The 57,296-nt window shown below is 55.0% G+C and carries 51 protein-coding genes (2 of these 51 running past the window's edge); 28 read left to right on the top strand and 23 right to left on the bottom strand.

Going from position 1 to position 57,296, the window contains the following annotated elements:
- Both ACW17M_RS12980 and ACW17M_RS12975 read right to left on the bottom strand, forming a co-directional pair.
- Positions 1–596, bottom strand: partial view of an efflux RND transporter periplasmic adaptor subunit gene (locus ACW17M_RS12980; protein ID WP_400668222.1) — the 5' portion only. 289 nt of this gene lie to the left of the window's left edge; the window shows 596 of its 885 coding nt (coding positions 1–596); its start codon is at positions 594–596; the stop codon falls past the left edge of the window.
- A gap of 23 nt (positions 597–619) precedes the next feature.
- The gene (locus ACW17M_RS12975) at positions 620–838 is read right to left on the bottom strand and encodes a DUF1656 domain-containing protein (RefSeq protein ID WP_022519635.1); all 219 of its coding nucleotides are present in this window, start codon (positions 836–838) and stop codon (positions 620–622) included.
- Between the two features lie 265 nt (positions 839–1,103).
- On the opposite strand from ACW17M_RS12975, the gene ACW17M_RS12970 reads away from it, so the two are divergent.
- The gene (locus tag ACW17M_RS12970) at positions 1,104–1,553 is read left to right on the top strand and encodes an Rrf2 family transcriptional regulator (RefSeq protein WP_027957229.1); all 450 of its coding nucleotides are present in this window, start codon (positions 1,104–1,106) and stop codon (positions 1,551–1,553) included.
- Between the two features lie 147 nt (positions 1,554–1,700).
- Positions 1,701–2,597 carry an NAD(P)/FAD-dependent oxidoreductase gene (locus tag ACW17M_RS12965; protein ID WP_027957228.1) on the top strand — a complete coding sequence of 299 codons (897 nt, stop codon included), beginning with the start codon at positions 1,701–1,703 and terminating at the stop codon, positions 2,595–2,597.
- A 68-nt stretch (positions 2,598–2,665) separates the two neighbouring features.
- Here ACW17M_RS12965 and ACW17M_RS12960 read toward each other — a convergent pair whose 3' ends face one another.
- A complete protein-coding gene (locus ACW17M_RS12960) occupies positions 2,666–3,832 on the bottom strand; it encodes an MFS transporter (protein WP_009286866.1) in 1,167 nt (388 codons plus the stop codon).
- A 143-nt stretch (positions 3,833–3,975) separates the two neighbouring features.
- Here ACW17M_RS12960 and ACW17M_RS12955 point away from each other — a divergent pair, with 143 nt between their 5' ends.
- A complete protein-coding gene (locus ACW17M_RS12955) occupies positions 3,976–4,830 on the top strand; it encodes a helix-turn-helix transcriptional regulator (protein WP_009286867.1) in 855 nt (284 codons plus the stop codon).
- Between the two features lie 9 nt (positions 4,831–4,839).
- Here ACW17M_RS12955 and ACW17M_RS12950 read toward each other — a convergent pair whose 3' ends face one another.
- Entirely contained in the window at positions 4,840–5,733 is an 894-nt protein-coding gene (locus ACW17M_RS12950) for a LysR family transcriptional regulator (protein ID WP_022519631.1), read from the bottom strand.
- Between the two features lie 100 nt (positions 5,734–5,833).
- Between ACW17M_RS12950 and ACW17M_RS12945 the strand changes: the two genes are divergently transcribed.
- Positions 5,834–6,493 carry an NADPH-dependent F420 reductase gene (locus ACW17M_RS12945; protein ID WP_457547578.1) on the top strand — a complete coding sequence of 220 codons (660 nt, stop codon included), beginning with the start codon at positions 5,834–5,836 and terminating at the stop codon, positions 6,491–6,493.
- A 199-nt stretch (positions 6,494–6,692) separates the two neighbouring features.
- Here ACW17M_RS12945 and ACW17M_RS12940 read toward each other — a convergent pair whose 3' ends face one another.
- The 3 genes from ACW17M_RS12940 to ACW17M_RS12930 form a co-directional block, all read right to left on the bottom strand.
- Positions 6,693–7,436, bottom strand: a complete 744-nt coding sequence (locus ACW17M_RS12940) for a hypothetical protein (RefSeq protein WP_141439837.1) — start codon at positions 7,434–7,436, stop codon at positions 6,693–6,695.
- An 8-nt stretch (positions 7,437–7,444) separates the two neighbouring features.
- Positions 7,445–8,809, bottom strand: coding sequence for an amidohydrolase family protein (locus ACW17M_RS12935; RefSeq protein WP_457547577.1), 1,365 nt, complete (start codon positions 8,807–8,809; stop codon positions 7,445–7,447).
- A 214-nt stretch (positions 8,810–9,023) separates the two neighbouring features.
- The gene (locus ACW17M_RS12930; protein WP_457547576.1) at positions 9,024–9,938 is read right to left on the bottom strand and encodes a LysR substrate-binding domain-containing protein; all 915 of its coding nucleotides are present in this window, start codon (positions 9,936–9,938) and stop codon (positions 9,024–9,026) included.
- A 186-nt stretch (positions 9,939–10,124) separates the two neighbouring features.
- Here ACW17M_RS12930 and ACW17M_RS12925 point away from each other — a divergent pair, with 186 nt between their 5' ends.
- Complete coding sequence (locus tag ACW17M_RS12925) at positions 10,125–10,703, top strand: NAD(P)H-dependent oxidoreductase (protein WP_233973875.1); 579 nt, start codon at positions 10,125–10,127, stop codon at positions 10,701–10,703.
- A gap of 29 nt (positions 10,704–10,732) precedes the next feature.
- Here the strand turns inward: ACW17M_RS12925 and msrQ are convergent, their stop codons facing one another.
- Positions 10,733–11,353, bottom strand: coding sequence for a protein-methionine-sulfoxide reductase heme-binding subunit MsrQ (gene msrQ / locus ACW17M_RS12920; RefSeq protein WP_027957221.1), 621 nt, complete (start codon positions 11,351–11,353; stop codon positions 10,733–10,735).
- On the bottom strand, positions 11,353–12,369 hold the full coding sequence (gene msrP, locus ACW17M_RS12915; RefSeq protein WP_457547575.1) for a protein-methionine-sulfoxide reductase catalytic subunit MsrP: 1,017 nt from the start codon (positions 12,367–12,369) through the stop codon (positions 11,353–11,355). Before msrP ends, msrQ begins: the two co-directional genes overlap by 1 nt.
- Before the next feature lie 174 nt (positions 12,370–12,543).
- Between msrP and ACW17M_RS12910 the strand changes: the two genes are divergently transcribed.
- The 6 genes from ACW17M_RS12910 to ACW17M_RS12885 all read left to right on the top strand — a co-directional run bounded on the left by ACW17M_RS12910 (position 12,544) and on the right by ACW17M_RS12885 (position 19,267).
- Entirely contained in the window at positions 12,544–14,199 is a 1,656-nt protein-coding gene (locus tag ACW17M_RS12910) for an FMN-binding glutamate synthase family protein (protein WP_457547574.1), read from the top strand.
- Positions 14,200–14,257: 58 nt separating this feature from the next.
- The gene (locus ACW17M_RS12905) at positions 14,258–15,229 is read left to right on the top strand and encodes a DUF2157 domain-containing protein (protein WP_457547573.1); all 972 of its coding nucleotides are present in this window, start codon (positions 14,258–14,260) and stop codon (positions 15,227–15,229) included.
- The gene (locus ACW17M_RS12900; RefSeq protein WP_051051964.1) at positions 15,226–16,296 is read left to right on the top strand and encodes a DUF4401 domain-containing protein; all 1,071 of its coding nucleotides are present in this window, start codon (positions 15,226–15,228) and stop codon (positions 16,294–16,296) included. Before ACW17M_RS12905 ends, ACW17M_RS12900 begins: the two co-directional genes overlap by 4 nt.
- A complete protein-coding gene (locus ACW17M_RS12895; protein WP_009286875.1) occupies positions 16,293–16,826 on the top strand; it encodes a GDYXXLXY domain-containing protein in 534 nt (177 codons plus the stop codon). The genes ACW17M_RS12900 and ACW17M_RS12895 overlap by 4 nt, the downstream gene beginning before the upstream one ends.
- Positions 16,827–17,015: 189 nt before the next feature.
- The gene (locus tag ACW17M_RS12890; protein ID WP_039858893.1) at positions 17,016–18,743 is read left to right on the top strand and encodes a mechanosensitive ion channel family protein; all 1,728 of its coding nucleotides are present in this window, start codon (positions 17,016–17,018) and stop codon (positions 18,741–18,743) included.
- 92 nt (positions 18,744–18,835) lie between these two features.
- Entirely contained in the window at positions 18,836–19,267 is a 432-nt protein-coding gene (locus ACW17M_RS12885) for a helix-turn-helix domain-containing protein (protein ID WP_457547572.1), read from the top strand.
- A gap of 16 nt (positions 19,268–19,283) precedes the next feature.
- On the opposite strand, the gene ACW17M_RS12880 is transcribed toward ACW17M_RS12885, so the two are convergent.
- Positions 19,284–20,060, bottom strand: coding sequence for a glutamate racemase (locus ACW17M_RS12880; protein ID WP_009286877.1), 777 nt, complete (start codon positions 20,058–20,060; stop codon positions 19,284–19,286).
- Between the two features lie 182 nt (positions 20,061–20,242).
- On the opposite strand from ACW17M_RS12880, the gene ACW17M_RS12875 reads away from it, so the two are divergent.
- The gene (locus tag ACW17M_RS12875) at positions 20,243–20,998 is read left to right on the top strand and encodes an alpha/beta hydrolase family protein (protein WP_039858900.1); all 756 of its coding nucleotides are present in this window, start codon (positions 20,243–20,245) and stop codon (positions 20,996–20,998) included.
- A gap of 1 nt (position 20,999) precedes the next feature.
- Here the strand turns inward: ACW17M_RS12875 and ACW17M_RS12870 are convergent, their stop codons facing one another.
- The gene (locus ACW17M_RS12870; protein WP_039858901.1) at positions 21,000–21,347 is read right to left on the bottom strand and encodes a DUF952 domain-containing protein; all 348 of its coding nucleotides are present in this window, start codon (positions 21,345–21,347) and stop codon (positions 21,000–21,002) included.
- 232 nt (positions 21,348–21,579) lie between these two features.
- Positions 21,580–25,053: an acyl-[ACP]--phospholipid O-acyltransferase gene (locus ACW17M_RS12865; RefSeq protein ID WP_457547571.1), complete on the bottom strand. Its 3,474-nt coding sequence runs from the start codon at positions 25,051–25,053 to the stop codon at positions 21,580–21,582.
- A 159-nt stretch (positions 25,054–25,212) separates the two neighbouring features.
- Here ACW17M_RS12865 and ACW17M_RS12860 point away from each other — a divergent pair, with 159 nt between their 5' ends.
- On the top strand, positions 25,213–25,971 hold the full coding sequence (locus tag ACW17M_RS12860; RefSeq protein ID WP_457547570.1) for a helix-turn-helix domain-containing protein: 759 nt from the start codon (positions 25,213–25,215) through the stop codon (positions 25,969–25,971).
- Here the strand turns inward: ACW17M_RS12860 and ACW17M_RS12855 are convergent.
- Complete coding sequence (locus tag ACW17M_RS12855; protein ID WP_457547569.1) at positions 25,964–26,899, bottom strand: LysR substrate-binding domain-containing protein; 936 nt, start codon at positions 26,897–26,899, stop codon at positions 25,964–25,966. The genes ACW17M_RS12860 and ACW17M_RS12855 overlap by 8 nt on opposite strands.
- 97 nt (positions 26,900–26,996) lie before the next feature.
- Between ACW17M_RS12855 and ACW17M_RS12850 the strand changes: the two genes are divergently transcribed.
- Complete coding sequence (locus ACW17M_RS12850) at positions 26,997–27,926, top strand: DMT family transporter (RefSeq protein ID WP_457547568.1); 930 nt, start codon at positions 26,997–26,999, stop codon at positions 27,924–27,926.
- Between the two features lie 36 nt (positions 27,927–27,962).
- Positions 27,963–28,829 (top strand): putative RNA methyltransferase, encoded by an 867-nt coding sequence (locus tag ACW17M_RS12845; protein ID WP_457547567.1) that lies wholly within the window; start codon positions 27,963–27,965, stop codon positions 28,827–28,829.
- A 158-nt stretch (positions 28,830–28,987) separates the two neighbouring features.
- Here the strand turns inward: ACW17M_RS12845 and ACW17M_RS12840 are convergent, their stop codons facing one another.
- A complete protein-coding gene (locus ACW17M_RS12840; RefSeq protein ID WP_007111402.1) occupies positions 28,988–29,194 on the bottom strand; it encodes a cold-shock protein in 207 nt (68 codons plus the stop codon).
- Positions 29,195–29,599: 405 nt separating this feature from the next.
- Positions 29,600–30,340, bottom strand: a complete 741-nt coding sequence (locus ACW17M_RS12835) for an SDR family oxidoreductase (protein ID WP_457547566.1) — start codon at positions 30,338–30,340, stop codon at positions 29,600–29,602.
- Positions 30,341–30,550: 210 nt separating this feature from the next.
- Between ACW17M_RS12835 and ACW17M_RS12830 the strand changes: the two genes are divergently transcribed.
- From ACW17M_RS12830 to ACW17M_RS12820, 3 genes are all read left to right on the top strand, one after another.
- Positions 30,551–31,495: an AraC family transcriptional regulator N-terminal domain-containing protein gene (locus ACW17M_RS12830; protein WP_457547565.1), complete on the top strand. Its 945-nt coding sequence runs from the start codon at positions 30,551–30,553 to the stop codon at positions 31,493–31,495.
- A gap of 63 nt (positions 31,496–31,558) precedes the next feature.
- Entirely contained in the window at positions 31,559–32,821 is a 1,263-nt protein-coding gene (locus ACW17M_RS12825; RefSeq protein ID WP_233973862.1) for a dicarboxylate/amino acid:cation symporter, read from the top strand.
- Positions 32,822–32,856: 35 nt separating this feature from the next.
- Positions 32,857–33,339 (top strand): nucleoside deaminase, encoded by a 483-nt coding sequence (locus tag ACW17M_RS12820; RefSeq protein WP_233973861.1) that lies wholly within the window; start codon positions 32,857–32,859, stop codon positions 33,337–33,339.
- A gap of 82 nt (positions 33,340–33,421) precedes the next feature.
- On the opposite strand, the gene ACW17M_RS12815 is transcribed toward ACW17M_RS12820, so the two are convergent.
- Positions 33,422–33,595: a YqaE/Pmp3 family membrane protein gene (locus tag ACW17M_RS12815; RefSeq protein ID WP_035538925.1), complete on the bottom strand. Its 174-nt coding sequence runs from the start codon at positions 33,593–33,595 to the stop codon at positions 33,422–33,424.
- A gap of 155 nt (positions 33,596–33,750) precedes the next feature.
- On the opposite strand from ACW17M_RS12815, the gene ACW17M_RS12810 reads away from it, so the two are divergent.
- The gene (locus ACW17M_RS12810; RefSeq protein ID WP_427769889.1) at positions 33,751–35,814 is read left to right on the top strand and encodes a TonB-dependent receptor family protein; all 2,064 of its coding nucleotides are present in this window, start codon (positions 33,751–33,753) and stop codon (positions 35,812–35,814) included.
- Positions 35,815–35,907: 93 nt separating this feature from the next.
- Here ACW17M_RS12810 and ACW17M_RS12805 read toward each other — a convergent pair whose 3' ends face one another.
- The 3 genes from ACW17M_RS12805 to ACW17M_RS12795 all read right to left on the bottom strand — a co-directional run bounded on the left by ACW17M_RS12805 (position 35,908) and on the right by ACW17M_RS12795 (position 40,331).
- A complete protein-coding gene (locus ACW17M_RS12805; protein ID WP_457547564.1) occupies positions 35,908–38,463 on the bottom strand; it encodes a glucose/quinate/shikimate family membrane-bound PQQ-dependent dehydrogenase in 2,556 nt (851 codons plus the stop codon).
- A 261-nt stretch (positions 38,464–38,724) separates the two neighbouring features.
- Positions 38,725–39,723: an NADP-dependent oxidoreductase gene (locus ACW17M_RS12800; RefSeq protein ID WP_009286888.1), complete on the bottom strand. Its 999-nt coding sequence runs from the start codon at positions 39,721–39,723 to the stop codon at positions 38,725–38,727.
- A gap of 227 nt (positions 39,724–39,950) precedes the next feature.
- Complete coding sequence (locus ACW17M_RS12795; RefSeq protein ID WP_027957199.1) at positions 39,951–40,331, bottom strand: septal ring lytic transglycosylase RlpA family protein; 381 nt, start codon at positions 40,329–40,331, stop codon at positions 39,951–39,953.
- A 325-nt stretch (positions 40,332–40,656) separates the two neighbouring features.
- Here ACW17M_RS12795 and ACW17M_RS12790 point away from each other — a divergent pair, with 325 nt between their 5' ends.
- Complete coding sequence (locus tag ACW17M_RS12790; protein ID WP_141439817.1) at positions 40,657–42,102, top strand: hypothetical protein; 1,446 nt, start codon at positions 40,657–40,659, stop codon at positions 42,100–42,102.
- A gap of 125 nt (positions 42,103–42,227) precedes the next feature.
- On the opposite strand, the gene ACW17M_RS12785 is transcribed toward ACW17M_RS12790, so the two are convergent.
- Positions 42,228–43,106, bottom strand: coding sequence for a DMT family transporter (locus tag ACW17M_RS12785; RefSeq protein ID WP_427030167.1), 879 nt, complete (start codon positions 43,104–43,106; stop codon positions 42,228–42,230).
- A gap of 101 nt (positions 43,107–43,207) precedes the next feature.
- Between ACW17M_RS12785 and ACW17M_RS12780 the strand changes: the two genes are divergently transcribed.
- Positions 43,208–44,080: a LysR substrate-binding domain-containing protein gene (locus ACW17M_RS12780; protein WP_009286891.1), complete on the top strand. Its 873-nt coding sequence runs from the start codon at positions 43,208–43,210 to the stop codon at positions 44,078–44,080.
- 129 nt (positions 44,081–44,209) lie between these two features.
- Positions 44,210–44,767 (top strand): cytochrome b, encoded by a 558-nt coding sequence (locus ACW17M_RS12775; RefSeq protein ID WP_141439815.1) that lies wholly within the window; start codon positions 44,210–44,212, stop codon positions 44,765–44,767.
- 16 nt (positions 44,768–44,783) lie between these two features.
- Here the strand turns inward: ACW17M_RS12775 and ACW17M_RS12770 are convergent, their stop codons facing one another.
- The gene (locus ACW17M_RS12770; RefSeq protein WP_457547563.1) at positions 44,784–46,589 is read right to left on the bottom strand and encodes a sensor domain-containing diguanylate cyclase; all 1,806 of its coding nucleotides are present in this window, start codon (positions 46,587–46,589) and stop codon (positions 44,784–44,786) included.
- A gap of 206 nt (positions 46,590–46,795) precedes the next feature.
- Positions 46,796–47,662: a LysR family transcriptional regulator ArgP gene (locus tag ACW17M_RS12765; RefSeq protein ID WP_027957195.1), complete on the bottom strand. Its 867-nt coding sequence runs from the start codon at positions 47,660–47,662 to the stop codon at positions 46,796–46,798.
- A gap of 208 nt (positions 47,663–47,870) precedes the next feature.
- On the opposite strand from ACW17M_RS12765, the gene ACW17M_RS12760 reads away from it, so the two are divergent.
- From ACW17M_RS12760 to ACW17M_RS12740, 5 genes are all read left to right on the top strand, one after another.
- Positions 47,871–49,166 (top strand): imelysin family protein, encoded by a 1,296-nt coding sequence (locus ACW17M_RS12760; RefSeq protein WP_138799719.1) that lies wholly within the window; start codon positions 47,871–47,873, stop codon positions 49,164–49,166.
- A gap of 91 nt (positions 49,167–49,257) precedes the next feature.
- Positions 49,258–50,727, top strand: coding sequence for a di-heme oxidoreductase family protein (locus ACW17M_RS12755; RefSeq protein ID WP_233973857.1), 1,470 nt, complete (start codon positions 49,258–49,260; stop codon positions 50,725–50,727).
- 23 nt (positions 50,728–50,750) lie between these two features.
- A complete protein-coding gene (locus ACW17M_RS12750; RefSeq protein ID WP_009286895.1) occupies positions 50,751–51,776 on the top strand; it encodes an imelysin family protein in 1,026 nt (341 codons plus the stop codon).
- 3 nt (positions 51,777–51,779) lie between these two features.
- A complete protein-coding gene (locus ACW17M_RS12745; RefSeq protein WP_027957192.1) occupies positions 51,780–52,868 on the top strand; it encodes a DUF1513 domain-containing protein in 1,089 nt (362 codons plus the stop codon).
- A gap of 209 nt (positions 52,869–53,077) precedes the next feature.
- Entirely contained in the window at positions 53,078–54,730 is a 1,653-nt protein-coding gene (locus ACW17M_RS12740) for a multidrug ABC transporter permease/ATP-binding protein (RefSeq protein ID WP_009286897.1), read from the top strand.
- A 23-nt stretch (positions 54,731–54,753) separates the two neighbouring features.
- Here the strand turns inward: ACW17M_RS12740 and fhuF are convergent, their stop codons facing one another.
- A complete protein-coding gene (fhuF, locus tag ACW17M_RS12735) occupies positions 54,754–55,542 on the bottom strand; it encodes a siderophore-iron reductase FhuF (protein WP_457547562.1) in 789 nt (262 codons plus the stop codon).
- Between the two features lie 232 nt (positions 55,543–55,774).
- On the opposite strand from fhuF, the gene ACW17M_RS12730 reads away from it, so the two are divergent.
- Positions 55,775–57,296, top strand: the 5' portion of a protein-coding gene (locus ACW17M_RS12730) for a TonB-dependent receptor (protein WP_457547561.1). The gene runs 647 nt beyond the window's last position; the window shows 1,522 of its 2,169 coding nt (coding positions 1–1,522); its start codon is at positions 55,775–55,777; the stop codon falls past the right edge of the window.

Raw genomic sequence — 57,296 nt, 5'->3', positions numbered from 1 at the left:
ATTTTGGTCTCTTCGAAATAACCCACGACATAGAAGGAATTATCCGCGATTAGCGCCATTACCGGCGTGCCGCGATTAGCGTAAGTGCCAGCGGTAAGGTGGACATTGAGGATATGGCCGCTTACCGGCGCGGTTATTTGGGTGCGCGCTAAATCAAGCTGGGCACTGGCCAGCTCCGCCTGAGCCTGCTGTAAATCGGCGGCGGCAATGCGCGAGTTGATCTGGGCAATCTGCTGGTTTTCTGCGCTAATCGCACGATTGTTGCTCAACTGGTTACGTCGACTCTCCTCGGCGCGGCTTAGCTCCAGGGTTGCCTGGCGATGGTCAACCGTGGCCTGGGCGCTGTCCACCGCCGCTTGGTAACGCGTGTTATCGATCTCAAACAGCGTATCGCCTTGGGCAACATGGTCGGTGTCCACGACTTCAAGTGTGCGTACCCAGCCAGAGACATCGGGGGCAATCGTCACCACTTCCGCATGAACCCGAGCGTCACGAGTCCAGGGGGTATAGAGGTAGTAGTGCCATAGCCATGCACCGGCGGCAACGGCAATGGCGACAATAACGAGGGTGAGCAAAATACGGAGCGAAGGGCGCATCGGCGATTCTCTCAAGGGCTGTCTTAAGGGCTTTGAAGCAAAACAGTAAAAATGAACGTGGTGGCAGCGGTGAGGATGACAAATAATGAAATGTCGAACCACGCCTCGTACCAGAGCGCGTACTCGCCGACCACCCAGTGCAGTAGTGAACGAATGGTCAGCGTAGCCACAAAGCCGATCAGCGCGTAGATCAACAGAGGGCTTAAGTAGATGCCACCGACAGCGATTTCGTGAAGACCCATAACATCCTTAAGTGGCCTGGAAGTAACGACAATGGGAGGCGCTAAATGGGGCTAATGACGTGCCAGACATTTATCCCCTGCCAGTGAAAGTGATTCAGCACCAGTATAGAGAGCGAGAGCATAGTTTGCCTTATAACGGCGAACGAGGTGTAGGTTCGTGTGCGGTGGCCCTGGTTGGGTTCATTCCCAGCCCCGCTCGCGGGTGTGCTAAAGTGCAGCTTCGTTGTTTTCCTTTGTTTATCCTCTGAATAGTTGACTGTTGCCCGTGAGAACAGATAGCCGCCTCTCTCGTATGCTGCATGTGCTGCTGCACATCGCGCGGGAATCCCAACCGATTACTTCAGAGCAGATTGGCGCCATGCTGGGCACCAATGCTGCCGTGGTGCGGCGCACTATGGCGGGCCTTCGTAAGGCGGGCTATGTAAAGTCTGAAAAGGGGCACAACGGCGGCTGGCGCATCGCCTGTGATTTGCACAGCGTAACGCTGCTGGATATACACAACGCCGTAGGCGGACCGCGCATTTTCGCCATCGGCACCGACCGTGATAACCCGGACTGCGCGGTAGAGCAGGTGGTTAATGCGGCGCTTTTTGATGCCATGCGCGAAGCAGAAGCGCTACTGATCGACCGCTTGGGAGCGGTCACGCTGGCGGAACTAGCCACTCAGTTTGACGATATTGCGACGCGCAAAGGCTACCAGCTGCCGACGCCTTAATCTTCACCACCAACCCGATTAGCGTTAATCGGCATTCTCAACATTGCCATTGACCTCTGTACGCTTTTTAATGTATCAATAAAAGATACATGAAATGAGTTTATTCACCATGGGCTTAAAAGACTGGGTGTACACGGAGGAAGGGCAATGAGCTTTGATGCAGTGATTATCGGTGGCAGCTACGCAGGCATGGCGGCAGGGCTACAGCTAGCCCGAGCAAGGCGGAAAATATTACTGATAGATGCGGGACAACCCCGTAACCGTTTTGCTTCTCACTCCCATGGTTTTTTAACCCAGGATGGTGCACCACCCGCAGAGATAGCAGCAGAGGCCCGTAGCCAACTGATGGAGTACCCAACGGTTGAGTGGCGCACGGGGCGGGTGGAGGCAGTAACGGGGACGGCTGATAATTTCTTGGTGGCGCTGGCCGATGGCAGCACCTATCAGGCACGGCGCATTATTCTGGCCGCGGGTGTTACCGATGAGCTTCCAGGCTTACCGGGGCTCGCCGAGCAGTGGGGAAAATGCGTTTTCCACTGCCCGTACTGCCACGGCTATGAGCTGGGCAAAGAGGGTATCGGTGTGCTGGCAACCTCAGAACTCGCGATGCACCATGGTTTGATGCTGCCCGACTGGGGCGCAACCACGCTGTTTGTTAACGATGCCTTTGAACCCACTGCTGAGCAACTGGCTCAGCTTAAGGCGCGCGGTACTCATATCGAATATGGCGCAGCGGCACGGCTAGTCTCCCAAACAGAGATTGGCGTTGAGCTGGTAATGCAGGATGGTCGGGTGTTTCCATTGGTGGGCTTATTTGTCGCGCCGCGCATTCACCTTAGCCCGTTAGCAGCTCAATTGGGATGCGAGCTAGAGGAGTCTCCCATGGGCTGCATTGTTAAAACCGATGCAATGCAGGCCACTTCAATCCCCGGTGTTTTCGCCTGCGGTGATGTAGCCCGCGCCGCAGGGTCGGTCACCTTTGCCGTGGCTGATGGCGCCATGGCCGGGCTTTCTACACACCGGTCGCTGATGTTTGGGTGTTAAGCAAAAGACTGATCTATGTAGAGCCGCCAAGGGGCATGAAGAGTGCCACTTGGCGTGCACTAACTGATCTAGCGCTTCATGCGCATGACGATGATTAGCTGTGTTGCTGCACCTGCAGCGGCAATAACCCCCGCGCCAATGGCTAATGTCGAAACGGGAAGGTGGAAAGCCAGCAAAACGCCCCCGAACGCCGCGCCTATCGCACTGCCTAAATAGAGCGCTGATTCATTGAGTGCGACCGCCAGGTTACCGTCGCCGTGGGCTTGGCGTGCACGAACGAGTTCATTGTTTTGTGGCACTTGAAGCGCCCAGCCCACAGCACCCCAAAGCGCAATTGGAAGTAACGTCAGCAGTGGGTGAACCGACGCCGTGAAAGGTAGAGCAATGAGCGCCAAAAAGAGCAGCAACATAATCGCCAGGGTAATCACAGGGCCGATAAACCTGTCCACCAGAGGCCCAATCAGAAAACTGCCCACGACGCCGCCAATCCCCCACACCCATAAATAGCCGGTAATTGACTGAACAGCACCTGACTCGGTGGCCGCCATAAACGGGGCAATAAAGGTATACATCCCCAAACTGGCCACAGCGCCCAATAAGGAAACCGCCAGAATGGCCATGGCATGAGGGCTTCGCAAAATAGCGAGCTTGCGAACAAGTGAAAGCGTTGGTGCGGATGGAAGAGCAGGTAGTTTTACCTGTAGCCCCGCGTAGGCGATTAACCCAAGTGCTGAAATAAGCCACATCGCTGACTCCCAACCTAAACGCTCTGCTAGCAACAGGCTGATAGGCACCCCCAGTACCGTGCCGCTCGCCATACCGCCCATAATGATGGCAATCGCTTTACCGCGGTGGGCCTCAGCCGTTATGGCGGCTGAGGCGGCAATGCCCATGGCAAGGTAAACCCCTGCGCCAACGCCAGCGACCGCCCGCCATATCGAGAGTGATATAAAACTGTTGGCTAGTGCGCTGGCGATATTTGCCACAATAAAAACGGCTAACGCTAGTAGTAAACCCAGGCGTTGGTGCTTGCCAGGTAGTAGCGCAACGACGACAGGCGAGCCTAAGCCATAGGCTAAGGTGAATGCCGTGACTAACTGAGCAGCCGTGGCCGCAGAGACACTAAAGGCGTCTTCGATGAGGGGAATTAGCCCCGCAGTCACATAAGAGGCCATCCCAAGTGCAAACGCACCCAGTGCCACGAGATATACCGATAGACGAGATTGGTCAGCCATAACGCACTCCAGGCATAAGCATTAGAAAAGAATCCGCCAGCGCTGTTTTGCCAGCGAAGGGCTATTCTGGAGAGGCTTTAAAGGGGGTACAATTTAACTATTTATGCTATTACTAAAAGTGATAAGTTATTCAAGGTAATAAAATGACCGCTCCACGGACGCTGACTCGAACGCGGGAAGACCTAGCTGAGTTTCTACGCATGCACCGAGAGAAAATCGCACCAGAAGAGGTGGGGCTTCCTCGTGGCCGCCGAAGGCGTACGCCGGGGTTAAGGCGTGAAGAAGTTGCCGCTTTAGCAGGCGTGGGGCTGACTTGGTATACTTGGTTGGAGCAGGGTCGCGATATCAGCGTATCGGCCACTTTTCTGGACAATCTATCCAAAGCGCTCAAGCTGGATGCGGCTGAGCGCCGACATCTATTCTTGCTTACCCATCAGCGCTTACCCTCTGAGCTAGGCAAAACCTGGTGCAGCGTGCCGCCGCTGGTTCAAAGGTTGATGGACGACCTGCCTACGCGACCTGCGTATATCCTGAACTTGCGCTGGGATGTGCTGGCGTGGAACAGCGCGGCCAATAAGCTGTTCAACTTCTCTTGCCATGCACCAGAGCGTCGCAACATGCTGTGGTTGTTATTTACCGACCCTGCCATGCGTCAGCGCTTGTCACCCTGGGAAACGCAGGTCAGCCAAATGCTATCCAGTTTTCGCCGCGACTTTGCCCGAGCGGCGCAAGACCCCACCATTGATGAGCTTGTCGAAGAGTTAACCAAGGTCTCGCCTGAGTTTAAGCAGTTGTGGAAAACCCAGGAGGTCAACGCCCCTTGCCAGGGAGTACGTCATCTTCACCTTGAGGAGTTAGGCGAGGTAGCGTTCGAGCACACGACGTTAACCGTTGATGAAGAGCGCCACCTACGGTTGGTTTATTATGCCGTAAAGGAGGCGGATCCTCAGGTCGCTGCTTTTACCCGCTGGGTGAGTGACGACAAAGGCGCGAGGTAACGGTGGAAGTTAAGCGAACGTGGCCACAACGTCGTCTATGAAATGACGTAGTTTCGGCGTCATGCGTTGATCGGCGGCGTAGAGCAGGTGCATTGGTCTTGATGGCCCAGCATAGTCTGGCAAGATGCGCACCAGCCGCCCAGTGGATAACGCCTCCGTCAATGCAGCTTCGTAGCCCAATGTAATGCCGAATCCTTCCAATGCTGCGCGAAGCAGCCCCTTCCAGTCGTTGATTTGTAGCCGCCCGTTCACGGAAGCGTCGAAATTGCAGTTGTCGCGACTGAAGCGCCACTGCCTGCCCAAGGTGCCGAACCAATAGGCGAACCCCAGACACTCATGCTCAACCAGATCCGCAGGCGTCTCCGGCTCTCCATGCTTCGCTAAGTAGGCAGGCGAGGCGCAGGCGATGAGCTGGTAGGGGGCAAGCGGACGTGCCACCAATGTGGTGCTGTCGCTGATGGGCCCGAGGCGAATGACAGCTTCGTAACCTTCCTCGATAGGATCGACCAGACGATCCGACAAGGTGAGGTCGACCTCCACCTCTGGGTACTTACGAAGGTAGCGGGTGACAAGAGGCACCAGGCTTTGACTGCCAAATGTGACGGGCGCGTTGATTCTGAGGCGACCCCGTGGAACGGCCCGGGCCTGTTCCGTCAGCGCTTCGGCCGCCTCGACTTCTGCAAGGATAACCTGACATCGTTCGTGATAGAGATGTCCGATCTCGGTCAGGCTCTGTTTGCGCGTGGTGCGGTGCAAGAGCCGCGACCCAAGCAGCTGCTCCAGGGCCATGATGTGTTTGGAAACCATCTGCGTCGATAGGCCGAATTCTGCGGCGGTGGCTGTGAAAGAGCCAAGATCGGCAACCCTCACAAAAATAGCCATGCTCGTTAACCGATCCAGCATTATCAACTCTCAGTGGATTATTAAGTCAATAAAGACCTGTTTATCACGTTTGAGTAACGCAATAAAGTACTGCTTATCTTAAAACGGTCGGGAGAAAGACATGCGGATTGGGGTTATTGGTGCGGGCTTTATCGGACAAGCCTTTGCACGCCAGGTGATTGCGGCAGGCCATGACGTCATGATCAGCAACTCGCGGGGGCCGCAGACACTCAGCAGCATTCCGCCGAAAATTGGAGCACAGATTGGCAGCCTGCATGAAGCCATAGGCTTCGGCGAAATTATACTGATCGCCATTCCTTTTCATCAATATGCCACTCTTCCGGTTGAGCCACTGCGTGACAAGATAGTGCTGGACGCCAATAACTACTATCCAGATCGAGATGGATCGATCCCCGAACTGGATGAGCGCAGGGCGACGACGAGTGGACTGCTGGCGCAGCATTTGACAGGCTCCCGTCTCGTGAAGGCATTCAACGCGATTCTGGCCTCCGATCTGGAGAAGGGTGGGCAGACGCTGCCTTCGGGAAACCGGCGCGCCCTACCGATAGCGGGAGATGACGATGCGGCTAAGGAGAGCGTCGCAAGGTTGGTGCGACAGTTCGGCTTCGACGTTGTCGATGCTGGGTCGCTGGCGGAAAGCTGGCGTTTTGAGCGCGCCAAACCAGCTTACTGTATACCGTTTGATCGGGAAGGGGTGCGTCAGGCGCTCGATGAGGCTCAACGCGACATTGATATGCCGGAAGGGTCATGGCGTCAGTGAAAGACAAATAATGAGAAAATTGGCTGTGTATTGACATCCAAAGGCTGGAGGTGAAGCAGGCGGCTGATCTGGCTCAGGACACCTTCCTTTAGCAAACTTCATGAGCCGCGTAGCGTTCTGACCACCATTGCCCGCCGGGTGTGGGTGGACTATGGCAGGAGAGATGATTCTGAGGTTTAAGAGGGAAGAATTGGCCTACTCAAAAGCGCCAAGTAGCACCCAGCAAAGGACCGCTCATCGATATATCGATGCGTGTACCCGATTCGTCTCTATCCACTGCCAAATGGCGATAGCCTGCTGATAGGTGGAGCGCCTTATTGATTTGGTAATTAGCGGTAGCCACTACCTGCCAGGTGCTATCAGAACCAACTCCGAAGCCACCAATATCGGCATGCACTAATGTTGACCACTGGGGGCTCCAGGTGGAACGCAGTCGAGCGGCTAAAATCGGGTCGAGCCAACGTTCGGTCTCGCTTGCACCAACTCCCAGCGCGGGCACATCCACTTCCGCCTCGATCCGCCAAGCGCGAGCGCCCGCCAGTAAATCTAAGTATTGGCTCGAAGTATTGACCACTTGATAACCTGCTGCTGCAGTTAAAGAGCGTTGGCGCAGCTTGCCCTCTATAGCAACGCCAGGAAGCAGCGTGCTCTCGTGGCTAAGCGATGCCCAGGTAATGTCACCAAACAGCACTAGGCGGTCGCGGCGTGCGCTGCCAGCTATGAAAAAGGCACCATCAAGATCATCAAGTACATTGTTAAATGAGCGCGATGTACTAATGGTAGGAGCAGTCGCCAGTGGACGCACATCGCCAGCTAAACCCGTCATCCAGACATAAGGGGTAAGCTGGAAACGCCAAGCATCCTCTTGGGCATTGGCATTCGTTGCAAAGCCTATCGCTAAGATGCTGAAGGCAGTGATAAATGGGCGTAATTTGGCTATCACAGAAATCCTTATACATTGTCTTTATAGATGCGTCCGCCCTTCATGATCAGTCGCAGATTGCGTTCAGGGTCATGAAGGAAATCAAGATTCTTACTAGGGTCACCGTTTACTAAAAGTAGATCGGCCATCGCGCCCGGCTCTATTTTACCGAGCGTGCCAGGGTAGGGGTTGCGTGATCCTGATAGTGAAAGAAGCTCACCATTGCGGCCAGTCGCCATGGCCAACACGGTAAGTGGGTCATAAAAGCGAGTCAGCTTGACTAATTGACGCAGCTGGTTGGGGGTATTTTGCGGGGTAAATAAAATATCAGTGCCCCAGGCTGTCTTGATATCAAAACGTTGGGCTAGCTCGTAGGCCTGCACGGTGCCTTCGGCTACTTGTTGTTGTGCTTCGCGGCGAGCGGCATCGGGATAAACATTTGCATCTTCATCTTGCAAGAAAGGCTGAAGGCTCCACCATGCGCCTTCCCCTGCCATCATCCTTACGGTTTCTTCATCGGCGAGCTGCCCGTGTTCGATGGATTTAGCGCCTGCCCTTAATGCACGCTGAATACCTCGGGAGGTATAAACATGCACCATGACATAGGTACCCCAGTCTTCTGCTGCATCCACCGCTGCGCGCAGCTCGCGCTCGCTGAATTGGGTGCTATCCAATGGGTCATAGGTAGACGCCACGCCGCCACCTGCCATCAATTTGATCTGTGAAGCTCCTAGCATGAGTTGTTCACGGGTATGTCGTAATACTTCTGCTTCCCCATCGGCAATGACGGCTACGCCTTGGCGTTCCTGTTCACTAAGCGGTGCGTTGTTGGCCCGTGGGATTTCGTAGCGCATTCGAAAATCACCATGGCCGGAGGTTTGGGAGATCATGGCTCCTGCTGGAAGTATGCGCGGTCCAGCCACAATTCCTTCATCAATAGCACGCTTCAGTGCAAAGGATGGCCCGCCCGCATCTCGCACTGAAGTAACGCCACGCATCAGCGTTCTCTCTGCTTCCTGAGCCGCCACTAGATGGATATAGCCTAGATCGGCGGTCATGGCGTCTACTTGGCTAATAGCCGCCAGCGTCGTGTGCCAATGGGCATCAATCAAGCCTGGCATTAATACGCTACCACCACAGTCGATGATTTCTGCGCCTTCAGGTGCGGCATCACCAGGCAAAATAGCCTGGATACGCTGCTCTTCAATACGTACTGAAACGTTGTCGCGTAACGCCGCGCCGCTGCCGTCGAATAGCCTTAGATTGGTCAATAATAGTGGGCCATCAGCCCGTTTAGGTTGAGCGCTTATGGCGGTGGGTGCGCGCAGACCAGAGAAAAGTGCCATTACTGCAGCGGCTCCTCCCATGAATTGGCGGCGGGTAATATCTGCCATCACACGCTCATGAAAGCGTTGTAGTAACGGTGAACCGCAACAGCAAGCCCCGTGTGAGTGATTTAGTGGCGACTGCAATAAAGAGTGGGCGGCGGCGGGAGGCATAGGCGGCACCTTATCTCAGTAGCGATGTGGTAAGTGACATCTGGAGCGACGTTGAATAGCCTTGCATATAAGTAAATTAGAATGAGGGAGTGAATCGCGCAAGCTGTAATCAGTGATTGGATAAGCTTCCATGCAGTTGCCCCTGTAACTGTTCTGCTAAAAACTCCATAAACAGTCGGGTACGCTGTGAAAGCGTGGTTTGGCGGTAGTACACGGCGTTCACAGCTTGGGTCTGCATTTCTGTGCAGTCGGGTAGTACATCCACCAGTGTGCCGTTGTGACGGGGAGTGATGGTCATAAAGTCAGCAAGGCAAACGATGCCTTCTCCTGCCATGGCCAGTTCTATTAGCGTACTTCCGCTGGAGGCCGCCAGCGTTGGGGTAATATGTAAGGGCTGGCCATCGGCGCGGCGCAGTGGCCAGCGGTTGAGATGATCGAGCTGGCTGAAGCCTAGCAAGCTGTGATCTTGAAGGTCGTCGATGCTTTCCGGCGTACCGTGGCGTTCAAGGTAAGCGGGGTTGGCCAGAAGGCGCAGCGGGCTGTAGCCAAGGAGGCGGGCGTGCAGCGACGAATCTTCCAGTTTGCCAATGCGGATGGCCAAATCAACCCGCTGTTCCAACAGGTCGACAAAGCGGTCGTGGGTGTCGAGTTCCAGCGTAATACCAGGGTAGCGTGCGCGGAACTCGCCAATCACCGGCACAATCACGAACTGCATAAAGCTGGGAGCGGCGTTGATCCGTAACCTGCCTTGAGGCTGATTGTGGCGATCCAGCATCGCCTCTTCGGCTTCTTCCACGGCTGCAAGAATACGGCGGCAATGGTTTAGGAATGTTTCTCCCTCCTCGGTCAGCTCTAGGCGACGCGTGGTTCTACGTAGCAGGGTAGCGCCGAGTTTTTGCTCCAGGCGGTTGAGCGCACGGCTAACCCCAGAAACGGTAATGCCAAGCCGTTCGGCGGCACCGGTGATTGAGCCGCTATCGACGACCGTCACAAAGGCCTGCTGTTCTTCAAGGGTGCTTTTCATAGAGTGCTGTTCATAACGTTATCGGTTGCCTTAATGGCGAATACCATATTTATTGATTTTAAATCAAAAGTGTTTTGCTGAAGCGTCGCTATTTTTTCGCATGCTTTGAACTCACAATACCGCCCATTAAACGTCATGCCAAAGAATATAAGCATGGATGTCAGGCTATAATGAGAGGTTTTATTAATGAAAATTCTGCTGATTAATGGCGGTAAAGCGTTTGCACACTCTGGCGGTGAACTCAACAATACGTTGCACGGTGTGGCGGTGAGTACGTTGCAGGAAATGGGCTATGAAGTGCGCGAGACGGTGATTGATCAGGGCTATGATCTTGATACTGAGGTGCAGAACTACCTATGGGCGGACACGATTGTGTATCAGATGCCTGGCTGGTGGATGGGCGCGCCATGGATCGTCAAACGTTACATTGATGAGGTGTTTACAGAAGGCCACGGTTCGCTTTACGCCAGCGATGGCCGCAGCCGCCAAGACCCGACCAAGCAGTACGGCAGTGGTGGCCTGCTGCAGGGCCGTCGCTATATGCTATCACTGACCTGGAACGCGCCTTTGGAAGCGTTCGATGAGCCTGACAACTTCTTCGAAGGGCGCGGTGTGGATGGTGTCTACTTCCCGTTCCACAAATCTCAGGAATTTATCGGCTTAGAAGCGCTGCCGACCTTTATCGCCAACGATGTAATGAAGATGCCGGATGTCGATCGCGATAAAGCGGCTTATCGTAAGCATCTGCGCTGCGTACTTGGCTAGGCTTCGTCGGTTGATATCTCTTACAAGCCCTAAGTACGACTCAATCGATGGCGTAGTTTAGGCAGAGTACGGGCAACTGGGGACAGGCGAGTGGACATGATGAGCGCCGCAATGGCGGCATACATGGCCCACTCCTGCATATCCGCGCGCACCACCCAGAAGAAGTGCAGCAGTACCAGCCCTAAAATGGCGTAGGAAAATTTGTGCAGCGGTTTCCAGCGTTTGCCCAGGCGCTTCATTGCCCAGCGGTTGGACGTGGCACCCAGCACAGCAAGGCCGATCAGCGCGATCATGCCGACGATGATGTAGGGGCGTTTGATGATCTCGCTGCCAAGCAGTGCCCAGTTAAGCCCCAGAATAAACAGCGCGTAGCTGAGCATATGCAGGGTGGCGTAGGCGAGTGTCCATAGGCCCAGTTGGCGCCGGATCAGTGCAAAGCCTTTCCAACGGGTGAGCTTGGTAAGTGGGGTAAGGCTGAGCGTGAGCAGCAGCATCCACAGCCCGCCGATGCCGATATTCAGCAGCAGGTAGCGCCCCGGTTCGGGGCCTGCGGCGTTATTTGCCACCTGCCAGCTCCAAAACAGCAGCGGTGCTAGCGCGGCCAGAAACACGCCCACGCGCCATGCTAACCATATACGTGGGCTGGCCATTAATAATTTTCCTTTAAATCCATACCCGCATAGAGCTCGGCGACTTCATCGGCGTAACCGTTAAACATCAGGGTATCAATGGTGTTGGGGTTGAACAGGCTGTTGGGCAGCCGGCGCTCGGTGGCCTGGCTCCAGCGGGGGTGGTCGACGTTGGGATTCACGTTGGCGTAAAAGCCGTACTCGTCGGCGGCGATCTTCTGCCAGGAATTCACCGGCTGTTCTTCCGTCAGCGATATCCGCACAATCGACTTGATGCTCTTGAAGCCGTATTTCCACGGCACGACCAGCCGTAGAGGGGCGCCGTTTTGATTGGGCAATTCCCGGCCGTACATACCCATGGCCAGTATCGTCAGCGGGTGCATGGCTTCGTCCAGGCGTAGGCCTTCCACGTAGGGCCAATCAATGATCGAAAACGAGGAGCGCTGCCCGCGCATTTGCTCTGGATCCACCAGAGTTTCAAAACGTACGTATTTGGCTTTGCTGGTGGGGTCGGCGCGTTTGATGATATCGGCCAGCGGAATACCCAGCCAGGGAATGACCATCGACCATGCCTCAACGCAGCGCAGGCGGTAAATGCGCTCTTCAAACTGCGACGGCTTGGCGAAGTCCTCCAGGGCAAAGCGCCCGCCGTTATTGACCTCGCCATCGACCACCACGCTCCAGGGCTGGGTTTCCAGGCTGCCCGCATGGCGGGCAGGGTCGCCCTTGCCGGTGCCGAATTCGAAAAAGTTGTTGTAGCCACTGGCGTCATCAAAGGGGGCAATTTTATCTTTGTCAGGATCGCTAGGGGTGACGGCTCGCCACTGGGTTTCGCTGATTTTCTCCTTTAACCACGCTGGTGAATCGCCTTCGGGTACATCGGAGTAGTTGTCGTTAGCGCGGACGTGTCCGGATAGGGCGAGCCCTGCACCTAGGCCTGCGATACCGCCCATAAAGCGCCGCCGGGAGAGGTAGATAGATTCCGGCGTGACATCGGATTCGTGTAAATCACTCGGTTTGGCAATCTTTATTAGCATTGGGTGTCTCCACTAAGGCCTTTGTGGGTAGCATACGAGGTGAGTGCAGCATTCGATATTAATGGGTGTAGTAAGTTCGCCAAAACTTACACAAAACCCTTACGATTTAAATTGAGCCTGTCGGGGTAGCTGGTCGCCCCTGTGGTGAACTGTTGATAAGGAGTTCGTGTTCAGATGATCGAAGCCCGGGGATTGACCCGTATTCCTCTGCGTAATGCCGTCTTTGTTGCCAGCCTGATTCTGCTGTTGGTTTCGCTGGTGGGGGTGGTGTTTTCTTTAGCATGGCTTTGGGGCGTGGCGATTTTTGGCATGCTCGCTGGGCTGGGGCTTTATGATCTACGCCAAACGCGGCGAACGGTGAGCCGTAACTATCCTGTTCTGGCCCATTTTCGCTATGTTCTAGAGTCTATTGGGCCGGAAATACGTCAGTATTTTATCCAGTCCGATCTTGACGAACGACCATTTTCCCGCGAGCAGCGCGCTGTGGTCTATCAGCGTTCTAAAAATGAGAGTGATAAAAAGCCTTTTGGCTCCCTGCTGGATATGTATCAGCCGGGGCATGAGTGGATCAACCACTCGCTACTTCCCCGGGCTATCGAAAACAGTGACTTCAGGATTCGGGTGGGCGGTAGCCGCTGCAGCCAACCCTACCTGGCGAGTGTTTTCAATATTTCGGCCATGAGTTTCGGTTCGCTTTCGGGCAACGCTATCGAGGCGCTGAATGCGGGCGCTGGTAAAGGCGGTTTCTATCACGATACCGGTGAAGGCTCTATTTCCAGATATCACCGCAAGCATGGAGGTGATCTCGTCTGGGAGATAGGCTCTGGTTACTTTGGCTGCCGCAACGACGATGGCTCGTTTAACGCGGAGCGCTTTGCAGCTAACGCCAGTGCCGATCAGGTGAAAATGATCGAAATCAAGCTTTCCCAGGGCGCCAAACCGGGCCATGGCGGTATATTGCCAGCGGCTAAGGTAACTGCCGAAATTGCCGAAGCGCGAGAAGTCCCCATGGGCCAGGACGTGATTTCACCCGCTGCCCATTCAGCTTTCTCGACGCCGCTGGAACTGATGGCATTCATTGCCCGCCTGCGTTCGCTTTCTGGGGGTAAACCGATTGGCTTCAAGCTGGCGATTGGCCACCCCTGGGAGTGGTTTGCGATCGTTAAAGCGATGTTAGAAACCGGCGAGCGGCCTGATTTTATAGTGGTGGACGGTGGCGAAGGAGGAACCGGTGCGGCGCCGCTGGAGTTTATCAATCGTATAGGTGTGCCTTTAACAGAAGCCGTTACGCTGGTGCACAACACCCTGGTGGGGGCCGGGCTGCGCGAGGAGATTCGTATCGGCGCGGCGGGTAAGATTATGTCCGGTTTTCACATTGCCCGAACCATGGCACTAGGGGCTGATTGGTGCAATTCGGCCAGGGGCTTTATGTTTTCATTAGGGTGTATTCAGGCGCTTAACTGCCATTCCGACAAATGCCCCAGCGGCGTGGCTACTCAAGACCCTAACCGCAGCCGCCATTTGGACATTGTCGATAAAACAGCGCGGGTCTACCACTTCCACCGCAATACCTTAAAAGCGCTGGCGGAAATGCTAGGTGCCGCAGGGCTTAGCCACCCTAGTGAGCTGGGGCCCGAGCACATTATCCGGCGTGTCTCGGAAAACGAGATTCAGTCCTACGATCAGATATTCACCTTCTTAAAACCCAATGAACTGCTCAATGCAAAGTGCGAGCACACGGTATTCAAGCACTATTGGGAAAATGCCCGAGCCGACTCCTTCCAGCCGCCTGCGCAGGTTGCTCGGTTGCGCTTTACTAAGTTGGAGTGATCGTGGCGCTTAGCCTAGATTACTTTGTTTCCACTGCGCCGTTTAGAAGGGAGCCCCCATGGCACCTACCCGCCGTGAACTGATACCACTGATTGAGCAGGGCGTGATACCGCCTGAACAGGTGACGCGCGCAGTGCAAGCTTCTGGGCTGCACCCTTCGCCTCGCGCTTGGGCTCTGTTTATTGATCGCTTACTGCTGTGGCTAGGCGGACTGGCGCTGGCCTTCGCGGTGCTGTTTTTCATCGCTTATAACTGGGCTGAGATGGGCCGTTGGCTGCGCTTTGGCGTGGTGCAGGCAGCGATGGTGCTGGCGGTAGTTGTCGCCATTTGGCCCAAGTACAGCCCGATGGTTCAGCGTGTGGCGCTAACCTCGGCCACATTATTGTTGGGGGTGCTGTTAGCGCTGTTCGGGCAGGTGTACCAGACCGGTGCCGATCCGTGGCAACTGTTTTTTACTTGGGCGGTGCTCACGTTGCCCTGGGTCTGGGTGGCGCGTTTTGAGCTGCTCTGGGTGTTGTGGCTGGGGTTACTTAATTTGGCCGTCGGGCTCTATTTTCGTACCTGGGGCGGGCCGTTTGGCGTTTTGGTCAGTAGCGATGCCGCGCTTTGGGGGCTGTTTGGGCTCAATACCCTTGCCTTGGCGACATGGGAATGGGGGGCCTGTTGCCGGAACTGGTCACGGCAGTGGGCACTACGCTTGCTGGCGGTGGGTAGCGGGGTGCCTATGACGCTGTTAACGATGAGGTTGATAGTCGATGCAGGCCTCGTATGGTCGCCAATGCTGGCGATTTACTCACTCTGGCTGGCGGTGCTGTATGGCGTTTATCGCTATTGGCGGCCTGACCTGTTTATGATCGCAGGCGGCTGTGTCTCGGCGTTAACGGTGACCACACTGCTGCTTGCCAGGCTGTTGCTCTGGGAAGGCGATTGGCAGGAGGGAAGTCTGCTGCTGATCACCATCGCGGTACTGGCGATGGGCGCTGGGGCCGTGGTATGGCTAAAGCGGCTACATCGGGAGATTTCCCAGTGACGAACAACGTTAATGATTTAAGCGTTAGGCTGAGCCAAGCGGGTATTCCGTTAAACGAGCCTACCTCCCCAGCGCAGTTGCAAACGCCTTGGTTTGTACGTGCGCTGCAGGCCTTTTCAGGCTGGTTAGCGGCGCTATTTCTGCTCGGCTTTATCGCTATGGGCGTGGTGTTCGTGGTGGAGAGCCCCGCCGCGTCGTTGGGCCTGGGGCTTGTGATGATCGGCGCGGCTTATGGGCTGTTTTGCAAAGCTCGCGGTGATGTGCTCGAGCACTTGGCACTTGCGGTTAGCTTAGCCGGGCAACTGCTAATAGCGTGGGCGCTGGTCGAGTTCTGGAATGTGTCCACTTATTTGTGGTGGTCGCTGCTGGCCTTACAGTGCGCACTGGCGCTGGTAATGCCAAGCCAGGTACATCGCACCTTTTCAGCCTTTACCGCCAGCTTGGCGCTCTATATGGCTTTGGCAGTGAACGCTATGGCGCCAGCAGCGGGTGGATTGGTGCTGTTGGCACTGGCGCTGCTCTGGCTGAATGAGTTTCGCTGTTCTGGCCGTATTCAAGATGTGCAAGCATGGGGCTACGGCCTGTTGATAGGCCTGCTGGTGATGCAGGGATTAGCGCATAGCGGCCACTCCTTTGCCTTCTGGTTTGACGCACAGAGCACTAACGCTTTTGCATGGTCAGCACCCTGGTTGAACGCCGTGTTCGTGGCACTCTCTCTGGCGTTGCTGCTCTATACCATCCCTCATTCCAAAACCCATTGGGGGTTGTATCTCAGTCCTTTAGCGCTGCTGTTGGTCTCATTTTATGCACCGAGTGTGGGCCAAGGTTTGGTCGTCGTACTGTTAGGGTTCGCGATCGGGCATCGCCTAGTGCTGGGGCTTGGAGTGCTTTCTCTGCTGATGGGCATTGGCAGCTATTACTACTGGCTGGACGCAACACTGTTAACCAAGGCTCTAACGTTGCTGGTGTTGGGGGGAGGGCTGCTGGCGCTACGTTGGACGCTGCTCAAGTGGTTGAGCGTAGCTGAAAATAGTCCGTCGACCTCTGTGGAAGGACATGGGAAATGATGCTGAAAGCCAAGCGAAATCGCTGGATCATAGTGTTAACCACCGTCGTTGTGTTGGTGGCGGTGAACTGGGCAATTTGGCAGAAAGAGCGTCACTTAGCCGAAGGTGAAATTGTTTACTTGGAACTGGCGCCCGTCGACCCGCGCTCATTGATGCAGGGCGACTATATGGCGCTAAACTTTGCGCTGGGTAACCAAATTCAAAGCGCGCTTCATCAGAGTGAGCGTGATGAAGACTCGCTGAAAACACGTAACGGCCATGTGGTGGTGCGTTTGGATGAACAGCGTATTGCTCACTTCCAGCGTTTGGATGAAGGTACTTCTTTACGCGATGACGAACAACGCCTGCGCTACCGGCTACGCAATGGTCAGGTACGCTTTGCCACCGATGCGTTTTTCTTTCAGGAGGGGCACGGTGAGCGCTATGAGCCAGCGCGTTATGGTCAGTTTAGGGTGAATACCAAGGGCGAGCCCTTGCTGGTGGCTTTATACAATGCAGAATTAACTAAGTTAGGAGAAAGCGTTAAGTAAAATTTACTTTATCTGGCGAGCTGTTCTCATCTCACTTTTCACTATTGCATTCTGTCTTGCTTCATTCAGTAAGGTAGGCTGTACTTTGTTCCTCCACTGACATGGATAGTCCAGTAATGACGCTGGACTGGCTCGATAGGGCCGGTCGGTGGGTAGTCAAACTGACCCACTTCAATGAATAAGGCATTTATGAAAGCAAACAGCTCGTGGCTCGCATGGGGTTTGTTGGTGATGGCGCTGACCTTTTCCAACCTATGCGCGGCACAAACTCAAGGAGGAGAGAGCGAAAGTGAGCGGTGGTTTACCATCGATGCGTTAAATACGGGGCTTGGTGAACCTCCCGAAGAGGCAAACCGAGTAACACCGCGAGAATCGATCAGGAGTTTTCTGAAGCTAACGGATCAGGAGGAGTATGAGGCCGCTGCCCATATGCTCAACCTTTCCGAGTTCTCAGAGGATGAACAACGCGAGCAGGGGAGTGAACTCGCCCGGCAACTGGCAGAGGTTTTTCAACGCGGCGATTGGTTGAGCGTTTCCGATCTGCCCGGTCGCGAAGACGCGGTGATTGAAGATCCCGCAGGCCAAAACCCCCGCGTTGGCGAGACCCGTCGCAACGTTGAGGTCTCCTCTTTAAAAGCCGATGGCGAAACCTACGATATCCGCTTGGGTCGATACCGCGTGGGTGACCAGGAGCCAGTCTGGCTAATCATGCCTATCAGTGTGTCTTATATTCCGGCGCTGTATGAACAGTACGGCCCCTCAGCTCTGGAAAGCTATATTCCCGAACGCTTCCAGACCTCGTTTGGCGTCCTGAGAATTTGGGAATGGATCGCGATTCCCTTGTTTGTGCTATTTATCGGGCTCGTAGGGTGGGGAGTTCACCGTCTGATCAGCTTGATGTCGAAATGGTTACCTTCAGGAGTGTCGAGCATTTTTGCCAGCCAAATCGGTATGCCTGGGGCGCTGATTGCGATGTCGCTGGTTACCCAGATGGTGCTGGATTATGTGGTGTCGTTTTCAGCGGTTGCCACGACGACCTTCCGAGTTTTACTCATCAGTATTTTGGCCTGGGGAGTCGGCACGGTTGCGTTGCGCTTAGTGGATACCATTATGCTGCGTTTAACGCGGCGTATTGTGGGGGAAATCGATGATACCAAGCCCAGAGACGAGCGCAGACTGCTAACGTCGCTCTACGCGTTGCGCCGGGTCATTATTCTGATCACCGTTACTGGCGTATCCATCTACATACTGGGTCAGGTTCAGCTTTTCGAAACTCTTGGCTTATCGATTCTGGCGTCTGCCAGTGTATTGGCCGTATTAGTGGGTGTGGCGGGCCAAACGGTACTTGGCAATATCCTCGCTTCATTTCAGTTATCGTTTGCTAAACCCATTCGCATTGGCGATTTGGTGATCTTTGAAGACGAGTGGTGCTATGTCGAAGGTATTTTTTATACCTTTATCCGGTTGAGGTCATGGGATGAGCGGCGTTTGATTGTGCCCGTTACCTATTTTACTTCTAAGCCATTCGACAATTTGTCGGTAAAAAGTACCAAGATGTACCGCTCATTGACGCTGACGCTTCACCTAAGCGCCGATATAGGACTATTAAGAGATAAATTCCTCGAATTCGCTAAAGAAGAAGACAGCGTTATCGAACACCATAAGCTGCTCTGCTACGTAACGGCACAAACAGGAACGGCGCAAACCGTCACCTGCTACCTCATGACTTCAGACCCTTTGGCGGGTTGGACAGCGGAAATGAATTTGCGCGAGAAGCTGTTGGCGTTTATCCGCGATAACCATCCAGAGTGGTGGCCACGTGAAATTGTGGTTATCAGTCACAACGATATCGCCCGCGGGGCGCAAGGCAAAAGCTCGGGGGAAATGGATAGTGTTGAGGTGAAACCATCTGAATAAAGGGGGATTGTGCAGCGGAAGATAACGCTTTTGCGTATTTTATCCATAGAGTAGTCTTGTTATGACAAGGGTAAGTGGAAAAAGGAGTGACTATGCACGCACTCGTTGAGCAAGCGACGGAACACTGGGTTTATCTTGCCCCTCTTCTTAGCGATCCACATTCCGAAGCTGAATACGATGCCCGGGTCGAGGCGCTTGATGAAATTCTTGATCTTGTCGGTGACGATGAGACACACCCACTTGTCGGTCTGGCGAATCGCTTGGGTGATATCATTGAGTCCTATGATGAAGCACATCGCCCGATGCCTGAGGTGTCTGGAAGTGAGGTACTTCGCTACCTTATGCAAGAGCATGGGATAGCGCAGAGCGAGCTACCTGAAGTTGGCGCTCAATCAGTGGTGTCTGAAGTTCTCAGTGGGCGCCGTAAGCTGAACTGGCGCCAAATCTGCGAGCTTTCGGAATGGTTTGGCATCGCTACCGACTCGTTTAAAGAACCCAGGGAAAAACTACGCGTTTTGACCTGATAAAGCCTTATGGCGCTTAGACTACCTCTAGCGGTATATCGACGCCGAACTGCTGCAACATACGTCGGAATGTCTCAACATCATAGGCCTCGCTTTCTGTCACCAGACCTTGAATTTGGCCTGTGCCCGGCGTGCCATCGCCTAATCCAGCGACAATCGATTCGGCGGGGTCGAGGAATCGGCAACTGGGTCTCGCCGCTTCGAAGAAGGAGCGAAGCCATGGTAAATGCGTGCTGGAAAGTGTCAGCGTGTCGATATCGGGGTGCTGCCGGAAGACGCTGTCGATAAAAGCAGTGACCGCTTTCTGCGTCGCTTTTGGGTCGAAGAGAAAGGAGCCATTCTCGACAAGCTCCACCATGGACGAAGCATTGATCAGGCTGACATTCTCCGGGTGGGGTGCATGGCGAGCTATGAACTGCTTGAGCGGCGAGCTTTCGATGAGTGAATGCACCCCCATGATGCCGATCTTGCCGCTCGCCGACATAGCGAGTGCTTCTTCGATGGGCGGGTAGACGCCGAACAATGGCACCAAGGTGCTTTGGCGAACGTCATCCAGCACCATGATAGACGGTGCGTTCGATGCGATGACGATGGCAGAGGGTGCATAGCCCTCAAGAAAACGCAGTGTGCGATGCATGACAGCGAGTAGCTCTTCACGCCCTTTGCTCCCATAAGGAAAGCTCGCCCGATCAGCGAAATAAACAATATCCTGTTTGGGAAGGCGCTTATGTATCTCGGCAACAATGGCATAGCTACCAATGCCAGCGTCGAAAACAGCGATTGGCTGGTGCATAGTAATATCCTGGGTGTCGGCTAAAGTCTAATGATCCATAATATTCTAATGCGATGGAAGCGTCATTTTTAGCTACTATGCTAGTTAAACTTTATACGATGCTGGGGCACGGCATCGCATAAATTCGAAATGAATAGCATGGTGATGGCAGAGAAATTTATGGTGAATAAGTGGTTGTCTAAATGTCGTTAAATATTGTGCAGCGTTTGCTACCCGGCTGGGGCGTTACTTATGGCCCACCGGGCCATGACTCTTTTCCAGCCGTCATGTTGTTGCATGGTTCTGAAGGCGCATGGGCGGGGTGGAGCCATCGTGATGCGATGCTATTCGCCGCCCATGGCTTCTTGGCGTTCCCTTATGGCTACTCAAGCGGCGGTAATGCATGGAATGCGGGGCATATTATCGATTACCCACTGGATCGCAGCGTGGAGGCATTTAAAGCCCTACGAGAATTCCAGTTCGCTGATGAGCGGGTAGGGCTTTATGGTATTTCACGCGGCGCCGAGCATGCGTTATTGCTCGGCTCACTGATGGCAAGAGATAAGATCGAAGGTATGCCTGATGCCATTGCCGCGCATAGCCCGCCAGATGTTGTGTGCGGAGCCTTTGATGCACGTAATTTTCGCGATGGAGGGGATCCAGGTTGGCAAGCCTGGGATGTCAGCAAGCGCGCCTGGACATGGCGTGACAGTCACGAAAGCTTGCTACCGACCACGCCGATCGAAATCGAACGCTACCCTGGGCCGCTACTACTTTCCCATGGCACCAAAGACCGAATGTGGTCGGTGGAAATGACCAAACGCCTGGAACAACGCCTGCGCGAGCATGGTCGATCCCCGGAAGTGCACTACTACGAAGGTGAAGATCATATACCTAGTAGCTCAGGGCAGAATAAGCACTATGGGCTGCTGCTAGATTTCTTTTCAAAACACCTGTAAGTCACTGTTCCTCATTTTTCCATCCAAAAAGCCCATCTCGGTAGCTAAGAGGTATGGCGGTGATGATGGCTGCTTGGGGCAGGTTGTCGATATGCGCTCTCGGTTGCAGCCAGGGCTGCTCATCACTGGGTGGCAACCACTCAATACGGTCGTTAAATAGCGCATCATCAATCTCTAACACCAACGGTGCTTCTGCATAGACGAAGTATTTGTTGGCGATAAAAAGAACAGCTTCTTCAACATTCAAATGAACGCAGTCGAGCTTATGATCGTTTCCGCAGCGGGGTACATAGCCAAGTTGCTGAGTTTGATCCCAAATAGTTTTACTAACGACTCTGAATAAGCGCATAAGAGCTCCAGTGGTTTTTTTCCGACTAAGGTAGCCTAAAACCTAAAGTTAACTTGAGGTCAAGTGGCGCTGAAGATGTAATATCAGGTATGAAGTCATGCTGCTGATTGAGCAATGGCTAAGCTAAGCGGCCTGCTGATTTTAGAACTGATTTATTAAGAAGAGCTCGATACTGCACAGCGCATATTGAGTTTGGGCTTTGCTGTACAGTATCTCACTCCAACACTAGCTTTTAATGCTTCAGTTCTTCCTCTATTAGTGCTTGGGCCAAACGTTTCGCCCCTGCAAAGTCCGCTTTTCCAGAGCCAAGGTGAGGGATGGTCTCTACCGTAAACCAATGGCTGGGGATCATCATGGGTGGCGTACCGTTAGCGAGCATAGTGGCCTTGACGGTTTTGGCGTCTAACGCTGTTTCTGAAAGCAGCACAATGCGCTCGCCCTTGCGGCTATCGGGAATATTCACCGCCATCAGCGATGTGTCTGTATCCTCCAGAGCCGCTTTAACTGCTGCCTCAACGGCGCTGAGACTGATCATTTCACCGCCTATTTTGGCAAAGCGAGCGTAGCGGTCAATCAGGGTTAAGAAGCCATCTTCATCGATAAAGCCTTTATCCCCCGTTATGTACCAGCGGTGGCCATCGATCACATGGAGCGCCTTGGCTGTGCGGTTGGGGTCATTGAGATAGCCCTGCATTATTTGCGGGCCGCTAATCAATATCATACCGGCCTCACCGGTCGGCAGCTCTTCAAAGCTGTCAGGGTCGACGATTTTGAAGCTGGTGCCGGGTAACGGCATACCGACGGTGCCTGCTTTGCTGCCCCGCTGCACCTGTTGATAGTGAACGCCCATGGCGTCGGGCAGATTCACTGAGGCGACTGGGGCGATTTCCGTGGCACCGTAGCCTTCATAAATAGGCTTGTGGAATTTCAGCGCAAAGCTATTACGCACGTTTTCGTCGAGCTTTTCAGCTCCGGCAACCACCACCCTCAAGCTTTCCAGCATTAACGGATGCACTTTTGAGCTGCGCACAAACAGCCTTAAAAAGCTGGAGGTGCCGAACATGATAGTGGCTTTGTGCTTGGCAATAGCGCCTGCAATGCCGGGGGCATCGGTGGGGTCGGCGTGGCACACCAGTGGCAGCCCTTCAATCAGCGGTAGCAGTTGAGTCACTGTAAGGCCAAAGGCGTGGAACAGCGGCAGTGAGCCCATTACAACGTCGTTGCTCTGGGTGTTGAGCACGTCAGAGGTCTGCTTGATATTGGCCATCAGGTTGCGGTGGCTCAACATCACGCCCTTGGGTTCGCCTTCACTTCCGCTGGAGAACAGGATGGCGGCGGTGGCGTCGGCATCGTGGCCGTGGCAGAAGCAGCGCTGTAGCAGCCAAGTCGGCAGTATTCTCACCGCCAGCCAGGTACTCAAACGTTCGCCACGGCCAATCGTGGCCTGCAGGTCTTCTAAAAGAACCACCTGCTTCTCGCGAAGCAATTGGCTAACGTCGAGCCCGCGCTGCTCGAGCTTCTTCACAAAGCGCTGTGAGGTGAAGACGGTAGCGATTTCCGCCTGGGAAAGGGCAGAGGTCAGCGCCTCGTGGTCGGCGGTGTAATTAAGATTCACCACCGTTTTACCCGCTAGCAGCGTGGCCATATTGGCGATAACCCCGGCACTGCTGGTAGGTAGCAGTAAGCCAACGTTCTGCCCTGGGTTGAGCTTGCGAAGTCGTTTTGCCATCAGCAGGCTGGCAGTGAGCGCTTGGCTTGCGCTGAGTGAGCGGCCCAGCGTATCGGCCAGGGCAAGGTCGCTAGGGCGGCGCTTAACGCTTTGAATCCAGGCGTTAGGCAGGCTCGGGAGCTCGCCCATGGCCCGCTGCCAAGAGCGGGTAGCCTGCTCAAAAATACGTCGTTTGAGCACATCGGCGGGGGTGTCCTTGGGCAGCGGCTTGCCAAAGGCGACCACTACCGAGCGATGCAGAGGCGCATTACGCAGCTCTTTAAGCTTGCTGGAAGATCGGGAGAACTGGCTGCCCCACAGGCCTCGCAGGTAGAAGGGCACAATTTTGACGTCTGGATTTGCCATGTCACAGGCACGCTCGTAACCGCGGCGGAATTCGCCCAGTTGACCAGTGCGGCTGATCGCCCCTTCAGGAAACAGGCACACCACTTCGCCTGCGTTGAGCTGTTCAGCAACACCGGCTAGGGCCTTTTCGGCACCGCTGCCACGCTCGATGGGAATACAGCCCAAGGCTTTGAAGAACCAGCGCAGGTACCAACGCTGGTAAACCGATCTGAGCATCACGAAACGCACCGGTCGAGGGCTGGCGATCTGTACCATGGCCCAATCCACCCAACTGATATGGTTGCCCAATAGCAGCACGCCGCCCTGGGCGGGCAGGTTTTGCAAGCCATGGACATCTACGCGATAGCGGCGTGTCAGCAGGAAGCTCAACAGAAAGCGCACCAAGCTTTGGGGTAGCTTAACAATGGTGTAACCACCGCCCACCATGGCCACGGTAGCGATAAGTAGCAGCAGGTAGTGGCTATTCACTCCCGCCAACGCGAACAGCGCCGTGAGCACCAAAAAGCCCAGCATGGCGATGTTTTGAATCCAGTTGTTGGCGGCCAGTACGGTGCCTAGCTCGTTGTCGGCGGCGTGAAACTGAATCAGCGCATTGAGCGGCACGATGAACAGTCCACCCATGATGCCGATGAACACAAAGTTCAGCGCTTGGCCAACGGGTGTGGTCAACAGTGGCAAGCACCATAAACCCACGGCCACCCCAATAGCGCCTACGGGGATCAAGCCGGTTTCAATACGGTTGTGGGAAAGTTTGCTGGCGAATAGCGAGCCAAGCGCAATTCCGATGCCGCTAGCGGCGAGAATTCCCTGAAGCACTAAGGTGTTATCGATACTCAGGGCATCTTTGGCATAAGCAGGAAAGGCCGCCAGCAGCACTTGGCCCACTGACCAAAAGGTGGCAAGGCCGATAATGGAGAGCCTGATGACAGGCTGGCGAGCGATAATCCTCAGATTGTCTTTTAGGGCAGTGCCCTTGATGTAGCGCTGCCAGGTCAGCGGTATATCTGACCGAGTGGTGTTATCAAGCGGAAGGCGGTAAAGCGCCACCACCTGGATGGCGCTATTGAGCACCAGCAGCCAGCCCAGAGGGGCTATTTGGCGCAACAGCTGCGCTGGGGTTTGATCATCAGGGGTAATCCAGGTTTCAAACAGCGCGGTAAACGCCACGGTGCCCGCCAGAATGGCTCCAATCGTGACGGCCTGGATCAGCCCGTTGGCTTCCGCCAAGCGCGGCTTGCCGAATAGCCCTTTTACCAGACCGTATTTGGCCGGCGAGTAAAAGGCTGATTGAATCGCCAGCAGCAGCGTCATGGAAAAAGCCAACCAGAACCAGCCCTGGTAGTAAGCGGCGGTGATGCCCAGTGAGACCACGACGGCGGCCCAGGCCGATGTGCGCAGAACACGTACCTTGGGATAGCTGTCAGCCACATGGCCCGCTGGGCTGAACAGTAAAATAAACGGCAGCAGGATAAGTCCGTTGACCAGTGCGGTGAGCACGACCTGTGCTTCGCCATCGTAACTTTTGAAGATCGTGTTCTGAATGACGATCTTGTGGCCTAGATCCACAAAGGCATTGAGGAAAATAGCGATCAAATAGGGCAAAGCGCCCTTCAAGTGCAGTAGTCGATGCATCGTTGTTTAGCCTTCTTAATCCCTGGAAGTCGTAGCACTTTCTCTGTGAGGCTTACTGGTTGCAACTCATTTGCACAAAGTTGTGTTATGGGTGCTGGTTGGTATCGTTATTTGCTACTTTTATGTTGTCTGTTCTTTCATTTCACTGATGAGATTTCAATGTCCCAAGCCGATTCGCTGATTGAAACGCTAAAGCGCCAGCTCCGCGCTCAGGGTAAAACCTATGCCGATGTCGCTCAGTGGTTGGCGCTGAGCGAGGCCTCCGTGAAGCGCCTGTTCGCAGAAAAGCACTTTACGCTATCGCGGCTAGAGTGCATCTGCGACCAGCTAAATATCGAATTCGCCGAGCTGGTGCAGACCATGCAAGCGGACGAGCAGCGTTTGCAGGAGCTAACCCATGCCCAAGAGCAGAGTATTGTGGATGACCGTGAGCTGTTTCTGGTGGCTGTCTGCGTCATCAATGGCTATAGCTTCGACGAAATTCATCACCAGTACCAGCTAAGTGAAGCAGAGTGTATCCGGCAGTTACTGAAGCTTGAGCGGCTTACGCTGATAGAGCTACTTCCCGATAACCGGATCCGGCGGCGGGTCGCTGCTAATTTCCGCTGGCGAGCGGATGGGCCAATCCAGCGTTTCTTTCAGCAGCATATCGCCAACGAATTTTTCCGCTCCCGTTTTGATAGTGACAGCGAAAAACTCATTGTCCTTAACGGACTATTATCCCCTGCGGGAAATGCTGAATGGCAGCAGACCATGCAGCGCTTGGCGAAAGAGTTTCATGCGCTATGCGAACGAGAGAGCGGGCTACCCATTCATCAGCGGTTTGGCACGACTTCGGTGCTGGCGGTACGGCAGTGGCAGTATGGGCTGTTTCAGGGTTACAAGCGGGGAGGCCAAGTAGCTCCCAACGCTACGTAGATGTGTTCCGGAAGAGAGTGGCCTCTTGTTCTAGCCACTCGACGAAGCGTGCTACCGCTGGTGGCGTTTCTCCATCACTAGGCAGAATCAGTTCGTAGGCGAACGGAGAAGCGAGTGGATAGTGTTCCGCGAAGGGGCGTACCAAAACACCGCTCGCTAGCCGGTCAGCCACCAATGGGTAGCTGGCGAGTACCACGCCTTGCCCGGCAATGGCCTGATCGAGAGCCAAGCTGTAAAGCGAGTATTGCCGCTGGTTGGGCATCTTGTTTAGCTCTACCCCGGCGCTTTTAAACCAATCGCTCCAGCTTGGAATGGGGTGGCCTGCGTGGCTGCACCAATCCACGGTGAGCAGTGTCTGTGTCAGCAAATCGTCGGGGGTTTGTATGCTTGCCTGCGCTAATAGCGAAGGCGAACAAACCGGAAATAACGTGTCTTCAAACAGGCGCAGGCTGGTGACACCGGGCCAAGGGCCCTGGCCGTAGCGCAATGATAAACGTGCTCTGTTGGGCAACCACAGCGGTGGCGTTAAGCGCGCCTCGGCATCCAGAGAGATTTCTATTTGCCGTTCATTAGCTTCAAAGCGGGGTAAGCGGGGGAGTAGCCAGAGTTGTAGAAAGGAGGGCGGTGCACTCAGTAACAATCGAAAGGCCTCTTCTGAGCGCTCGGTGACGTTTTGTACGCCGCTGGCGATGCGCAAAAGGCCTGCCTGCACATCTTCAGCCAGTACCCGGCCTGCTTCGGTAACGCATACCCCATTGGCATGACGCTCAAACAGCACCACGCCTAAGTGATCTTCCAACTGTTTGACCTGTCGGCTAACGGCGCCAGGCGTCACCCCAAGGCGATAAGCGGCGGCTTTGAAGCTATTTTCTCGCACGGCTTCGGCAAACGCGCGCAATGCATTCAGCGGTAGCCTTTCTATTCTCATAGCGTGAGTTTTCCTAAGCCTAGACCCGATAAGTAATCGTTTGTATGCAATGACGCTTACTGCTGCAATGGGCACCTATATGTTATAGGAGCCCGCAATGAGTAATCAAAGAATAGCCGCCACCAACCACACTGTCTGCATGGTTGGTCGATCGCAGCGAAAATCAGTGGACGCAACGGCAGCATCGTTGATGCTGCTATTTTGCCTGGTGTTGGGTTTTCAGCAGGTAGCGATCAAGGGTGTGGCTGAGGATATCTCACCCGTGGTGCAGATGGCTCTGCGCTCAGCCTTGGCGGTGTGTCTGGTCGGCGGGCTGGCTTATTGGCGCGGTATTCGCTGGGCGGATGTGGGTCATCATTGGGGCCCTGGGTTGCTGGTGGGCCTGGGGTTTGCGGCTGAGTTCGCTTTTATCGCCTGGGGATTAACCTATACCTTGGCGTCCCACATGTCGGTCTTTCTGTATACTGCGCCCATCTTCGCTGCCCTGGGTTTGCATCTTTGGGTACCTGGCGAGCAACTCTCCATTCGCCAGTGGTGGGGCGTTGGCTTGGCATTTCTGGGAATGGTGATTGCCATGGCGCCAAGCGGTGCTTACAGCATCGAGATTCTTATTGGGGATACGCTGGGCTTGCTCGCTGGCCTCTCATGGGCGGCCACGACCGTTGTGATCCGCAAGACTTCGCTTTCTGAGGCGCCAGCAGAGCTCACTCTGAGCTATCAATTGAGCGTGACGGCGTTGTTGCTCCTGCCGTTGGCGGCTATATCCGGGCAGCTAATGAGCGCGCAGTTTACCCCAATGGCGTTAGCCAGCCTTGGCTTTCAGACGCTGATCATTTCGTTTGCTGCGCTGCTGTTATGGTTTACCTTGCTGCGCCGCTACCGCGCTTCGCAGTTAGGCGTGTTTTCTTTCTTGGCGCCGCTTTTCGGTATTCTGTTTGGTACACTGCTGCTCAATGAGCCGCTGAGTATTAATTTTATAATCGGCGGTGGCGTTATTTTAGTTGGCATCATTCTGGTGACTCGCTAAACGCATGCACCCATCTACCTTTGCGAAGACACCGATATGAGCATCACCCCTTTTCAAGCACTGGCGTGCCCGCTAGACGGAAAACCACTCAGTTGGTCGGCTAGTGTTTGGCGATGCTCTGATGGCCACAGCTTTGATATTGCTAAGCAGGGCTACGTTAATTTACTGCCTGTGCAGCAAAAGCGTTCCCACGATCCGGGGGATAGCAAGGCGATGGTAGCTGCTCGCCAGCGTTTTCTTAACGCGGGGTACTATCAACCCATTGCGGAGGCAGTCCGTCATGCTGTGTTGGGCCATGCCGAGGTTCAAAAGGCAGACAGACTGCCTTTTAGCTGCCTGGATGCGGGCTGCGGTGAAGGTTATTACCTTCGCCAATTAGCTGACGCGGCGACTAACGCGCAGCCACTTTCACTGATGGGGCTGGATATCTCTAAATGGGCGGTATTGGCCGCAGCAAAACAGGATGCTAAGCAGGCACCGCTAAGCAGCTGGGTCGTGGGGAGTAATGCACACTTGCCGGTGCAGACGGGAACGTTGGATAGCGTGCTGTGCATGTTTGGCTTTCCAGTGGTAAGCGAGTTTGCTCGTGTGTTGAAAACCGGTGGCGTACTACTGCAGGTTGAAGCGGGGCCTAATCACTTGAGGGAGCTGCGGGAGATTATCTACCCCACGTTAAAAGCTGAACGTGCGAGTGAGACGGTAGTGCCCGATGGCTTTATTCACCATGGCAGCGAGAGGGTAAGCTACTCAATTGCACTAAATGGAAGTGAGGAAATTGCCGATCTGTTGGCGATGACGCCGCATCTTTACCGAGCCAGCGCTGAGGGGCGTGATCGAGCAGCGGCACTTGAGGTGCTGGTGGTGACGGTGGATGTGCGGGTGGTGCAGTGGCGACGTCTTTAGGCGCTTTCAAACGCAGCGTTCACACACTTCTAGCGCAACTTCTGTACAGCCAAACACAACAAGGCCCGCATAAGCGGGCCTTGTTATCCGAACCTTAGAAGGTTCGAGCAAATTCTAAAGCGCTATGTCTTAGAGACTTAGTCTCAAAAAGCTTAGGCTTAGGAAATTTGCTTGATGTTTGAAGCTTGAAGGCCTTTCTTACCCTGGGTAACGTCAAAAGAAACGTTAGCGCCTTCTTGCAGGGTTTTGAAGCCGTCTGCTTGAATTTCAGAGAAATGGGCAAACAGGTCATCGCCGCCGTCAGAAGGAGCAATAAAACCGAAGCCTTTAGTATCGTTGAACCACTTAACTGTGCCAGTAGACATAGTAAAAATCCTTTCGCGCAAAGCGCTTTGTAAAGTTCCTGGTATCACCCAGATTAATAGCGGATAAAACAAGGAATACAATTACAGTCTTGCCGAAAGATTTTGTACACGTCTATCTCGTACATTTCTAAATCTTTTTCGTACACTTCTGAAACCATGCTTGCTTGCTAACCAACTGGCGCTACATTGTCATGAATTGTAGCGCGTGTCAAAGCCTTTCTGGATTGTCTTGCCTATGGGGCGCAGTGAGAGCCTCTATTAGAGGTGGTCGTTGGAAAAATAGTGATAATGCCAGCGACCATCAGGGCACGTTTCCAGTAAATGGGCAGCTTGTTTTCTTACATGAATATCGCTCGTGCTAATGTTTACGTTTGGCCAAAAGCTCGGACAGCACCTGACGCGCAGTTAGTGACTCGCTGTAGGCCGTACGACGATATCGCTGGTATCTACGTCATCGGGCTGGTTGATGGCATGTGCAATGGCGGAGGCGATCGCTTCGGGCTTGAGGGCAATTTGGCGGAAAAGGTCGATTGCCTTTGCGGTTTCAGAGTCGGTGATGGTATTGGCCAGTTCTGACTCCACTACCCCGGGGTAGACACAGGTCACGCGTATCTTGTCGGTTTCCTGACGTAGCCCATCGGAAATAGCGCGCACCGCATATTTAGTGGCGCAATAGACTGCTGCGGTGGGCATAACAGAGAGGCCACCGATGGAGGAGATGTTGATCACCTGGCCACTTTCCTGGGCCTGCATAGTAGGCAGAACAGCGGCGATACCATTGAGTACGCCGCGAATGTTGACATCGATCATGCGGTTCCACTCATCTACTTTGAGCGCTGCCAAAGGCGATAGGGGCATGACGCCCGCGTTGTTGACGATGACATCTATGCGGCCGTGGGTTTTGATCGCGAAATCCGCAAACGCCTGCATGTCTTTAAGGTCGGTGACATCCAGCGCCTGGAAATCCACGCTGCCGCCCTCTTCGCGAAGGGAGTGGGTCAATGCTTCCAACCGATCAGTTCGGCGTGCGCCAATAATCAAACGGTACCCTTGACCTGCAAGCCAGCGAGCAGTGGCTTCACCGATGCCGCTGCTGGCACCGGTCAGTAAAACGACTTTGGAAGATGGGGTTGTTAAAGCAGTCATTGGATAATCCTAAGGGTGGTGGGTACCCAGAGAAGATTAAGCTGCTGCGGCTGGCATCTGTATAGGCGATCCTATTGCATGCTTGCCTAATCCTATTTGTTTGTTAAAGGTGGGCGGCGAGGCAAGCAACACAGCATGTATATTGCTCTTATGGTGTTATTGGCTCTTAGGGTTGATTCAGGTGCGGCACGCATGACCAAGGTGGTTAACATGACACTGAAGAGCGATTCTGTGGTTTACAGCAATATCGTCGAATGCTTATACCAACTCGCACCACACGAGGGGTATACCCAGTCGCTATTGGACGGCGTACGCTTTATGCGTTCCAATCGCCCGCTTAAAAACACCTCTGTGCTCTACGAGCCGAGTATCGTCATCATCTGCCAAGGCCGAAAGCGTGGCTATTTGGGAGATGAGGTGTATATCTACGATGCGCAGCGCTATTTGGTGCTATCAGTACCCTTGCCGTTTACTTCGGAAACAGAAGCCAGCCCTGACGAGCCAATGCTGGGTATTGCTATCCGCCTGGATGCGGTGGTAATCGCCGAATTGGTGACGATGTTGGAGGCGTCAGGCGAGTATGGGTTTGAGGCGCCGCGCGGCATGCTTTCAAGCCTGCTGGAAGAGCCGCTGGCAGATGCGACATTACGTTTATTGAATGCGCTTACCTCACCAACGGATGCGCATATTCTTGCCCCTTTTATTGTCAGGGAGATCTGCTATCGGGTATTGACGGGAGAGCAGGGCGGCAGTGTTCGAACAGCGCTCTCCCATTATGGGCAATTTGGTAAAATTGCTAAGGCGCTCAACCGTATTCATGCTAACTATGCCGATGCGCTGGAAGTAGCAAGCCTGGCGAATGAAGCTGGCATGAGTGCGCCAGCCTTTTACGTACACTTCAAGGCGGTCACCCAGACCTCACCTATCCAGTACATTAAATCCACCCGCTTGCACCATGCTCGGCTGTTAATGATACGTGATGGGTTGACGGCTGCCGCGGCCGCTAGCCGAGTGGGCTATGAAAGCCCCTCCCAGTTTAGTCGTGAATTCAAGCGCTTCTTTGGCCGCCCACCAGCAGAGGAGGTGCGTACCATGAAGGCAAGCCTTGATTTATTGCCGCCTACTCACCTGGTAGATATCGCTGTGCCACACTAATAGAGTGTGATGTACGCTTATCAAATTAGACCTACCAACTTCTTCAAATCTGTAGGGACGCAAATGACTCGTATATGGAAGGCCTATGCTCAGGCATCGTTGATTTTACGCGTCACTGTTGCGCTTGTTCTGGGCGTTGTCGTTGGGCTTATTGGTGGTGAGACAGTGGCTGCCTGGCTAGCGCCGCTGGGTGACCTGCTGCTACGGCTGCTTACTTTTCTGATTGTCCCCATTGTACTGTTTACGCTGATGGTGGGGGTGAATCAGTCCCGGGAGGGAAGAGCTGGCCGCGTGGGCGGCAAGGTGTTTGGTTATTACCTTACCTCTTCAGCGCTGGCGATCATGGTGGGCTTAGCGGTTGCCACGTTGTTTAGTCCCGGCAGCGGTATGACGTTGGATGAGAGTGCCAGTTTCTCGGTGCCCGAGAATCCAGGCGTTGTCGATACGCTGCTGAATATAGTGCCGGATAATATTATTGGTGCGTTTGCCGAACTCAACATGTTGGGCATTATTTTTACGGCGCTGGTGTTTGGCATCGCACTGCTAAAAATGCGCCAGTCGGAGCGCCAACATGCCATGGGTGAGCGTCTTTATGAGGTGATTGAAGCGCTAAACGAGGTCACTCTAAAAGTGATGTCGGGGGTGTTGCACTATGTGCCCATCGGCGTGTTTGCGATTGTCGCCGAAACGGTGAGTCAGCAGGGTTTGGCAACGTTGCTCTCATTGGGCGATATGGTGGTTGTGCTTTATATCGCCCTGGCAACCCAGCTGCTGATTTATTGCGGCATCATGCGGCTGTTTGGCGTGAAGCTGCGCACCTTTTTTCGCGAAGCCCGTACGCCCATGGCCACGGCGTTTGCTACCCAAAGTAGCTCGGGTACGTTACCGCTAACGGTTAATGCTGCCCACCGCTTAGGAATTCCCAAAAGCATCTATGGTTTTAGTCTGCCGTTAGGGGCTACTTTAAATATGGATGGAGCGGCGATTCGTATCGCCATCTCGGCGGTGTTTGCCGCCAACGTGATTGGTGCACCGCTGGATTTCATCAGCATGGTGCAAATAGTGTTGATCGGCACGCTAGTGTCGGTGGGCACGGCAGGGGTGCCGGGGGCCGGTATCATAATGATCGCCACGGTGTTTGCCCAGGTGGGCCTACCGATTGAAACCGTCGCGTTGCTCACCGCTATCGATGCACTGGTGGGAATGGGCTGTACGGCGCTGAACGTGACAGGCGACTTGGTCGGCACCTCTGTGATAGCCCGTAGTGAAGGAGGGGAGTTGCAAGAGGAGTTTGTCGAAGAAGCACCAGCGACGGCAAAGGGGTAAATGCAGTAGGCCAATGACGACTATAAGGAGAGCCCATGTTGGATGATCGAGAGCTCGCTTACTTAACACGTGCCGTTGAGCTAGCCGAAGAGGCTCTTGACGCGGGTGATGAACCCTTTGGTAGCGTGCTGGTAAGTGCCGAAGGTGATGTGTTGGCAGAAGATCGTAACCGCATTGCTGAAGGGGATTCTACTCAGCACCCTGAATTCTTCCTGGCGCGCTGGGCAGCGCAGCATATGACGCCGGCGGAGCGAGCAACGGCGACCGTTTATACGTCGGGTGAACACTGCCCTATGTGTGCCGCTGCCCACGGTTGGGTAGGACTTGGGCGTATTGTCTACGTCAGTTCATCTCAACAGCTGAGTCGCTGGCTGGCCGATTTGGGTGTGGCCCCGTCGCCAGTCGCGACCCTGCCTATTCAGCAGGTGGTGCCTGGGCTCAAGGTGGAAGGCCCGATAGCGGAGCTGGATGAGCGCGTTCATGCGTTGCATAAGCGGCGCCATGCCCGCCTATCGTGATGATATAAAAAAGCCGCCCAAGCGTTAACTTGGGCGGCATCGTTTTGACTATACGTGGCTCTTAAAAACCGGCTATTAAAACCTAGTGCTTCAATATCACATAAAACGCATGAATGATGCCCGGTATGAAGCCAAATAGCGTTAGAATAATATTCAGCCAGAAATGCCCTTTAAAACCGACCTCAAAAAATACGCCGAGCGGGGGAAGTATTACGGCAAAAATCATTTTGATTGGATCAGTCGCTGTAAACGCCATGAAGCCTCCTTTGCTTTCATTGGTGTAACTTGTACAAGTGTAGGCACGATCAACCTACTTTATCCATGCCTTGGCTAATTCCCTGTGACTAGCCGAGTAGGCAATCGTTCAATTCCGTCATTTATTTCCGCTCTACGCTGTTTGGGAGGGACTCCGTGTTCATCAAAGTGCCATTAAAAGTAACCACCACGTCTTTTTGTTTATTAAGTTGTCTTGGCGCTGGCCAGAGTTGGGCACAAGAGAGTCCGTCAACTGACAATACGCTGGCCACACTTCAAGTGACGGCGCCACGACTATCGCGAGAGCTTTACGCCACGCCCGCTGCGGTTTCAACGCTCGACCGTGAGGCGATTGCTCAGGGGCAGCAGCGCACACGGCTGGATGAGGCGTTAGTGCGCGTGCCTGGCATGTTTTTGCAAAACCGCGATAACTTTGCCCAAGGCCAGCGAATCTCCATTCGCGGCTTCGGCGCTCGGGCGCCGTTTGGCGTTCGCGGTATTACCGTGATGGTGGATGGCATTCCGTATACGTTACCCGATGGTCAGGCACAGTTAGATGCCATTGATCTGGACAGCGCTGAGCGCATCGAAGTTATCCGTGGGCCCTCTTCGGTACTTTACGGCAACGCGGCGGGTGGGGTAATTGATGTGACCACCGCCGATGGCCGCGATAACCCTGGCTCAAGCGTGCGAACCGAGGTGGGCAGTGATGGCTACCGTAAGGCGGTCGTACAAACCGGTGGAGCCCAGGGTGATTGGTCGCACCATGTGAGCTTCTCGGCACTCAATGTGGATGGTTATCGGGAACAGAGCTCTACGGAGAAATACCTGCTGAATGCCAAACTGCGAAGAGAGTTAGGCAGTGATCGGGCGTTAACCGCGATTATCAACCTGCTGGACAACCCCCGTTCCGAAGATCCTGGCGCGCTGAACGCGCGTGAAGTGGCCAGTGGCCGTGATCAAGCAGCGCCGAACTCATTGGCGTTGGATGCAGGACAGAACGTAGATCAGCAGCTTCTTGGCTTACAGTACGAAGATTTATCCGCTGGCCCTGGTGAGTTCTATTTAAAAGGCTTTGTTGCGCAGCGCGATTTTGAGCAGCAACTGCCCTATGTGGGCGATAGCCGTATCGGCTACCAGCGTGATTATCTGGGCGCGAGTGCTGAGTATCACCATGAAGTCAGCTTGGGCAGCCTGCCGCTGAGCTATATCACCGGTGTCGATGTGGCGCGTCAAGACGACGAGCGCTTTAGGAACGATGTAAATGGCCAAGGCGTGGTCGGCGAGCAACTGGCGGAAGAGACCCAAACGGCGACCTCCGCTGGGGTATTTGCCCAGGGCGATTTAGAGCTGACCGAGCAGGTAACGCTCTCGCTTGGCGCACGCTTTGACCGAGTGGAGCTAGAAGTAGATGATCGCTATCAGGACGATGGCGATCAAAGCGGTGACCAGACCTTCAATGAGTGGAGCGGTTCGGCGGGGTTAAGTTACCGTTATCGTCCGCAGCATCAAGCCTATATCAATACCGGTACGGCGTTTGAAACTCCTACGTTCTCCGAGTTTGCCAATCCGGCGGGCGGTGGTTTTAACCCGTCGGTGTCGCCGCAAAAAGCCTGGAATCGTGAAGTGGGGCTGCGGGGCTACGTTGAACCACTGGCCATGGATTACGATCTGGCGCTATTTTCGGTGCGCGTGCGTGACGAGCTCGTGCCGTATGATGACGGCGGTCGCACCTTCTACCAAAACGCAGGCGACACCGACCGCGACGGTATCGAGCTGGCGCTGGGCTGGCAGTTGGCCGACCAATGGCGGTTGAATAGCGCCGTTACGCTGGCGAGCTATGAGTTTGATCAATTTGCTACACTAACTGAAAGCTTTGGCGGGAATCGCATTCCTGGGCTGCCCGAGCAAACCTGGGTCAATCAACTCACTTGGCAGGGTCTGGATGAGCGCTTTGCCACGCTGGAAACCCAGTACGTGGGCGATATGGTGGCGGACAACGCCAATGAGACAGAAGTCGATAGCTACTGGCTAGTGAACCTGCGGGTGGGTGATGGTTGGCGGTTGGGAAGCGATACACGGCTAAATGCGTATGTGGGCGTGCGCAATCTCTTAGATGAAGAGCACTACGCCAACGTGCGCTTGAACGGCACCTTTGGTCGCTTCTATGAACCTGCTCCGGGGCGCAGTGTGTATGGCGGTTTAGAAGTACGCTTTTAAGTCGAAATACTGCAAGTAAATAAAAACGGGCGGCGCTCATTCATTATTGCTGAGGCCGCCCGTTCTCGTGGGTGATAACGCTAAGTTAGCCGTTTACTCAGGCAGAGCGTAACCAATCACGTAATCGCCCATCTTGGTGCCAAAGGTGCCGTGTCCACCCGCCGTGACGACCACATACTGACGGCCATCCTGGCCGGTGTAGGTCATCGGCGTGGCTTGGCCACCTGCTGGCAGGCGCGCTTTATACAGCTCTTCGCCAGTAGTGATGTCGTAGCCGCGCAGGTACTGATCCAGCGTGCCGCTTAAGAACGACACCCCGCCAGCCGTCGTCAGCGGGCCGCCTAGTGCAGGAACGCCGACGTTCAAGCCAATCGGTAGATCAAACGGCATGCTGTCGCGTGTGGTGCCATTGCGGTGCTTCCACACCACCTCGTTACTTTGCAGATCGATACCGGCTACATCGCCCCAGGAGGGCGCTTGGCAGGGCAGGCCGAGCACTGAAAGCAGCGGGCCAAGCTCAACGGCATAAGGTGCGCCTTCATTGGCTTGTAAACCCTGTTCGCTGGCAGAGCCTTGGCCTTCTTCTACCTCTTCACGAGGAATTAACGTAGACACAAACGCCAGGTATTTAGCACCAGTGAAGAGCGCTTGGCGCTCGGGATCAACGGCCACACCACCCCAGTTCATTACACCGACATTACCTGGATAAACAATACTGCCTTCCAGCGAAGGTGGCGTGTATTGGCCCTCGTAGCGCAAAGAGTTGAACTGAATGCGGCACATCATTTGATCAAACGGTGAAGCGCCCCACATGTCGCGCTCGGTGAGCGGCGGTGGCAGCAGGTTAAGCGCTGAACGCGGCTGAGTCTCGGCGGTCCAGTCGCCTTCCACGGCGCCCTGAGGTGCAGGAACCTCTTCAATGGGCACAATCGGTTCACCGGTTTCACGGTTCAATACATATAGGCTGCCCTGCTTGGTCGGCTGAATAACCGCGGGCTGGGTGCCATCACTAGTGGCTAGGTTAATCAGTACCGGTTGCGCAGGTGAGTCCATATCCCATAGGTCGTGGTGTACGAACTGGTAAACCCACTCAACCTGACCATCTTCCAGGTTGAGTGCCACTAGACCCGCGCTGTAGGTTTCATCGTTCTCGGTGCGGTCAGCGCCATACTGGTCAGGCGTGGCGTTACCCATTGGCAGGTAAACCAGGCCTAGCTCTTCGTCAACGCTGATCGGTGCCCATACGTTGGGGGAGCCGCGGGTGTAGGTTTCGCCTTCTGGTAGCGGGTCGGTGTCGTCGGGATTACCGCTATCCCAGTTCCATACCAGCTCGCCGGTATGCACATCAAAGGCACGAATAACGCCTGAGGGCTCGTCAATGGAACTGTTGTCGGTGACGTGGCCACCCAGAATAACCAGATTTTCGGTTACCGTTGCAGGGGAGGTGGAGTAGTAACCGCCTGGTGAGAAATCGCCAATATTGTTGGTGAGATCAATTTCACCGTTATTGCCAAAGCTGGCGCACCGCTCACCCGTGTCGGCGTTCAGCGCAATCAAGCGTGCATCCGCCGTGGGCAGGTAGAGCCTGCGTGGGCACATGACGTCGGTCTCGCTGAGCATGGGTTGCTGCGGGGCGCCGTTTTCTTCTTCAACACCAAACAGCAGTGACAAGAAGGAGAGATCCAGACTGAAAATATCGCTGTCATCGAAGATATCAAAAGAGAGTGCCGTTGCACTGTTCGGGGCAGCGTCACTGTTCGTCACTTCTGTGCTATCGGTTGCAGAGTCATTAGTGTCAGTAGAATAGTTTGCGGCGTCATAGTAGGCGAGGCCGCGGCAGGTCATATGTGCCCAGCCAGAAAAGTCATCCGCCCCCATGGTGCTGATCTCGGGGTCAAATGCCCAGAGGGTTTCGCCGGTTTCAGGGGAGAGCGCCATCGCCCGGCTGTGAGACGTACAGATATACAGGCTGTCATTCACTTTCAGCGGGGTATTTTGATTGGTGATCTCCGGGGGCGCATTGGGGCCCGCTTTGTCACCGGTTTGAATCCGCCATACCTCTTCAAGCTCGCCGATGTTTTCCGGCGTAATTTGATCAAGGGAAGAGTAGTGGGTGCCTGCATTGGTGCCGCCATAGGCGGGCCAATCATCGCCCGCCACTTGGGCAGGGTTTACGCTATCGGTCGTTGATTGGTTGTTAGCGGCTAGCGACCCTTCGATAGTACCGGGATCGTTAAACTGGCTGGCAATGGCCACGATAACAGCGGCAGTAATGCTGCCAACAAGCGCCAGACTGCCGCCTTTTGAGTGTAGTGGCTTACGCCACCAGGGCAGGAGCAGCAGAATACCTATTAAACAGAGAATGGCAACGCGAGGCACTAACTGCCACCAGTCGAGACCAACCTCCCACAGAGCCCACACTAATGTGGCAAAAAGAATCAGCGCGTAGAGCCACAGAGCGGCGCCTTTGCGCAGGGCAAATAGAATGCCGCAAGCAATAATGCTAAGCCCGGCAATTAAGTAGTAGGCGCTGCCGCCTACGCTGACGAGCTTGCTGCCGCCAAAAGCAAGCACCAAGCCGATAATAAATAGTAGCAGGCCAACTATAATAGCTGGCCATTTACTGTGAGCGCGCGTGCTTTCTTCCATGAGATTTCCCCTAATGAAACGTACTTAATACGTTAATGCATGCCGCTTAAACCCTAAATTCAAGCAATAAGTGCCAAGCGGCGAACCCGCAACGCGCTTTAACCCATCGGCGGCGCCGATGGGTTAAAACACACCGCTATGGTGGATGATTTTAATAATCAATTCGCTATTGGTCTAACGATTTGATGTTTTTTTCTAAGGCGGGTGCCCTACCGCCAGGGTAGTTGATGTCGCGGTAGGGTTAGCCAGAAGGCGTGAGGTTTATAGCTTGACCAGCATTTTACCGGTATTGCCGCCGTCAAACAGGGCCAGGAATGCATCGGGGGTGTTCTCCAGGCCTTCTTTCACTGTCTCTTTATATACCAGCTTACCTTCCGCTACTTGGGGGGCTACTTCGTTCAGGAAATAGGGGTAGCTAGCCCAATGGTCAGCCACAATAAAGCCCTGCATTTTGGCCTTGCGCACTACCAACTGAGAGAGATTGCTCGGGCCGGGGGTAGGCTCTTTTGCATTGTAGCTGTCGATCATGCCGCATACGGCAATCCGCGCACCTTCATTTAGCTGGTTCAATGCTGCTTCTAGGCAGATACCGCCGACGTTTTCGAAATACACATCAATGCCGTTGGGGCTGGCGAGCTTAATGGCGTCGCTTAACTCCTGTGCGGTACGGTCACGATAGCTAACCGGTTCAACGCCCAATGATTCAAGCCAGGCCAGCTTATTCGCAGCCCCGGCAATACCGACCACATGACAACCTTTGGCTTTGGCCAACTGCACTGCCAGGGAGCCTACGGCACCGCTAGCCGCGCTAACCAACACATTGTCACTCGGCTTGCATTCGGCAATCAGGTTGAGGCCAGTCCAGGCGGTCATGCCAGGCATACCGAGTACGCCCAGATAGGCTTGTTCGGGAACATCGATATCGGGTAGCGGCGTGACGCCCTGCGCAGGCAGTTGGGCAATATCCCGCCAACCGCCCATATGGCTCACTTTGTCGCCCACTTTTAAGCTTGAATCATTGGTCTCGATGACTTCGCCAATGGCGCCGCCTTCCATCGGTTTGCCGAGTTCAAACGGCTCCACATAGGTGCGAATGCCGCTCATGCGCCCCCTCATATAAGGGTCGACGGAAAGCCAGCGGTTGCGAATACGCACTTCGCCTTCGGCTAGGTCGGGTAGGGTTTGTGTTTCTAGCTTGAAGAGCGTGCGATCGGGCAGGCCTTTGGGATAATCGGTAAGCGTGTAAAATTGTGACTGCATGGATGTATCTCCTGCAAATACTTGGCGTGTATCGAACTCCTTGCAGCATAGAGACCATTAGCCTGCTTGCAAGTTCGTTAATGTATCGGAAAGTAGCCACATAAAGAAACAGGGTGACCATTGCTGGTCACCCTGTCTGTTGACTACTTTAAGATAACGATGCTTCGTGTGCTGTCGCATTGATTAGGCTAATGGGTATCACACAACAACCAAGGATGTGTTATCCGTTAATCCAACAGCGTTACCATCACTGGAGCTGTACCGCGGCGAATCATGCCAAGCTTCGCTGCCGCGCGTTTAGATAAATCAATAATGCGTCCTTGAATGAAAGGGCCACGATCATTGATCAGTACTTCTACCTCTTGCCCCGTGTCCGGGCGTGTCACCAACACCTTGGTGCCAAACGGCAAACTCGGGTGGGCGGCGGTCAACGCCTGCTGGTCAAAGGGCTCTCCACTGGCAGTGGTCGCTCCTTGAAAGCGGTCACTGTAAAAGGAGGCGACGCCTTCCTGCGTTTCTGTTTCATGTGCAAAAGCACTATTAGCAGCGCTACTTACCACTATCGCTGCCAAACAAATCGTTCGGATCAGTCGTTTTTCGGCTCCCATGGGAGTACCTCGGTTTTGCTTGTTGCGAATCCCGCACTCTTGATGAGGTGCCTGAATAGGCTTTTCGATACTACCCTTGTCGCAACGAGTCAGCAAGCTTTGAGAAGATCGATGCAAATAGGTTCAATTTCAAGATTTTTAAATCTCTGCTTATGTGGCCTTGGGTTTCAGTGACTTATCAACCCAGGTATGAAATGAATAGAGAAAGCACTTTGTGCAAAGCAGCATTCTTCATGAAACGCTCACTTTAATTGAGTAAGCATCTTATAATCACTGACACTTATCTAATTAATGATTGTCATTGCGACTCAACAAGGAACCGCTCATGGCTAGATCTTCTTCGTTTACGTTTGTATTGGTGGCGATCGGTGGCGCAGCCGTTGGTTTTCTCGCTGCTCAAATTATTCCCTTACCGGGGCAAACCGCCGATGAAGCGCCTGCCGAAACTGCTGAGACAACTGATCAGCCGTCCGTTGCCGAGGCTATTGTTGGCCTTGAAAAGCTCACGCTTGATGAGCGCATGCGTGGCGAAATAACCTCGGCCAGCGAGCTGAACGGTAACGATGGCAGCCGCTTCATGCGCTACGCCATCGCACTGGAAGAGGGTGAGATTGTTGAGATTTCTCTCAACGGAGCCTTGCAAGGTGTTGTGGCGCTTTATGATGATCAGCTACAGCTGCTCGATAATGCCCCTATCGTTCGTCACCGTATAGAAGAGAGCGGCGACTATGTAGTGGTGGTTAGCGGTGCCGATGCCCACAGTTATGGCCCGTTTACCGTTGTCAGCCGAACCGTTGAGCTGACGGATGCTGACACAGTGGCAGTGGGCGAGCCCATCGATAGTTGGCTGCAAGGGGATGCCCGTGAAATCACCTTGAACATAGAAGAGGCAGGCCTCTACCAACTGGAAATGCGCTCTGACGACTTCGACGCTTACCTGGAGATTGAAGGGCCGAACGGTTACGCCCGCGAAGACGACGACAGCGCCGGTGATTTAGACGCGCGCATCGCTGATTTCCTTGAACCCGGTGAATATACGCTGACGGCACGTAGCGCCTACGATGATGGCAATGGCGTTTATACGCTTTCAGTAGAGCCTCACGAGTTACCGGGTGATGGTGAGCTGCGTAATGATGGAGCGCTCACTCCCGATGACTCTCTCAACGGCTGGTTTAGTGGCCAGGGGCTTAGTTACCAAGTAGAAGTAGAAGAAGCAGGCATGTACCAAATTGAGATGCGCTCCAGCGATATCGATTCCTACCTGGTGCTTGAAGGGCCTAACGGTTACTACCGCGAAGATGATGACAGTGCCGGCAATCTGGATGCTAGCATCGCTGATTTTCTTGCTCCCGGTGAGTATCAGCTAACGGCACGTACTGCCTATGGCGAGAGCAGTGGCATGTTTACGCTCTCCATGGCACCGCGTGATATGCCAGATGTTAATCTGCGTAATGAAGGCACGCTTACCCCTGGTGAAGCGCTTAACGGTTGGTATAGCGGTGAACCGCTGACGTATCAGTTGGAAGTAGAAGAGAGCTCGTTAGTGACGTTGGAAATGCGCTCTGACGATTTTGATACCTTTATTGAGATCAGTGGTCAGGGTTTTGTCGCCAGCGATGACGACGGCGCGGGCGGTACCGACTCACGGCTTCAAGAGCAGTTGCTGCCCGGCACTTACACGGTAAGCGCACGCGGGTTTAGCGCTACCGGTAGCGGCTTATTTGAACTAAGCCTCGACATGGAGCCGACGGACATTCCCCCAGAGCTTTAATTGTTAGCGTTAATCGATAATACCCAGCGCCCCTGTTGCTTATCGTGATAGGGGCGTTGGTTTATTGGTCGATGGTGATGAGTAAATGGTGAGGCGTGAGGCGTAAATAGTTAGGCGTTAGGAGGTTAACGGCCAGCTTTGAGGCAGCCTACCACTACCAGCACGGTCGCGGCGGGTAGGCGCCAGTCGAGCACGCTCATGCCTGCTAGCACCAGCAGTAGGGCGGCTAGAATCGGCACGCCATACGCCAAGCTGCCCACAAGGCTCGCGTGCCCCCAGCGCAATGCTTTATCCCAGGCCACCATGGCTACTCCGTAAGGCCCCAAGCCCAGTGCGATGCCCGCGAGTAACGCTTCACCGCTGGGGAGGGCGAGGGTGCCTTCCAGTATTAAGCTGGCTGCCACGGCAATAGCGCAGGCAATCAGCAGTAGCCGCGGCAGCAGGGGTGTTAAGGCCACTGGTGCAGCTTGGCTTAACCATGAATAGATCGCCCAGCAGCAGGCGGCCAGCAGTGCTAGCGCGTAGCCCGTGGTGGCACCACCCAGCCCTCCACTGATGGCTTGAGGAACCAGCAGTAGCGCAGCGCCTGAAAACGCAATCAGAGCGCCGACCACCCCTGCGATGCGTAGGCGGCCAAAACGGCTCCATTGGCTGAGCAGCACGAACAGCACAGGCCACGTGTAGGTAATTAGCGCCGCTTCGGCGGCGGGGGCTAGCCGCATACCAATAAAGTAGGTGCTGACGGCGCCAAAGATGAGCAGTGGGATACCCACCCAAACGCTGAGTTGCCAACCCACGCCGCTGGCAGCGACGTTTACGCGGCGGCTTAATGGTAGCGTCGCCAATGATCCCGCTAACAGGGTAACGGCAGTTAACTGCAAGGGCGGTGTCGCTTTGGCAAACTCAGCCAGCAGCGGTGCCGCACTCCAAAGCATCACGGCCACCAGCGCCGCACCAACACTGTACCAACGTGGGAATAACGCAGGGGAGTGAACGGGATGCATAAGAGTTCTCCTTGATTTGAGCATGTACCGAGCAGCATACTCATCATCAATGCATCACAATATCGATCTTTTGTGATCGTTTTCATCAAGCTTGGTGATATATGCGTGCCCCCACGTTAGACCTAACCCTGCTACGCACCCTGGTGGCGATTGCGGACACTGGGAGTGTGACCGCAGCTGCTAAACGGTTGGCGTATACCCAGTCCACTGTGAGCATGCAGCTCCAGCGGTTAGAAGCGCAGCTCTCGCTCACGCTGCACGAGCGGGAAGGGCGGCGAATACGCTTTACCTCAGAAGGTGAACGCTTGCTTAACCACGCCCGACGGCTATTAGCACTTAACGATGACGCGTGGAGCGATATGCAGGCGCGCCAGGTGACAGGCGATCTTACTCTCGGCATTCCTGAAGATTATGCTTCGTTGCTGCCTTCGGTGTTTGCCTACTTTCATCAGCTCTACCCCGCTGTGGGGTTAAAGGTGATCTGCGGCACTAGCGCGCATCTCGTTGAGCAGGTTAAAGCTAAAGAGCTGGATCTCGCCCTGGTGACCCGACAGCGCAACTCGCCGGGCGGCGATGTGATTCGCCGGGAACCGCTGTTGTGGGCAGTCGGTATGAACCAGCAGCCGCTGCTAAGCGACCCGTTGCCGTTGGCGCTCTACTCACCGGGGGCTGACGTATTCCGTGAAGTGGCCGAGCAGGCGCTGCAATCGGCGGGGCGCAGCTGGCGCGTGGCCTATACCAGCCAATCCATGGCGGGGCTGGCGCCAATTGTGACCGCTGGGCTGGCCATCGTGGTGGTGACTCGCAGCATGCTAACCCCTGCACTGAGACCGCTGGATGAGAGCAGTGGGCTGCCTGCGCTGCCGATGATTGAGTTGGCGCTGCACCGGGCGCCGCACCGACCTTCGGAGCCTGCGCGCCGTTTGGCAGAGTTAATACGCGATCAGCTGGCAGTGCCCGAACAAGCGTTATAAAGTGGCTTTTGAGACCAAGTAGAGCCTAGGTAATGCTTAGCGTTGATGGCCGTGTAGTGCTTTAATCAGCGTAAGGGAGCGTTACTGACTAGAATGAAGAGCAAATGAATTGGCTGTTAGGAGCACTGCATGCACGAACTGGATCACTATATCTACCCGCATCGGGTGTTGCACTGGCTGGTGGCTGGCGCGGTGCTGCTCTCCTTGGCCAGCGGTTTAACGTTAGGCTTTTTGGGCTATGAACGCACCCTCGCTCTAGTCGGTAATATGTTGACGAACTTGCTGTATACCAGCCATAAGACGCTGGGTGTGCTGATCCTGTTGCTAATGACGCTACGTATTATTACCCGCCTGGCCTTTGTGGTGCCTGACCATGAACCGCCTCTAAATGCCTTCGAGAGGGTGGTGAGTACCAGCGTTCACCATTTGCTCTACTTGGCGTTGATCGTTATGCCTTTATTGGGCTGGGCGGCTACCGCAAGCGGCGGCTTTCCCGTGGAGTTTTTCCACTGGCATTTACCCGGTTTGATTGGCGAGCGCGAGCAACTATCTGAACAACTCTTTATGTGGCATGGGCGCCTGGGGTGGGTTATTTTAGGCTTGGTGGTACTGCACGTCGCCGGTGCCATATTCCATTGGAAAATCAAACGCGATAACGTTATGAAACGTATGAGCCTGTTTGATTAATGACCAAGGTTAATACCTAACTCGCCGAGCCGTAGCGATAGAACTCTACCGCTTGGCGTGATTTGACAGCGTACATATGGCTATCGGCTTCACGCAGTAAACTCTCAAGAGTGGCGCCCTCTGTTCCCTGGCAAGTGCTTACCCCAATGCTCACGCTAACACTAACTCGCTCGCCGCAGGGGAGTTTGATGGGTGAGCGAATGGCTTCGTCGATACGTGCCTGTATATTCTCAAGCGTATCGTGAGGTTCGATGTTCTCCATGATAATAATAAACTCATCACCACCAAAGCGTGCACAATGGTCACCGGTACGCGCCATATGGGCAATACGTTTGGCAACTTGTTGTAAGACAAAATCACCTGCCTCATGGCCGTAGCAGTCGTTAATGGGTTTGAAACGATCCAGATCAAGCATCAGGAGCGCCAAGCGATGGCCGTTTTGACGATTACGCTCCAGAGCTTCTGCGGCGCAGCGCGCCAGGCCATGGCGATTTAATAAACCGGTCAGCATATCGCCGTTGGCTAAATGCTCTAGCGCTTTAGTTCGGGCAGCGACTTTTTGTTCCAGCACGGCTTCCTGCTTTTTTAGCGCAGCTAGCATAGCGGCTTGAGCGCGCTCTTTTTGCCGTTTAAGTTTGTTAAAGCGTGATGCCAGTGCAAACGAAAGCAGTAACATTTCTAGCGCTGAGCCAATTTGAATGCCGTGTAGGGTAATAAAATTAGCCGGCAGTATGCCCAGGTTGCGGAGTGCAAAGACACCTGCACCCAGCAGAAATATCGACCACGCAAACACGAAGAGTCTAGCGCTGGGTATGCGTCGAAAGCTGCAGTAGCTGCCGCATATCAGGAGCAGTAAAGCCGCCATAAACCCCGTCACATCCATTAGGTGGAGGGCCGCAGGAATGGGCAACAGCAGCGAGGCAATGACGGCGAGCCAACAGTAGCTGCGAAAGGTGTTTAATACCTGGTGCCAGCGTGGGCAATACGTCTCTGTGTTTAGGAAGCTCTGCGCAAACAGTGTGGCCATGGTAGAGGCAAAGGTGAAACCGAGCGCCACCAAGCGAGATGTGTTCTCACCCAGAAAACTCCAAAACATGAGTGTGCCAATGCCGTTAAACGCCAGAATGGCAAGTCCAAAGCCAGCGACAAATAGCGAGTAGTGAAGAAATATGCGCTCTTTTAAGCCAAAAAATAGCAGTAAGTTATATAACCCCATCGCCAGTAGCATGCCGAAGTAAGTCGCCAGCCAAAAATTATGGCGATCATTCTGGGTATAAAATCTCTCTGGCGTTAATAAGTTGTAGCTCAGCATCTTGCTGCCTGAGGCAGCCACATGGGTGTACAGCGTGACGGTTTCAAAGGCGGCCAGCTCCAATGGAAAAACTGCCTGACGGTGGGCAAGCGCACGCTGTTCAACGGGAACCGCGCTGCCGCTTCGTTGCACACTTCTTAGCTGTTGGCGAAGCGTATAAAGGGTAACGTAATCCAAGAACGGGTATTCAAACTCCACCATCCAACGCTGGGGTTCCGACGAATCATTGCGCACCTGAGTGCGCAGCCACACATCACCACGGGTATAGCCGAAATTTAAATCTTGGGCTTGGTGCGTGGGTGTAAAAGTACGCGATTGGGCGAGCAAATCGTTAAGCGTTACAGACTGTTCGTCGGCGTGCCAGAACTCGTTATAAGGGGCAAGTGAATAGCTCGCCTGGCTTGGCGAAGCGGATAGGAGAGTATTTGCCTGCGCCCAGGGCATAAAACAAACCGCAAGCAGCAGCAATAAGCCGGTGTAAACACCCGCTGTTAAACGTTGTGCATGCATAGGGTATCGCTTTTTTCGTTTTTTTACCCCGTTCGCTGTTCCCTGGGTTCCCTTACCCGCCGGGGGCCGCTAATTCGTCGGCATAGCGCTCAGATGCGGTTTGCATGCCACCCCGCTCAAAAGCAGCTCAAATTTCCTTGTGCCGTACGATAAGCTCTTTGAGTGTAGTTGGCTTTAGTGAAAGGAAACGTTGAAAACTCTCATGCTTAAGTCATAGCACGACTTAAATGTTGCGTAAGTCGTTGAATGAGTTGCCCGCTGTGGCGCCAAAAATGCCAGTACAAGGGCACTGCTAAAAAATGACCGGGAGCAACACTGGCTAGTTGGCCACTGGCCATTAATTCGCCGACCTGCAACTGAGGCATCATGCCGTAACCGACCCCGGCTGTGGCTAAGCGCACAAACCCTTCTGAAGATGGGCAGAGGTGATAAGGAAAGTGGCCGTGATAGCCGCACTGAGCAAGAAAGCGATGCTGCAACTGATCGTGAGGGCCGAAGACGATGGCTGGCGCGGATTGAAAGCTCTCTTTGCAAGGGCCTTCTGGAAAGTAGCGTTCGATATAAGCCGGTGTCGCCAAAGGGTGGTAGCGCATTTCTCCCAGCGCAACACTGCGTGCACCGGCTATCGGTTGTGGTGTGGCGCACAGGCAGGCCGCTACATCGCCATCGCGCAAGCGCTTGAGTCCGACATCCTGGTCTTCAATCACCAAATCCAGCAGTAAACCCTCCTCTTGGCAGATCGTGGCAACGGCCTCGGCCCACCAAGTGACCAAGCTATCCGCATTGATAGCAATCCGCAGACGCGGTGCCTGGTCATCCAGCGTGGGTAGGGAGCCGCGGAGGTCGCGCTCTAATAGCTGTACTTGCTGGTAATGGGTCAACAGCCGCTGACCCGCAGGGGTCGGCGCTAGATGAGGAGAGCGTATAAGCACCGGCTGCCCAAGGCGAACCTCCAGTGCCTTAATGCGCTGGGAGACAGCTGACTGCGAAAGCCCCAGTACATCGCCTGCGCGCTCAAAACCGTCGCACTCCACCACGATTGCCAAGGCATGAAGCAGTTTATAATCCAGCATGTCGGTTTTCCCAAGGCAGCAAAAAGTGACACAGAGCAAAAAATGGTGATGAAACGGCGTAGTGCTCTCTATTTAGGCTCAAATAGGATTGAATCTCATAGGTCAATGAATTACATTTCAGGCAGGGCTAGAGCACCAAAACCCTCTCGGGTTGCCTAGCACTTTATGTGAGTAGTTTCTGTAATGCCACAGCCTAAAGGACACTGTAATGCCCGCCATCATGCTCCGTCGCCCTCTTGCTGGCATCGTTGCGCTTAGCGCGCTGATGCCTTTTGCCCCAGTTGCTGTCGACACCGCTGCTGCTGACACCGTTAGCGCTGACGCCGTGGTTAAACACTACGCCGATCTGGCTCATGCCAATTACGCCGATGCACTGAATGCTGCCCAAGCATTGAACGAGCGTATCGACGAATTGCTCGCCAATCCCACGGCCGAAACCCTGAGCGCAGCCAAGCAAGCCTGGCTGCAGGCGCGGGTGCCTTATCAGCAGAGCGAAGTGTTTCGTTTTGGTAATGCGGTGGTGGACGATTGGGAAGGACAGCTCAACGCCTGGCCTCTGGACGAAGGCATGATCGATTATGTCGAAGGCGACGACTACCAGCATGAGTTGGGTAACGAAGGCGCCACTGCTAATATTATTGCCAACGAGCAAATCACTGTCGGCGGCGAAACTCTGGACGTTAGCGACATTACCCCAGCATTACTCGCCGACCTGAATGAAATTGGCGGCTCGGAGGCTAACGTCGCCAGCGGCTATCACGCCATCGAGTTTCTGCTCTGGGGGCAGGATCTGCATGGCTTTGAGGAAGGCAACGGCGAACGACCGGTGAGTGATTACCAAACCGGCGATGACTGCACTCATGGCCACTGCGATCGCCGCCGCAGCTATCTGGACGCGGTGTCCGACCTGCTCGTTGACGACCTTGAGTGGATGGTGGCCCAGTGGGCGCCGGAAACTGAAGGCAACTATCGCCAGGAGCTGCTGGCGGAGAGCGATCAGGAAGGCCTGCGCCGCATGCTGTTTGGCATGGGCTCGCTGTCGCTTGGCGAGCTGGCGGGTGAGCGCATGAAGGTAGCGCTGGAAGCCAACTCTTTTGAGGATGAACACGACTGCTTCAGTGACAATACCCACAACTCTCACTACTACAACGGCCAGGGTGTTCAGAATATCTACACCGGCAGCTATCAGCGCCTTGATGGCAGTGTGGTAGAGGGGCCTTCGCTGCAAGACTTACTGTCTCAAGCAGATAGCGAGCTAGCCGACACCCTTGGTGCGCAGCTTGAAGCCACCATGGCGAGGCTTGATGCTATCAAGCAGGCGGCTGAAGCGGAAAGCTCGCCGATGGCATTCGATATGATGATTGCGCCGGGTAACGAGCAGGGCAGTGAATTGATCAACGAGGCGATTCTCTCTCTGGTGGCGCAAACAGGGTCTATCGAACAGGCCGCAGGTGAACTGGGCGTGACCTCCCTACAGCCTGATGATGCCGGTCACCGGTTCTAGAGCGGACTAGCGTCTACTATGAGCCGCCGATAGTGTTGCTATCGCGCGGCTCTGTTGGTTTTGTCAGTATCTTCCTTCTCAAGGTATCACCATGTACCGCTTACCCCGGTTTATTGTCCTAGCCAAGTGGGTGCCCAGCACATTAGCCCACAGCAGTTTCTTACTGTTCTTGTTGGCCGTGCCCTTGCAGGCAGCCGAATCACCTATACAAAATGCGCCACCTAGCCAAGATTATCCCATTCAAACGACGCCCATGAGTGGTGGCGATGGCTCGGTGGAGCAGTTTGACCATAACGCCTATTCGCTGCCGTTGGGTAATATGTCGATGACCAAGCGGCTGGATTTCAGCGTCGGTAACAGCTTCTTTCGCAACCCTTGGGTGGCGGCGCCCGCCAGCACCGAGGCCCGGGATGGCCTGGGGCCGCTGCTCAATACCAATAGCTGCCAGGGGTGCCACCTTAAAGATGGTCGGGGGCACCCACCCACCGGCGACGAAAACCCCATCGCACTATTTTTACGCCTCTCGCTACCCGCTAGCCAAGCGGATCCAGAAACACTGGAGCAGCGGGGGGCGCTTCCGGTACCTAACTACGGTTTGCAGCTCCAAACCGCGGCGATTAGCGGTGCCAAGCCCGAGGCCAAGCTGGTGATTGAGTATCGTCCTCGGGAAGTGAGTTTCACCGATGGCACCAGCGTCACCTTGCAGGAGCCGCTCTACTCGATTGCCGAGCCCGCTTACGGAGAGCTGCCGGAGTCACTGCAAACCTCGCCACGGTTGGCACCGCCAATGATTGGCCTGGGCCTGCTAGAAGCGATTCCTGAAGCTGACCTTATCGCTGCCGCAGACCCTGCAGACGACGATGGCGACGGAATTTCCGGCCGCTACAACCAAGTGTGGGATGTGCGCAGTGGCACCACGGTGCTAGGGCGTTTCGGCTGGAAAGCCGGAGAGCCCAGCATTGAGCAGCAGGGCCTGCATGCCTTCGCCGGGGATATGGGGCTGACCTCCAGTCTGGTGCCACAAACCGACTGCATGGAGAGCCAGGGGTGCGATGATTTTCCTAACGGTGGCACGCCTGAGGTCAGCGATGACGTGGCCGACTTCGTGACCTTCTACGCCTCCAGCTTGGCGGTACCGATGCGACGCAATATGGATGACCCAGCGGTGAAACAGGGCGCTGAGAGATTTAACGCGCTCGGCTGCGCGAGCTGCCATACGCCGCGCCATCGCACCGCTGCGGATGCTGCCCGTCCGGCGCTAGCCAATCAGGAAATATGGCCCTATAGCGACCTACTGCTCCACGATCTGGGCGATGCCCTGGCTGATCATCGCAGCGAGTTCCAGGCCGATGGCCGCGAATGGCGCACCCCGCCGCTGTGGGGCATCGGCTTGGCGCAAACGGTTAACCCCCGGGCTGGTTTTCTCCACGATGGTCGCGCCCGCACTCTGGAAGAGGCGATACTCTGGCACGGTGGTGAGGCAGAAAGCGCTACCCAGGGCTATCGCGCATTGCCCGCTGACCAGCGAGCGGAACTTATACGTTTCCTTGAATCCCTGTAAGTCATTACTGTTAAGGAGTTAACGTGATCGCATCTCTTCGCCGCCTGAGTTTGCTGGCTTGCGCGCTACTCGCGACGCCGCTCTCTTTTGCTACGGACACCCCTACGCCGCGGGAAATGTGGCACGGCGCGGTGGAACTTCAGTATGCTGAGCTGAGCGCCGCCTCCGAGCGCCTGGAAGCTAGCGCCGCACGCTTTTGCCAGAGCCCAGACGAAGCGCTCAGACAGCGGCTGGAAAATGACTGGCTGAGCGCCTATCAAGCTTGGCAGGCGGTGCGTTTTATTCAGTTCGGCCCGGTCGAGCAGAATAGCCGAGGCTGGCAACTGCAATTCTGGCCAGACCGTAAAAACCTGGTGGGCAGCAAGGTGCGCGGCTGGCTGAAGGCAGCCGAAGCCCCGGATGCCCAAGATATCGCCAGTGACAGCGTGGCGATTCAAGGCTTTCCCGCCCTTGAATACTTGCTTTATGACGACGCCATGGACGAACAGGCCCTGAGCGACCCTGGAGCCTGCTCGCTGATGCAGGCCATCACCACGCATCTTGCTGATACCACAAGCGCGCTGCATCGCGACTGGCAGGCCTTTGGCGAGCACTATCTTGAGACTCCTGACTACACGGAGACCACGCTGGCGAGCGCCATCCAGGCTCTCGAAATACTCGAAGATAAACGGCTCGGTGAGCCCATGGGCCTTAAAGGCGCACCCGCCAACGGCTACTTGGCGGAAGCGTGGCGAAGCGGACAAACGGTTCGATTGGTAGAGAGCAGCCTGGAGGGTCTGCGTACCGGCTTCTTGCCGGGGCTCACCGCGCTGTTGCGCGAGGCCGATGCGCTGCCGCTCGCCGAGGCGTTTCGTGATCAGTTGGATAAGACACTCGTTCAGGCCAGCGAACTGCCACCGGGCTTGGTGCCTTCCCTTGAAGACGAAGAGGCGTTTCGCGGTCTGCAGTCGCTCTACCTCGACATCAGCCAGCTACGCCATCTACTGGGTAACGAGATCGCTGGTGAACTGGGGCTGGTACGAGGCTTTAACTCCAGCGATGGGGATTGAACCATGCAGCGACGCCAAGTACTCAAAGTAGGGTTGGGCAGCGTCGCCATGGCGCTGACCCCGCTGAGTTGGGCGCTGCCCGCGCGGGAGGAAGCCGCTTGGCTGTTCAGCGCGGTAGACGACCCCAGAGGAGGGCATTACATCGCCGGGGTGGCATTGGATGGTCAGACCCGCTTTATGATCGAAGTACCCGAGCGCTGCCATGGAGGCTGTCTGCGGCCCGACTCTCGCCAGGCGGTATTGTTTGCTCGCCGCCCTGGCACACGGATGCATGTGATCGATGGGGACAGCCGCCAATTAGCCCACACCATTGCGGCCGGGGAGGGCTACCACTTCTACGGGCATGGCGTTTTCGACCTGAGCGGGCGCTATCTGTATGTCACCGCCAATCGTTTGGAGGACAGCGCCGGGCTAGTGCGCGTTTACGACGCTGCCAACGACTACGCCCATGTGCGCGATATGCCGCTGGGTGGTATCGGGCCTCATGAGCTTAGGCTGATGCCGGATGGTGACACACTGGTGATTGGTTTGGGGGGGATCAAGACTCATCCTGACTATGGCCGGGTTAAACTCAATCTTGATACCATGGCACCAGCGCTGATGCTGCTGGATCGCCACAGCGGTGAGATTCTGGCCCGTCACGAACCTTCGCACCACCAGCTCAGCTGTCGTCATCTGGATGTAGCGGCGGACGGTACCGTGATCGCTGGCTACCAGTTTGAAGGGCCCGAGTGGGAGACCCATCCGCTGATCTGTCGTCTGGCTGCCGACGGGCACTTCTCTGAGCTGGCGCTGCCCGAGGACGTCACTGCCAGCTTGAACCAATACACCGCCAGCGTGGCGTTTAGCCGTATCTCTAACACTGTGCTAGTCACCGCACCCCGCGGCAACCGGGTACTGCTGCTGGATACCGCGCAAGGCAAGCTTATTGCCAGCCTGGCGCTGCCCGACGCCGCCGGCGCCCGCTGCGACGGCAACGGCGGCTTTCTGGTCTCCTCCGGCCAGGGCGGGCTTTACCGAGTAACACCTGGCTCGGCAACACCCCAACTGGTCGCCAGTCTGGAACTCCGCTGGGATAACCATCTGACATAGCCCTTCGGAATCGCCCTTAGGAATAGCTCTTAGGAATAGCTCTTAGGAATAGCTCTTAGGAATAGCTCTTAGGAATAGCGTTCCGGTTCAGACTACTCTTTGTCAGGCCTCTGTCGCTGCTCGTTTGCCACCCAATATGAATGACGTCTTCTTGGTGAGAGGCGCTGCTGTTAGACTTCAGCGCTCTTTACAGGAAGGCAAGGAGCCCCATGGAACTGCTGCGCTTAGTATTTCATCACTACCGCTGGCCCTTTTTAGGCGCCATTGCTTTGAGCCTATTGAGCGCTGGCTTAGGGGTCGGGGTAATTGCCTTTATCAACCAGCGGCTTATCGAAGTAGGCAGTATGGCGGCGCTGCCGCAATTTCTCGGCCTGCTGGCGGTGCTCCTGGCGGTCACACTCAGTACGCAATTAGCGCTGACCGTGTTGGGGCACCACTTTGTGTTTGACCTACGCTCGCGGCTGGTGAAGCGGATTCTCGACACCGATATTGAGCGCTTGGAGCAGTTGGGCAACGCCACCTTGCTGGCCAGTCTGTCCAGCGATGTGCGCAACATCACCATTGGCTTTGTGCGTCTGCCGGAGCTGATTCAGGGCGTGGTGCTAACGCTTGCCTCGGTGGCCTATTTGGCATGGCTTTCGCCGCAAATGGTGGTGATCACCGTGCTGTGGATCGCGTTCACCATGGGCGTGGGTTGGGTGCTGGTGTCGCGGGTGTATCGCCATTTTCGCCTCGTGCGTGAAAGCGAAGACAGTCTGTATAAAGATTTCCAGGCGGCCATTGAAGGGCGCAAAGAGCTGGCGCTCAACCGCGACCGTGCCCGGCGCTTTTATGACGAGCGCTATACCGCCAATGCCCGTGACTACCGTCACCACATTATCCGCGCCGATACCTACCATTTAAGCGCTAACAACTGGTCTAACATTATGATGTTGGGCGCCATCGGGGTGGTGTTTTTCCTCTCTAATGGATTGGGGTGGGCGAGTACCACGGTGGCTTCCACCTTTGCATTGACGCTGCTATTCCTGCGTACGCCGCTGATTCAGGCGGTGGGCGCTTGGCCAACGCTGATCAGTGCCCAGGTCGCTTTTGATAAATTGAGCAGCCTGGAGCTAGCCGAGTACCAATCAAGCTTTGCCGTCGACGATACGCTGGCTGATTGGCAGCGTCTGGAGCTGGAGGAAGTCACTTATCATTACCCGGACACTGCCCAGGGCGAGGGCTTCCAGGTGGGGCCACTCAATATGGCCCTAGAGCGCGGTGAGCAGGTGTTTCTGATCGGCGGCAACGGCAGCGGTAAGTCGACCCTGGCAAGGCTACTCTCGGGGTTATACCGCCCCCAAAGCGGCACCATTAAGATTGATGGCGAGGTTGTTACTGCTGCTCAGTGGGAAGCGTTCCGTGCTCGCTTTGCCAGCGTGTTTACCGATTTCCACCAGTTTGATCAGACCATGGGCCCTGAAGGCCTACCTGCTGACCAGAAGGTCGTTGATACCTGGCTTGAGCGACTGCAGATGCAGCATAAATTGCAGTGGGAGGGTGATCGCGTCATCAACACTCAGCTCTCACAAGGTCAGCGTAAACGCCTGGCGTTGCTGCTGGCGATTGCCGAAAAGCGCGATATCTTGCTGCTCGACGAGTGGGCGGCGGATCAAGACCCGCAGTTCCGGCGGCTGTTCTACCGCGAGCTGTTACCGCACTTGAAAGCAATGGGTAAAACCGTGTTTGCTATCAGCCATGACGACAGCTACTTCGTCCACGCTGATCGGTTGCTGGAGATGTCGAAGGGGCAGCTTAGCGAGCTGAAAGGCGAGCAGCGTGCGCGGGCAAGCGAAGATGCAGTTGCGCAAATTAATATCTAAACCGTGTTAAAAATACTAACGTGTTAACGGGCGACCTGTTTGGCGCGCTTTCGCGCTTCCAGGTCGCAGCCCTCTAGCGGGCAGGTGCCGCAGGTATCAAACTCATCCAGTAAATAGCGCAGGCAGCAAAGCTTGCGCACCCGCTTAACTTCCTCACTCCCCTTGGGCGTAAAGTAACGCACCGGCTGAAACAGCGGGTTGCGCTTGCCGTTGGGCAGGTTGCGCGCTTCCAGCAGCGCCTTGGCGGCCTCAAACGCCTGCCTATTGGCAAGCGGGTGCTCGCCCAGCGCGTTGACGTAAAAGTCCAGATAGCCACCGGCATTGCTCCAGAACACCCGCTGTGCAGCGCCGGAGATAGCCGCTAATTGCTCAATCAACGGTGCCCAGTGCTGCTCAATCAGGGTAGCAAAACGCTCAAACGGATCTTGAGTGGTTATCGACGTGCCTTCGTGGGGCAACCACAGCCGCGAGGTGGTGCCCTTGTCGTTAAAGATAACCTGCATGTCGTCCAGTCCCACCGGCAGGTCACGGTTAAGCAGCAGGTTGGCCGTTAGTGTGGGAACGGTTAGCGCGCTTAAGTGCCACTTCGACCAGATCGATACCACTGCCCGCTGGTCACCGCCTGGGTACTGTGCAGCGAAACGGGAGAGATCCTCCTTGAGCCAATCGGCATTCCGCCAACGGGTTGTTTTGAACGCTTCCAGCGGTGGCGTTCCACCTATTAACGGCGGCGTAAAGTTCGCCAACGGCCCGGTGTAGCAGGACGCTAACGAAGGCTCGAACAGTTGTGGCTGACGCAGAGCAGAGGGCATCGCGGGCTCCATCGCAGGTCTTTCAAACAAGGGCTTTCACATAGGTTTTGACACAGCGCACTGAAAAATAAGGCTGAGACCATCATAAACGATAATGCATATCACTAAAATAGCTTATGTATGTTAAACGCGTCTCTATCCCAAATGAAAATGATTGTGTTTTGATGTAAAGTTCACGTTCTCATATCGCTGTTTATATTACTGCTTGCTCTTATCTAAAGAGGAACCCTCTATGTCACTACCTTCTCCCTCCTGGCGTACGTTCACGTTCGTATTGCTGGGGTCGCTCCCTTTGCCCTGCACTGTCTGGGCGCAAGCATCTTCCAACGACAGTGCTTCGCTGGAGACCGTAACGGTGATCGGGGAGGCTACCGCGAGAGGTGATACTCCGGCGCCTGCATTTGCCGGTGGCCAAGTGGCTGCCGGTGCCCGCGTTGGCACCTGGGGGCAGCGCAATGCGGCCGATGTGCCGTTCAATGTGATTGGGTTTACCGCTGAGCTGATCGAAAACCAGCAGGCTGAGACGTTGGCCGATGTGTTAATCAATGATGCATCGGTACAAAGCGGTTTTGGCTTCGGCAACTACGCTGAAAAGTTTCAGATCCGCGGTTTTGAACTCGATGGCGAAGACATTGCTTACGGCGGTCTGTATGGCGTACTACCTCGCCAGATAGTCGCGACCAATATTGCCGAGCGTGTGGAGCTATTTAAGGGCGCCAACGCCTTCGCTAATGGTGTTTCGCCCAGTGGTTCTGGCGTTGGTGGTGCTATTAACATTGAGCCTAAACGCGCCGCCGATGCCCCCCTCAATCGGCTTACTACTGGGGTGTCGGATAGCGGCTATGTCGAAAGCGGCATCGAGCTTGGGCGGCGTTTTGGTGATGAGAATCAGTTTGGCGTGCGCGCTAATGTCATGCGTGGGCGCGGCGACACAGCGATTGACGATGAAGAACGACGTGCGACCTCCGCCGTTATTGGGCTGGATTATCGCGGTGAGCGTGGTCGTGCCTCGTTGGATATCGGTCACCAAAGTCATACTGTGAACGGTGGCCGTCCAGTGGTACGCGTAGGATCCGGATTAAGCCGGGTGCCAGGTGCCCCCTCAGCAAGTAGCAACCATGTGCCGGAGTGGGTCAATACCGAGCTAGAGACCAGCTTCGCGATGCTGCGTGGTGAGTACGATATTGCCGACAGTTGGACTGCCTATGCGGCTCTGGGTGGTAACGACACTCGTGAAAGCGGCATTTATGCAACGCCTACGGTTAATGCAGTGGACGGCTCATCCACTATCGGCCAGATGGAAGTGCCTTATCGTGCTGAAAGTATTGGTGGGCAGGCTGGTTTGCGTGGTGCATTCGATACAGGTGCGGTTAGCCATCAGTTGGATCTTGGCTACTCTAGCGTTTATCGCACCACTCGTTCGGCTTATGAAATGGCTTCGCCTGGTTTACCCACCAATATTTATCAGCCTTCCGACATCTCGGTGCGCGAACCTGTATTTGCAGGGGGGGATATGAATGATCCTAATCTACGTAGCCGCACCCGCAACAGTGGTGTATCGCTTTCCGATACGCTGGGCTTTCTGGATGATCGACTGCTGTTTACCCTGGGCGCCCGCTATCAGGAAGTCGACGTCACCAACTATGACTATGAGGGTGATTTTGACAACAACTTCAGCGATACGCGGCTTTCGCCTGTGTATGGCGTTGTAGTAAAACCGACCCAATCCCTATCGCTATACGCCAACCATATTG

Source organism: Vreelandella sp. 2A-K22 (assembly GCF_054065485.1).
This window is presented reverse-complemented; position numbering and strand designations above follow the sequence as displayed.

Coding starts and splice junctions, on each gene's coding strand:
- ACW17M_RS12835 (WP_457547566.1), bottom strand. CDS start 30,340: ATGACTGCTTTAACAACCCCATCTTCCAAAGTCGTTTTACTGACCGGT.
- ACW17M_RS12820 (WP_233973861.1), top strand. CDS start 32,857: ATGTTGGATGATCGAGAGCTCGCTTACTTAACACGTGCCGTTGAGCTA.
- ACW17M_RS12885 (WP_457547572.1), top strand. CDS start 18,836: ATGCACGCACTCGTTGAGCAAGCGACGGAACACTGGGTTTATCTTGCC.
- ACW17M_RS12850 (WP_457547568.1), top strand. CDS start 26,997: ATGAGTAATCAAAGAATAGCCGCCACCAACCACACTGTCTGCATGGTT.
- ACW17M_RS12815 (WP_035538925.1), bottom strand. CDS start 33,595: ATGGCGTTTACAGCGACTGATCCAATCAAAATGATTTTTGCCGTAATA.
- ACW17M_RS12785 (WP_427030167.1), bottom strand. CDS start 43,106: ATGCATCCCGTTCACTCCCCTGCGTTATTCCCACGTTGGTACAGTGTT.
- ACW17M_RS12790 (WP_141439817.1), top strand. CDS start 40,657: ATGGCTAGATCTTCTTCGTTTACGTTTGTATTGGTGGCGATCGGTGGC.
- ACW17M_RS12930 (WP_457547576.1), bottom strand. CDS start 9,938: ATGAAAAGCACCCTTGAAGAACAGCAGGCCTTTGTGACGGTCGTCGAT.
- ACW17M_RS12925 (WP_233973875.1), top strand. CDS start 10,125: ATGAAAATTCTGCTGATTAATGGCGGTAAAGCGTTTGCACACTCTGGC.
- ACW17M_RS12965 (WP_027957228.1), top strand. CDS start 1,701: ATGAGCTTTGATGCAGTGATTATCGGTGGCAGCTACGCAGGCATGGCG.
- ACW17M_RS12780 (WP_009286891.1), top strand. CDS start 43,208: ATGCGTGCCCCCACGTTAGACCTAACCCTGCTACGCACCCTGGTGGCG.
- ACW17M_RS12975 (WP_022519635.1), bottom strand. CDS start 838: ATGGGTCTTCACGAAATCGCTGTCGGTGGCATCTACTTAAGCCCTCTG.
- ACW17M_RS12875 (WP_039858900.1), top strand. CDS start 20,243: ATGTCGTTAAATATTGTGCAGCGTTTGCTACCCGGCTGGGGCGTTACT.
- ACW17M_RS12955 (WP_009286867.1), top strand. CDS start 3,976: ATGACCGCTCCACGGACGCTGACTCGAACGCGGGAAGACCTAGCTGAG.
- ACW17M_RS12845 (WP_457547567.1), top strand. CDS start 27,963: ATGAGCATCACCCCTTTTCAAGCACTGGCGTGCCCGCTAGACGGAAAA.
- ACW17M_RS12860 (WP_457547570.1), top strand. CDS start 25,213: ATGTCCCAAGCCGATTCGCTGATTGAAACGCTAAAGCGCCAGCTCCGC.
- ACW17M_RS12870 (WP_039858901.1), bottom strand. CDS start 21,347: ATGCGCTTATTCAGAGTCGTTAGTAAAACTATTTGGGATCAAACTCAG.
- ACW17M_RS12935 (WP_457547577.1), bottom strand. CDS start 8,809: ATGGCAGATATTACCCGCCGCCAATTCATGGGAGGAGCCGCTGCAGTA.
- ACW17M_RS12830 (WP_457547565.1), top strand. CDS start 30,551: ATGACACTGAAGAGCGATTCTGTGGTTTACAGCAATATCGTCGAATGC.
- ACW17M_RS12745 (WP_027957192.1), top strand. CDS start 51,780: ATGCAGCGACGCCAAGTACTCAAAGTAGGGTTGGGCAGCGTCGCCATG.
- ACW17M_RS12950 (WP_022519631.1), bottom strand. CDS start 5,733: ATGCTGGATCGGTTAACGAGCATGGCTATTTTTGTGAGGGTTGCCGAT.
- ACW17M_RS12840 (WP_007111402.1), bottom strand. CDS start 29,194: ATGTCTACTGGCACAGTTAAGTGGTTCAACGATACTAAAGGCTTCGGT.
- ACW17M_RS12770 (WP_457547563.1), bottom strand. CDS start 46,589: ATGCATGCACAACGTTTAACAGCGGGTGTTTACACCGGCTTATTGCTG.
- ACW17M_RS12825 (WP_233973862.1), top strand. CDS start 31,559: ATGACTCGTATATGGAAGGCCTATGCTCAGGCATCGTTGATTTTACGC.
- ACW17M_RS12945 (WP_457547578.1), top strand. CDS start 5,834: ATGCGGATTGGGGTTATTGGTGCGGGCTTTATCGGACAAGCCTTTGCA.
- ACW17M_RS12895 (WP_009286875.1), top strand. CDS start 16,293: ATGATGCTGAAAGCCAAGCGAAATCGCTGGATCATAGTGTTAACCACC.
- ACW17M_RS12765 (WP_027957195.1), bottom strand. CDS start 47,662: ATGCTGGATTATAAACTGCTTCATGCCTTGGCAATCGTGGTGGAGTGC.
- ACW17M_RS12880 (WP_009286877.1), bottom strand. CDS start 20,060: ATGCACCAGCCAATCGCTGTTTTCGACGCTGGCATTGGTAGCTATGCC.
- msrQ (WP_027957221.1), bottom strand. CDS start 11,353: ATGGCCAGCCCACGTATATGGTTAGCATGGCGCGTGGGCGTGTTTCTG.
- ACW17M_RS12795 (WP_027957199.1), bottom strand. CDS start 40,331: ATGGGAGCCGAAAAACGACTGATCCGAACGATTTGTTTGGCAGCGATA.
- ACW17M_RS12805 (WP_457547564.1), bottom strand. CDS start 38,463: ATGGAAGAAAGCACGCGCGCTCACAGTAAATGGCCAGCTATTATAGTT.
- ACW17M_RS12905 (WP_457547573.1), top strand. CDS start 14,258: ATGGCACCTACCCGCCGTGAACTGATACCACTGATTGAGCAGGGCGTG.
- ACW17M_RS12865 (WP_457547571.1), bottom strand. CDS start 25,053: ATGCATCGACTACTGCACTTGAAGGGCGCTTTGCCCTATTTGATCGCT.
- ACW17M_RS12910 (WP_457547574.1), top strand. CDS start 12,544: ATGATCGAAGCCCGGGGATTGACCCGTATTCCTCTGCGTAATGCCGTC.
- ACW17M_RS12960 (WP_009286866.1), bottom strand. CDS start 3,832: ATGGCTGACCAATCTCGTCTATCGGTATATCTCGTGGCACTGGGTGCG.
- ACW17M_RS12890 (WP_039858893.1), top strand. CDS start 17,016: ATGAAAGCAAACAGCTCGTGGCTCGCATGGGGTTTGTTGGTGATGGCG.
- ACW17M_RS12775 (WP_141439815.1), top strand. CDS start 44,210: ATGCACGAACTGGATCACTATATCTACCCGCATCGGGTGTTGCACTGG.
- fhuF (WP_457547562.1), bottom strand. CDS start 55,542: ATGCCCTCTGCTCTGCGTCAGCCACAACTGTTCGAGCCTTCGTTAGCG.
- msrP (WP_457547575.1), bottom strand. CDS start 12,369: ATGCTAATAAAGATTGCCAAACCGAGTGATTTACACGAATCCGATGTC.
- ACW17M_RS12740 (WP_009286897.1), top strand. CDS start 53,078: ATGGAACTGCTGCGCTTAGTATTTCATCACTACCGCTGGCCCTTTTTA.
- ACW17M_RS12800 (WP_009286888.1), bottom strand. CDS start 39,723: ATGCAGTCACAATTTTACACGCTTACCGATTATCCCAAAGGCCTGCCC.
- ACW17M_RS12755 (WP_233973857.1), top strand. CDS start 49,258: ATGTACCGCTTACCCCGGTTTATTGTCCTAGCCAAGTGGGTGCCCAGC.
- ACW17M_RS12855 (WP_457547569.1), bottom strand. CDS start 26,899: ATGAGAATAGAAAGGCTACCGCTGAATGCATTGCGCGCGTTTGCCGAA.
- ACW17M_RS12760 (WP_138799719.1), top strand. CDS start 47,871: ATGCCCGCCATCATGCTCCGTCGCCCTCTTGCTGGCATCGTTGCGCTT.